Raw genomic sequence first — 49,452 nt, 5'->3', positions numbered from 1 at the left:
GGCGAGGAACCCGGCTACCCGGCGCGGCTGGAGGTCGCCTACCCCGAGCGTCTCTCCCGGGGCCTGGTCCTGGTGAAGTGGTGGCTGCTGGCCATGCCGCACTACCTCGTCATCGGCTTCTTCGTCGGCGGCTGGCACCTGGGCTGGTGGGAGGGCGGACTGGTCGCCCTGCTGACAGTGATCGCCGCCGTGATCCTGGCCTTCACCGAGAAGTACCCCCGGGACCTGTTCGACCTGATCACGGGCCTGAACCGGTGGGTGCTGCGGGTCGTCGCCTACGCCGCCCTGATGACGGACGCCTATCCCCCGTTCCGCCTCGACATGGGCGGCACCGAACCGGGTGATCCGAACCAGCCGCCCGTACCGTCACCGTGACATCGGGAGGGTATGACCATCGCTCACGCCCGCCGCCGACACCATCTCGGTCCTGGCCGGTCATCCCCGCGTCCTGACGCGGCGATATTGACGGGTGGCGGAAACGATTCGTACGATCAAGAACGGCATTGAGTGTCAGCGTGCAGCCCTGGCTAGCTGACCAGCAACCCTCCTCCGCGGTGGGGTGCTCCAGGTGAAAGCCCGGCGGGGTCAAGGCCGATCCCGCAAGCGCGCGGCCCCGTCCTCGGGGCCTGAGAGGGGAGGACCAGCATGCGGGACAGTGCCCGGCCGAGTGCCCCTCTCGCGCCCCCGGTGATGTTCTCCGGGTTCTCGCGCCGACGCCACATCGATCTGCAGCGCGTCACCACCTGCCTGTGTAACGGCTGATCCCTCCTCATTTCCCGGTCCGACGCGTGCCGTCGGCGTCTGCGGCGATCCCACGCCACCGTCGGCGTGCCCTTCGCCCCACCACCGTTTCGCACGGTGCCGGCCCTCCCCGGGCCGCACCGGTCCCACATCGCCCTGCCCCGTAGGGGCACTTGAGCGATGCCTCCGGAGTAGGAGAACCCATCCCTTGACAGCGCGTACGCATTCCCGATCCACCCGGCGGGCGGCCCTCGCCACACTTCTGAGCAGCAGCGTCCTGCTCAGCGCCTGCTCGTCGAGCGACACCGGCGGTTCGAGCGGCGGCGACAGCGCCAGCGCCCGGTCCGGCGGCACGCTGACCTTCGCGGTGGGTTCCGACGCCGGCTGCGTGGATCCGCAGCAGGTGGGCAGCAACGACACCATCTACTCGCTGCGCCAGGTCGTGGACTCCCTGACGGACCAGGACCCGAAGACCGGCAAGATCGTGCCATGGCTGGCGAAGAGCTGGGACATCAGCGCGGACACGACCACGTTCACCTTCCATCTGAGATCGGGCGTCACCTTCAGCGACGGCACGGAGCTGACCGCGCAGGTGGTCAAGGACAACTTCGACGCCGTGCCCGAACTGGGCGCCCTGGGCACCCTGGCCCAGGGATACCTGAGCGGTGTGGAGAGCACCACCGTCGTCGACCCGCTCACCGTCCGGGTGAGGTTCAAGCAGCCCAACGCGCAGTTCCTGCAGGCCACGGCGACCCATTCGCTGGGCATCGAATCGTCGGCGAGCGTGAAGAAGAGCCCGCAGGAGAAGTGCAGCGACGGAGTGGTCGGCTCCGGCCCCTTCGTGCTGAAGAACTATGTGCAGAACCAGTCGATCACGCTGGCCAAACGCGCCGGGTACGCCTGGGGTTCCTCGCTGTGGAGCAAGAAGGGCGAGGCGTACCTGGACAAGCTGGTGTTCAACGTGGTGCCCGAGGCGGGGGTGCGCACCGGCAGTCTGCAGTCCGGCCAGGTCGACGCGATCGGCAGCGTCGGCAAGGCCAACGAGGCCGCGCTCAGTGGCGGTCAGGCGAACCTTCAGCGGCGGGCCAATCCCGGAGTGGTCTTCAATCTGGGGCTGAACAACTCCCGGCCCGCGCTCAAGGACGTGAAGGTGCGTCAGGCCGTCCAGTACGCCGTCGACCGGCAGCAGATCGTCGACGCCGTGTTCCCCACCGACACCGAACCGGCGACCAGCATCCTGGCGCGCACCACGCCGGACTACGCGGATCTGGGCTCCGAGCTGACCACCGACGCGGCGAAGGCCAAGTCCCTGCTGGACTCGGCCGGCTGGAAGGCCGGGAGTGACGGCATCCGGGTCAAGGACGGCAAGAAGCTGAGCCTGACCGTCGTGTGGATCCCCAACTCGGCCACGAACCAGCCGGCGCTGGAACTGATCCAGCAGCAGCTCAAGGCCGTCGGCATCGCCCTGGTGCTCAAGCAGATCCCGATCACCCAGCTCGCCCCGACACTGCAGTCCGGTGACTTCGACGTCGCGTGGGGCAACCTGACCCGCGCCGACCCGGACATCCTGCGCAGCCAGTACTCCACCGGGCTGGCCAACTTCTACCACCTGCCGGCGAGCGGTCTGGACACGGTGCTGAACCAGCAGGCGGCGACGACCGACGCGGCCAAGCGGAAGGAACTGGTGGGCCAGGCCCAGCAGTTGATCGTGCGCAACGCCTACGTCGTCCCCGTGGTGGAGCTGCAGACCCAGCTGGGGGTGGCGAAGAAGGTGCACGACCTCGCCTTCGACGCGTCCAGCCGGATCCAGCTGCACGACACCTGGATCGGCTAGCGGTCGGCATGCGTCGCTATGTGATCAAGCCGCTGGCGCAGGCGGTCGGAGTGCTGTGGGCGGCCTACACCGTGTCGTTCCTCGTCCTTCAGTACCTCCCCGGCGACCCGGTCTCGGCGATGGCCGGGGCCGGGGCGGACTCGGGACAGATCGATCCGGCGCAACTCGCCGCGCTCCGGCACCAGTACGGCTTCGACAAGCCGGTACCGGTGCAGTACGCCGACCATCTGGGCCGGGCGGTGCTGGGCGACTTCGGCGACTCGGTCTCCACCGGCCGGCCGGTGACCTCGACCCTCGCCGAGGCGCTGCCGCAGACCCTCCAGCTGACCGGAGCGGCGCTGCTGCTCGCCGTGCTCCTCGGCGGCGGTCTGGCGGTCGTGGCGACCTGCACCACCCGGCGGTGGTTGCGGCAACTGCTGCTGTCGCTGCCGCCGTTGGGGGTGTCGGTGCCGACGTTCTGGGTCGGGCTGATGCTCGTCGAGCTGTTCTCCTTCCGGGTGCGGCTGTTCCCGGCGTTCGGCAACGACGGGCTGCGGGGGCTGGTGCTGCCGGCGCTGACGCTGGCGGTCCCGACCGGCGCGCTGGTCGCGCAGGTCCTGGCCAAGAGCCTGTTCACGGCCCTGGATCAGGCCTATGTGGAGACCGCCCGGGCCAAGGGCGCGGGCCGGCTGCGGATCCATCTGCGGCACGCGCTGCGCAACGCTTCGCTGCCGGCGCTGACGATCGTCGGGCTGCTGGCCGGACAGCTGATCGCCGGTTCGGTGGTCGTCGAAACGGTGTTCTCCCGCGACGGGCTCGGCCGGGTGACGGCCGCCGCGGTCACGGTCCAGGACATCCCGCTGGTCCAGGGGGTCGTGGTGTTCGGGGCGCTGATCTTCGTGGCGGCCAATCTCCTCGTCGATCTCGTCTATCCGCTGCTGGACCCGCGGATCGTGGTGGCCGCGGGCAGGAAGGTGAGTCCCGTATGAGTCAGATCCTCGCCGACGGCGCCCCCGCCGGCCTCGTGCCCGGCCCGGCCCGCCCGGCCGAGGCGGACCTCCCCCCGGAGCGGGGACACGGCCCGAAACTGCGGCGGCTCCTGCGGTTCCTGCTGCGCCGACCCGGCCTGGTGGCGTCCGTGGTCGTCGTGGTGCTGGTGGTACTGGCCGCGTTCTGGCCGGGGCTGTTCACCTCGCGTGATCCGCTCCTCGGGGTGCCGTCGGAGAACTTCCGCGGCCCGAGCGGAGCGCACTGGTTCGGCACCGACGAACTGGGACGCGATGTGTTCTCCCGGGTGGTGCACGGTGCCCAGCTGTCGCTGAAGGCGACGCTGATCGCGGTGGGGGTCGCGTTCGTCGTCGGCGGACTGATCGGCCTGGTCGCCGGGTTCGTCGGGGGGTGGGTGGAGGACGCGCTCATGCGGGTCGTCGACGTACTGCTCTCGATCCCGGCGCTGTTCCTGTCACTGGCCCTGGTGACCGCGCTGGGCTACGGGACGGTGAAGGTCGCGGTGGCGGTCGGGATCGCCAGTGTCGCCCAGTTCGCCCGGGTGACCCGGGCGGAGGTCCTGCGGGTGCGGCAGGCGGTCTTCGTCGAGGCGTCCCGCTCCTGCGGGGCCCGCTGGTACTCGGTGCTGGGCCGGCATGTGCTGCCCAACGCGGCGGGCCCGGTGATCGTGCTGGCCACCCTCGACTTCGGTGCCGCCGTCCTCGCCGTGTCGGCGCTCAGCTTCCTCGGCTACGGGGCGCCCCCGCCGGCACCGGAATGGGGCACGTTGATCTCCGACGGACGCAACTACCTGGCCAACGCATGGTGGCTCACCGCACTGCCCGGGCTGGCGATCGCCGCCACGGGCCTGGCCGCCAACCGCATCGCCCGGGCACTGGACGGCGAATGGTCCCGACAGCGATGACCGGCCCCACGACGGACAGACCCGGAACGAACGAACCCGGAACGAACGAACCCGGAACGGACGACTCGATGACCAAGGAAACCGAGACGGACGAGGCCGCGGGGTCCGAGGCTCCGCTGCTGGAGGTGCGCGGTCTGTCGGTGTCGTACCGCACGGGCGGCGGCACGGTGGAGGCCGTGCGGGGTGTGGACCTCGACGTGTGGCCGGGTCAGGTGACCGCGGTGGTGGGCGAGTCCGGCTCCGGCAAGAGCACGACCGCGCACGCGGTCGTCCGGCTGCTGGCGGCGAACGGCGGCATCGACGCCGGCACGGTCCGCTTCGGCCGGCACGACCTCACCGCGCTGTCGGAGCGGGAGCTGCGCGCCGTACGGGGAGCCGGGATCGGCCTGGTGCCCCAGGACCCGACGGTGTCCCTCAACCCGGTCACCCGCATCGGCGAGCAGGTCGCCGAGGTGCTGCGCATCCACGGACTGGCGACCCGCCGTACCGCGGCGTCGCTGGCCGTCGACGTCCTGGACCGGGCCGGGCTGCCCGACGCGGCCACCCGCGCACGCCAGTACCCGCACGAACTGTCCGGCGGAATGCGGCAGCGGGCCCTGATCGCCATCGCGATCGCCGCGAACCCCCGGCTGATCATCGCCGACGAGCCGACCAGCGCCCTCGACGTCACCGTGCAGCGGGTCATCCTCGACCATCTGCGGCACCTCACCGAGGAGTCCGGCACCGCGGTGCTGCTCGTGACGCACGATCTCGGTGTCGCCGCGGACAGGGCGCAGCGGATCGTCGTCATGTCGCAGGGCCGGGTCGTCGAGGCCGGTCCGACCCGCGACATCCTCGAGAACCCGCGACACGAGTACACCCGGCGGCTGCTGGCCAGTGCGCCCAGCCTGACCACGGCCCGCCCCCGTGCCTCGGCGGCCGCCGCCCCCGACCCCGGGGACACCCCGCTGGTCGAGGTCCGCGGCCTGGTCAAGGACTTCCGGCTCCCCCATACGGGGGGCTCGGCCATGACGCTGCGCGCCGTCGACGACGTGAGTTTCACGCTGCACCGCGGACGGACCCTGGCCCTGGTCGGCGAGTCCGGCTCGGGGAAGTCCACCACCGCCCGCATGGTGCTCCGGCTGACCGATCCGACCTCCGGGCAGGTCCTGTTCGACGGCACCGAGGTCACCACGGCGCGCGGGGCACGGGCCAGACAGCTGCGCCGCCGGGCCCAGCTCGTCTACCAGAACCCGTACGCCTCGCTGGATCCGCGCTTCTCCATCGCCGAGGTGATCACCGAGCCGCTGCGCGCGTTCAAGGTCGGCGACCGGGCCTCCAGGGTCGCCCGGGCCCGGGAGCTGCTCGACCGGGTGGCGCTGCCCGGCTCGGTGCTGGACCGCCGCCCGGCGGAGCTGTCCGGCGGGCAGCGGCAGCGGGTCGCGATCGCCCGTGCCCTCGCGCTCTCGCCGGACCTGGTGGTCTGCGACGAGCCGGTGTCCGCGCTCGACGTGTCCGTGCAGGCCCAGGTCCTCGACCTGCTCGCCGAGCTCCAGGCCGACACCGAAGTGGCGTACCTGTTCATCTCGCACGACCTGGCCGTCGTACGGCAGATCGCCCACCGGGTCGCCGTCATGCGGGCCGGCCGCGTCGTCGAGACCGGCACGGCCGAGGAGCTGTTCGCCGCCCCCCGCCACGCCTACACCCGTGAACTGCTCGCGGCGATCCCCGGCGGTCGTCACCGCCCGGCCGCCGGCGAGCCGCAGGAACCGAAGGAGTACGCATGACCGTCAAGGACACGTCGGTGACCGTCCAGGACGCCCCCGCCGACCCGCGGGCCTTCACCCGCGCGTGGGAGGAGTGGCACAGCGGCCAGGAGGCCCGGCTCGCCGCCCCGCACGGGTTCCTGGCGATCACCGGCCTGCACTGGCTCGACGGGACGCCGCGGCGCTTTCCGGACGCTCCGGGTGCCTGGTCGACCGGCGCCGCGGGGGTCGTCGTGGTCCTCGACGACCGCGAGGAGCTGGTAGTCGACGGGACCCCCGTCCGGGGTGAGCACCGCTTCGGGGTGCTGCCGGAGCGCGGCGGGGTCGACGCGGTCTGGGGCGAGGCCGTGATCGAGGTGGCCAGGCGCGGCGGGCACGACATCGTCCGCCCCCGGCACCCGGACACCCCGCTGCGCACCGGCTTCACCGGGACCCCGGCCTACGAGCCGCACCCCCGCTGGGTGGTGACCGGCCGTTACACGGCCTTCGACGCGCCGCGTCCGACGACCGTGGGCGCCGCGGTCGAGGGTCTCGAGCATGTGTACGAGGCGCCGGGCCGGGTCGAGTTCGAGCTCGACGGACGCCCGCTGGCCCTGACCGCCTTCCCCGGGCGCGCCGCCGGGAGTCTCCTGGTGCTGTTCACCGACGCGACCTCCGGCGTCACCACCTACGCGGTGAACCGGGCCCTGGCACTCGATCCGCCCGCCGCGGACGGCACGGTCGTCCTGGACTTCAACCGGGCGGCGAACCTGCCGTGCGCCTACACCGACCTGGCCACCTGCCCGCTGCCACCGGCGGAGAACCGGCTGCCCGTGGCGATCGAGGCCGGGCAGAAGCTCCCCCGTGAGCGGGGCGGCGCATGAGCACGTCGTCCAGCGCCCATGTAGCGGATCCGACGCCTGTGGCGCCGACGAAGTGGGGCTGCACCCACCTCGGGAACGTGGTGGCCACGTCGGCCCTGTTCCGGGCCGTGCTCGACGCGCTGGACGCCTAGGTGGGCGAGGGCGTGGAGCCGCCGCCGAGCGCGGTGCCCACGGTGGCCGACGGCACCCTGGTGAGCGGGGAGGAGTGGGCGAGGCGGTTTCCCGCGGTGCCGTCGGCCCCGCGTCCGTACGGGCCGAGCGAACTGTCCTTCGTGGACCGCTCGACCGTGCCGCCGGTCCCCGACCCCCCGCGCCGGTACGCGGTGCTGGTCCCCGCCGTCGACTCCCACGGCAACGAGACGGCGGGCGTGCGCGCCCCCATGGTGGCCGTCCCGTTGGGGACGTGCACCGGGTGGAACACCCGGGCGCCCGGCCAGGGCCACGGCGCGCTCCACGAGTTCTCCGGATCCGCCCTGTCGTTCGCCCCACCGAGGACGAGCGCCTGACCGCTCCCCGCCACCACGTCGACCTGCCCTGACCAACCAGTCCCCCGGCCCGCCCTCAGGGCCCGACAGCCGGGGGTCGGATGCCCCTTCGGACCGTGCCCGGCATTGGGCACGGCTCCTGATGATTCATCACCTCCTTTGTTTTTCAAGGGGGTTGAGGTGATGCTGTGATCCATCTGTGCGCTCCCGAGCCGTGGAGGATCTCCCGTGCCGTTCAACCCCCCGCCCGCCCCGCGTCCGAGACGGCGCGGGCGACTGGCCGTCGGCGTCCTGGTCACCGCCCTGTTCGGTCAGTTGCTCGGCGGAACCTCCGTGGCCGCGCCCTCGCCCGGGAGCGCGGCGCCGGGGCACCTGGCGTGGCAGCCCTGTGAATCCCCCTACGGCGAGGGCACGTTCGAGTGCACCACCCTCGAGGTCCCCGTCGACTGGCAGGAGCCGGACGGCGCCACGGTCGACCTGGCCCTCGCCCGCCACCGCGCCACCGACCCCGAGCGCAGGATCGGTTCGCTGCTGATCAACCCCGGTGGCCCGGGCGGCTCCGGTGTGAGCTTCGCGTTCGGCGCGCCCTTCTCCTTCTCGCCCGCCCTGCTGGAGCGTTTCGACATCGTGGGCTTCGACCCGCGCGGCGTCGGCCTCAGCGACCCGGTGCGGTGCGACGAGGAGCTGATCGCCGCCCAGGATTCGCTGCTCTACCCGGACAGCGCCGCCTCCTTCACCGCCCTCCGCCGGGCGAACCGCGCGCTCGGGGAGAACTGCCGCGCTGTCTCCGGATCGCTCGTCGACCACATGGACACCGCGAGCGTCGTCCGCGACATGGAGGCGATCCGTACCGGCCTCGGCGAGGAACGGATCAGCTACTACGGCGTGTCCTACGGCACCGGCATCGGCCAGCAGTACGCCGAGCGCTACCCGGACCACGTCCGCGCGATGACCCTCGACTCCACCATGGACCACAGCCTGGACGCCTGGTCCCTCCAGAAGACCAGGGCGGTCGCGAGGGAGGAGACGTTCGGCCAGTTCGCCGACTGGTGCGCCCGCACCCCGTCCTGTGTGCTCCACGACCGCGACGTCCGTGCCCTGTTCGACTCCCTCTACCGGCGCGCCGCCGCAGGTGAACTGGTCCTGGACGGCGACTACGTCTTCCCCGTCGAGCATCTGCAGAGCCTGTCCCTCAACTTCCTGTACACGCCCGCCGACTGGTTCCGGTTCGCCGAGTTCCTCGTCGACCTGAACGCCCCGGATCCCACCGTGGCCCGCTCGGCCGGGCTGCTCGGCGAACCGGCGGAGTTCGCGTACTACCCGGTGCTCTGCCAGGACTACGACCTCGACGTGCCGTCGTACGCCACGCTCGCCGCCTACCAGCGCCGGCTCGCCCGGCTCGCCCCCGTGGCCCGGTTCAGCACCCTCTCCTGGACGGACCTGACCGGCTGCCAGGACTGGCCGACGGAGGTGACCAATCCGCAGCGCCGGCTGAAGGTCGACGGCACGCCGCCGATCCTGATCACCAACAGCCGGTACGACGTGGCCACGCCGTACGCGTGGGCCTCAGGTGCCGCCCGTCAGATCGGCCGCGAGGCCGTGCTCCTCACCTACGACGGCGCCGGCCATGGCGCCTACTGGCAGAGCCCCTGTACGCGCGACGCCGTCGACACCTATCTGATCACCCTCGAGACCCCCCGCGACGGCACCCACTGCCCCGCGGTCTGGCCGACCGAGGCCTCGGCCCGGCTCCAGTCGTCCCCCGACGGCGTCAGCGCAGGGCCCCCTTGGTCGCGTCGGCGATGAAGCCGCGGGCGAAGAAGGTGAACACCAGCACCAGCGGGATGACCGACAGGAGCACCCCGGACATCACCATGCTGTAGTCGGTGGAGTGGCCGGCGTACAGCTGGGCCAGCGCCACCTGGAGGGTGAGCTTGTCCGGGTTGACCAGCATCACCAACGGCAGGATGTAGTCGTTCCAGGCGGCGATGAAGGTGTAGATGCCGAGGAACGCCAGAGCCGGGCGCACGCACGGCAGCACCACGTGCCAGTACAGCCGGAAGAATCCGGCGCCCTCGATACGGGCGGCGTCGAGCAGTTCGTCGGGGACGCTGGTGGTGGTGTACTGGCGCATCCAGAAGATGCCGAAGGCGTTCGCTGCGGCGGGCACGATGAGCGCCTTGAGGGTACCGAGCCAGCCCAGCTGCACCATGATCTCGTACTGCGGGATGATCGCCAGCTGGGTCGGCAGGATGTACATCGACAGCAGTACGCCGAAGAGGAACTTCTTGGCGGGGAAGTCGTACTTGGCGAAGGCGAAGGCCGCCAGCGAGTCGAAGAACAGCACCAGCACGGTCGTACAGACCGCGACGATCACCGTGTTGAACAGGGACCCGAAGAAGTCCATTTTGGCGAACAGGTGGTCGAGGTTGGTGAGCAGGTTGTCGCCGAACCACAGCTTCGGCGGGTAACGGTAGATGTCCTGCGAGGTGTTCGTCGCCATGACGACGATCCAGTAGAACGGGAACACCGAGATGACGACGCCGAGCATGAGGATCACATGGACGCTGAGCCCTCGCAGGCGTTTGCGGTTCAAGCCGTTCATGGCCGTCGCTCCTTACGCTGCACCAGGCGCCAGTTGATGACGACGATGAGCAGGATCAGCAGGAAGAAGGCCCAGACGATCGCGGCCCCGTAACCGAAGTCGTTGTTGTCGAAGGCCTGGTGGTAGAAGTACAGCAACGTGGTCAGGCCCGCCTGGCCCGGTCCGCCGGAGTTGGGGTTGGTGGCGGCCTCGCTGCCGAACAGCACCTGGGGCTCGGTGAAGCTCTGCAGGCCGGTGACCGTGGAGATCACCACGGTGAACAGGATGATCGGCCGCAGCAGCGGGATCGTGATGGAGAAGAAGATGCGGACCGGGCCCGCGCCGTCCATGCGGGCGGCCTCGTAGAGTTCCGAGGGGATCGCCTGGAGGCCGGCCAGGTAGATGATGGCGTTGTAGCCGGTCCACTGCCAGGTCATCAGCGCCGCGATCACCAGCTTGATCGTCCACTCGTTGCTCATCCAGGGCACGGCGGAGACGTGCAGGGACCGCAGGATGGCGTTGATCAGACCGAAATTGTTGCTGAAGATCGCGCCGAAGAAGATCGCGATGGCCACCAGCGAGGTGATGCTGGGGATGAACAGGGCGACCCGGTAGAAGGCCGTGAACCGCTTGGTGGAGTTCACCAGCACCGCGAGCACCAGCGCCATGAAGAGCATCGGCACGGTCGACAGCACCCAGATGACCAGCGTGTTGCGGATGGACAGCCAGAAAATCGGGTCGTCCCACAGGAAGCGGAACTGCTGGAACCCGACGAACTGCATGTCCCCGATGCCGTCCCACTTCTGGAACGCCAGATACACGGTGTAGAGCACCGGGAAGAGCATGAAGACGGAGAAGATCAGGTAGTACGGCGAGATGGCCAGGTACTGCGGCCAGTACCGGGCGACCTTCCGCCGTGGACCGCGCCGGGCCCCGGCCGACGCCGGCCGGATCCGCGGGGCGCGCCGCCCCGGACCGCGCGAGGGGTCCGGAGCGGGCTTGCCGGTGGGTCCGGTGTCGGGTCCGGAGGTCGGTCCGGTGGGTGCCGGGCCGGCTACCGGGCTGGACGACATGTCACTTCACTCCCTGCCGCTGGGCGATCTGCTTGGCCTGGCTGACCGCGTCCTTCCAGGCCTCGTCCGGGTCCTTGCCCTTGGCCTCGATGCTGGTCAGTTCGCTGTAGTAGGGCGCGGAGACCGCCGCGTCGGCCGGGGCCTCGTAGGCGGCGGGGATCTTCTCGGCCGCCGGACCGAAGATCTCGATGGTCTTCTGACCGCCGAAGAAGGCGTCTCCTCCGGTCAGCGCGGGCAGCTTGTAGGCGGCGGGGGCGGTCGGGAAGAGCGCCGCGTCGGTGAAGCCGCGGGCCTGGTTCTCGGGGTCGAGGATCCAGCTGATGATCTTGAAGGCCTCTTCGGGGTTGCCGCTGGTCGCGGGGATGGCCAGGAAGGACCCGCCGAGGTTGGAGGCCCCGCCGGGCAGGCTCGCCACCCGCCACTTGCCCTTGGTGCCCGGGGCGGCGTTGCTGATGTCGAGCGCGTGCCAGGCGGCGCCGATCTCGGTGGCCAGGGTGCCGCCGCTGATGGCGGCGTTCCAGGTGTTGTCGTTGATCTTGGCGTCGATGCCGAGGGTGTAGGGCTTCACGGCGGTGGTCCAGGCGGTGCGGATGTGGTCCTGGTCGCCGATGAACTTGTTGTCCTCGTCGATGAACCGCTGGGTGCCCTGGCCGATGACCATCCCGAACACCGAGCCGATGTTGTTGATCAGATAGGTCTTCGGTATGGCCTTGTGCAGTTCGACGCCGGCCTTGAAGTAGTCGTCCCAGGTGGCCAGTTCGGCGGAGACCTTGGCGGGGTCGGTGGGCAGCCCCGCCTTGGCGAAGAGGTCCTCGCGGTAGTACGTGGCGCAGGGGCCGATGTCGATCGGGAAGCCGATGAGCTTGCCGTCCTGGGTGGTGGCCTGCTTCAGCTTCCACGACAGGTACTGCGGGGCCAGCTTGTCCGCGCCGACGGTGTTCAGGTCGATGAAGCGGTTGGCGTTCGGCAGGAAGGAGGCGATGTCCTCGCCCTTGATGCCGGTGATGTCCGGGGCGGACTGCGCGGCGCGCAGACCGGTGAGCAGCTTGGTCTTGAAGTCGCCGCCGACCACGGAGGTCTTGAGGGTGATGTCGGAGAAGTGCTTCTTGGCGTCCGCCACGACCTTGTCGCTCAGTCCGCCGGACCAGTACCAGAGGGTCAGGTTCTTGCTGTCCTTGCTGCCGCTCGATCCGGAACCGCCGCCGCACGCTGCGGTGGCGCCGGCCGCGGCGGCCGTCAGTACGGCGGCCTGAAGGAATCGTCTGCGGGAAAGGTCCACGATCTTCTCCTAGATTTCGGCGGGCTCGACGTGTCCGGCATGTCGGACAGGACCGGTGAGTCGTGGGCCGCGATGGGGCGCGACGGGTGGGCCGGGTGGCTGAAGAGCATCGGCGTGGGTGGAACCCTTCAGCCACCCGGGGTGTGTGACCTGGTCCTCTCAGACGGTGCCGACGCGTCCGTGACGGCGCCATGCACCGTTCATCCGCTTCGGCCGACCGGAGTGGGGTCCGGATCCGCTCGGAATTACGCAAGAGAGTGCACCCGGTGCGCGGGTTTGACAAGGGTCAAGCATGTATCGAGACATTCATGCGTGACTTTGCTTGAGTTTGGCGCGTTCGCGAGTATGGTCAGCCGCATGCTCCCTGACCGAAGACACCAGTTGATCCTGCGTGCGCTGCGCGCGGACGGGCCCATCTCCGTGGTCGCCCTGGCCGAGAAGGTCGGGGCGAGTCAGGCCACGATCCGCCGTGACCTCGCACAACTGGAGGACGAGGGCCTGCTCAAACGGGTCTACGGCGGTGCCGCCCCCGTCCTGGGCGAGGACGATCCGTTCGCCGACGTGGCCGGCGTGCGCGTCGAGGCGAAGGACGCCCTGGCCGCCTGGTGCGCAGATCTCGTCATGGACGGCGAGACCGTGCTGCTCGACATCGGCACCACCGCTCACCGGGTGGCCCGTCACCTCCACGGCCGGTCCCTGACCGTGATCACCAGCAATCTGGCCGTCTACGAGGAGCTGCAGGACGACAAGGACATCCAGCTGATCCTGCTCGGCGGCGTGGTGCGGCGCGACTACCGCTCGCTGGTCGGGTTCCTCACCGAGGACAACCTGCGCCAGGTCCACGCCGACCGGCTGTTCCTCGGCACCAGCGGAGTGCGCCCCGACGGCCAGGTGCTGGACACCACCGCCGTCGAGGTGCCCGTCAAGCGGGCGATGATCGCCGCCAGCGCCCAGGTGGTCCTGCTGGCGGACGCGGGCAAGTTCCCCGGCACCGGAATGGCCCGGGTGTGCGGCCCCGAGGACCTCGACGTCGTGGTGACCAACGCACCCGGCGACGAGAAGACCTGCGGCCGGCTGCGCGAGGCGGGGGTCGAGGTGGTCGAAGTATGAGCAAGGTGACCGACGTATGAACGAGGTGGTCGGCGTATGAGACTCACGATCCTGGGCGGCGGGGGCTTCCGGGTCCCGCTGGTCTACCGGGCGCTGCTGGGCGACCGCGGGGCGGGCCGCGTCACCGACGTCACCCTGTACGACCTGGACGCCTCCCGGCTGGCGACCATCCGCAGGGTCCTCGCCGACCAGGCGGCCGGGCATCCCGACCCGCCCGCCGTCACCGTCACCACCGACCTGGACGAGGCGGTCACCGGAGCGGACTTCGTGTTCTCCGCCATCCGCGTCGGCGGGCTGGCCGGCCGGGCGGCGGACGAACGCATCGCCCTGGAGGAAGGCGTCCTGGGCCAGGAGACCGTCGGCGCGGGCGGCATCTCCTTCGGGCTGCGCACCGTCCCCGTGGCGCTCGACATCGCCCGCCGGGTCGCCGCCCTGGCGCCCGACGCCTGGGTCATCAACTTCACCAATCCCGCCGGCATGGTCACCGAGGCGATGACCGCGCACCTCGGCGACCGGGTGATCGGCATCTGCGACTCCCCGGTGGGCCTCGGCCGCCGGGTGGCCGGAGCGCTCGGCGTCGACCCGGCGCGCACCCGCCTGGACTACGTGGGACTCAACCACCTGGGCTGGCTGCGCGGCCTGTACGCCGAGGGCCGGGACCTGCTGCCGTCCCTGCTCGCCGACGAGGCCGCGCTGACCTCGTTCGAGGAGGGCAAGCTGTTCGGCGCCGACCTGCTGCGCACGCTCGGCGCGCTGCCCAACGAGTATCTGCACTACTACTACTTCAGCCGCGAGTCGGTGCACTCGGCGCGGGCCGCCGAGCAGACCCGGGGCGCCTTCCTCCACTCCCAGCAGCAGCGCTTCTACGACTCCCTGGACTCCGCCGACGGCCGCCCGCCGGTGCCCCGGGCCGCGTGGGACGCCTGGGACGCCACCCGGCTGGAGCGCGAGACGACCTACATGGCCGAGAACCGCGACGCCGTCGGCATGGGGGAACGCGACTCCTGCGACCTGGAGTCCGGCGGCTACGAGCAGGTGGCCCTCGCCCTGATGCGGGCCATCGCGCTGGACGAGCGGGCCACCCTCATCCTCAACGTCCGCAACCGCGGCCGGATCCCCGTCCTCGACGACGACGCCGTCATCGAGGTCCCCTGCCATGTCGACGCCAACGGCGCCCACCCCATCGCGGGGGCCCCGCTGCCCGACCACGGCACGGGTCTGGTCTGCTCGGTCAAGGCGGTCGAACGCGCGGTCGTGAGGGCCGCCACGACCGGTGAGCGGGCCCACGCGGTCCGGGCCCTGACCATCCACCCGCTCATCGACTCGTACGCCGTCGCCAACCGTCTGCTGGACGCCTACCGGCGGCATTTTCCCGAGCTGGCCTATCTGGGCTGAGGACCCGAGGCGGCCAGGGCTCGCCCCGACGCGGATGGTGGGCGAGTCCTGGCCGTCGCAGTCGATTCTGGGGGCCGTGGCGCTGTGTGCCCACGGGTGTGCGGACGGCGACCGAGGTGAACGGCGGCCACCTCGTGCGCTCGGCGCACACCCCGTACGAATGTGCGTCGCGCGAGGCGTGACGGCCCGCGCGGTGGGGAAGGCGCACCTCAGCCGGGTACGACCGACGCCCGTGGGCGGGCCGGGCCCGGCCCCGCGTGATCAAGCACACCGCGCGGCGCGCGATACTGGCCTTGGCGTATCACCCCCCGTCCATCCCTCACGAACGGACTCATGCACATCTCCGCGACCGCCCCGCCCACCACCCCCTCCACGGTCTGGCTCGGCCGTGGCCGCCACACCGGCCCCGCCGCGCCGGAGGTACTGCGCAAACACCTCCAGGCGCTCAAGGACAGCGGGACGCTCCATGACTTCCGTGAGCTGCCCGACGCCGAGACCGCCGAGGGCGAGTCGGCCTTCGAGGCCCGCTGGCAGGTGCCCGAGGACGTGACCGTACGCGCCCGGCTGAAGCTGGCGGAGTGGTCGGGCCGGGGCCAGGAGTGGACGCTGGTCGCGGAGGCGGAGCGGCCCTGGGACCTGCGGTGGCCGTCGCCCGCCGAGATGTTCTGGCCGTGGGAGACGGACACCGCGTGGGGCCACGAGACCGTGACCGGTCTGCGGTTCCTGGACGTCAACCCGCTCCCCGCCGACGACAAGGAGCTGCGCCGCACCCTGCGGGGCGCCCTGCGCGACACGTGGACCGTCGATGTCGTCGTCCACGAGGCCATGACGCCCGACGACCGGGGCCGGCGGTCCCTGGTCTCCCTGCTGCCGCCGGGTCTGCACCACCGGGTGGTGGAGCACCGGGCGGCGCCGCACCAGCTGCGCACGGTGAACTGGGCCCTGAAGGACTTCGGGGTCGAGGTGCCGCGCGGCGGTGCGCTGGTGCTGCCCGGCAGCCCCGCGCCGGACGGGTACGCCGCCGACGACTTCTCGGTGCGCAGTGTCTTCCTGGACGGCTCGCATCCGACCGAGGTGCTGGACGCGGTACGGCGGTACGCCGCGCTGCCCGCGCGGCTGCCGGAGGGCGGTGACGCCGCGCTCACCCTGCTGCGGGAGAAGTGGCAGCTGCTGACCCTGGAGGAGGAACTCGCCCGGGAGCGCGAGCTGGTCGCCATGTACAAGGAGGCCCTGGAGGCGATGACGCAGTCCCGGGACCTGTACCGGGAGGCGGCCGAGCAGGCCCACGAGGCGCTGGCTGCCTATCGTGAGGCGGCGGCGGAGGCCGGGACCGGTGAGCCGCAACGGCCGGCACCCGCGAAGAAGGGAGCCTCGCCCTTCCAGCAACTGGGCCGGACCCTGGAGCGCCTCAAGGAGACCACCATGGGTCTGCGCCCGACGCCGCCTCAGGGGCGGCCCCGGGACGAGGAGCCTGATCCGACACGGGAACAGGACGAGGCCCCCGGCCCCGCTGATGTGACCGAGCCGTCCGACCGGTAGCGACTCGCGACGTGACGCTGTCCATTACTACGGGCATATGCGACATCCCGTCACCCGGCCGCCGCACCGGTGTGAGCGCCCGGCGCACGCCGAACGACCGGATTCAGCCTCCCCCGATGCGGTAATCCCGTCGGAAACGGGGAATTCGGGTACCGAAATCGGGGAAATCGAAAACAAGGGCACGCCGCGCGACGGACCCCGGAGGGAGGGCCCGTGGACACGACCACCACGCTCGTCATCGTCGCCGCGGTACTGGCCGCGGCCCTCCTCGCGTGCGCCGCCGCGGTCCTGGTGCGGCTCGTGCGGGCCCGCCGGGACCTCAGACGCGCCGGCCTCCCCACCGGCCCGCGCTGGGTGTTCTGGGGCGCGGTCCTGTACTTCGTGCTACCGGCCGACATACTGCCCGATCCGGTCTACCTCGATGACATCGGTGTCCTGCTGCTCGCCCTGCGCTCCCTGCGCCGCGCCCCGGACCGCGCGGGGATCCCAACTGACCGTGTTTGAAGACGTTTTCACCCCCTGCTCGACCCATCTCCCCTGCTCCGCGCCCTGTTCGGGTCCCGACTCGCCGATGATCACGGAGAGTAAGGAAACCAACCACCCGTTCGATTCGTATAAGTGACTGAAGGTCGCACCAATACGCGGGCCCGAGTGACGTCGCACAGCGGCACCGCTTGATCGAGGCAGTACCGACGAGGGAGAGAACATGCAACCGTTCGCGCTCAACTACGCACGCCCTGCGGCGGAGTTGGAGTTCGCAACTCCGTACGCCTATGACCCCGGACTGCAGTTGAACGTACTCCTCGACGGCCGAGTCGCCGCTCGTGACCACGCCCTGCTCAGAGAACTGGGGACGACCACCTCCACGGCGGGTTCCAAGACCCACTTCGACGACTGAGCACGGGCCGCGCAAGATGACCGTGCTCATCCTGACCTGCGAAGAGGACGTCACGGCGGACATGGTGGTCGTGCACCTGAACGCCGCGGGCGTCCCGGTCGTCCGGCTCGACCCGGCCGATCTGACCAGCACCGTGGCCCTCTCGGGCGAATACGTCCACGGTGCCTTCCGGGGCCATCTGTCCTCGGCCGGCCGGCTGGTGAGCCTGGACGGACTGCGGTCCGTGTGGGTGCGCCGGCCGGGCGCCGCGGCGGCGCGGGCGGCCGAGCCGTCCGCATGGCTCACGGAAGAGGCCTCGCAGGCGCTCTACGGCATGCTCCGGGGCACCGGGGCGCGCTGGATGAACCATCCGGACGCGTCCCTGCGCGCCCGGCACAAGCCGTGGCAGCTGCGGCTCGCGCAGCGCAGCGGGCTGCCCGTACCCGCCACCCTCATCACGAGCTTCCCGCAGGCCGCGCGGGACTTCGCGGAGCGCTACCCGGACCTGGTGGTCAAACCGGTGTCCGGGGCCCATCCGCAGGACCCGCCCCGGGCGGTGCCCACCACCCGGGTCCCGCCCGGCGCCGACTTCGCGGCCGTCGCCTACGGTCCGACCCTGCTGCAGCGCCGGGTCGCCAAGCGGGCGGACATCCGGCTGACCGCGGTGGGCGACCGGATCCTGGCCGCCCGCAAGGACACGGTTCCGGGCGCCGACCCCGACGTGGTGGACGTGCGGTACGCGCCCTCCACCACGCCGTGGCGCCCCGCCGACGTCCCGCCGCGCCTCGCCGAGGCCGTACGGACGTATCTGCGGGATGCCGAACTGGCGTACGGCGCCTTCGACTTCGCGGAGGACGCCGACGGGACCTGGTGGTTCCTGGAGTGCAACCAGTCGGGGCAGTTCGGCTTCGTGGAGGTGGACACCGGCCAGCCGATCGCCCGCACCATCGCGGAGTGGCTGGCCGGACCGGCCCCGAAGACCGGCTCCCGGCACGCCGACCGCTGCGGCTCGGCGGCCTCCTGAGGCGGCGCGGCCGGCCCCCACCGGGGTCCCGGCCGCGCCGGTCGCCGCTCAGACGGCGAGCGACAGTCCCTTGCCGGCGGCCGCGGCGCGCGCCTCGAGCAGGGCGTCCGCCGCCGCGAGCGCCTCCCGCACGTCGGACGTGCCCATCAGCACACAGAGCGTGTAGGTCACGTCACGCAGCTCCCGGGCCGTCTCCGGCCGCTCCTGCTCCGCCTGAGCGATCCTCAGCGTCGCGTACCGGGTCAGCAACGTCCTGGCGACCTTGGGGTCCGGAACGATCACGAGCGCCCCTCTCTTCGGTTGTTGCGCTGCGTGTGCCCGGACCTGGGCGAATCATGCGCACGCGGCGGACGAGTCACCCTCCGGGGGCACGATCGCGCCACGCGGGTTCGTGCCGTACGTAACGCGGGTACGCACGCTGAGTCACGCGGGCCCCTCCTTCCGCGTCATGCCAGCTGTCCGCTGTGCAGGTCCGTGTAGGCCCCGCCGCGGTGCAGGAGTTCGTCGTGGGTGCCGGTCTCGAGCACGCGTCCCTCCCCCATCACGACGATCCGGTCCGCGCCGCGCACCGTGGACAGCCGGTGCGCCACGACGAAGGTCGTACGGCCGCGCAGCAGCCGGGCGAGGGCCTGCTGGACGAGCGCCTCGGAGCGGGTGTCGAGCGCGGACGTCGCCTCGTCCAGGACGAGCACCCTGGGGTCGCGGATCAGGGCGCGGGCGATGGCCAGCCGCTGCTTCTGCCCGCCCGACAGCCGGGCACCGCGCTCGCCGACGAGCGTGTCCAGACCGTCCGGCAGCCGTTCCACGAACTCCAGTGCGTTGGCGTCCCGCAGGGCCGCGCGGACCGTCTCCTCGTCGGCCTCGTCCTCCATGCCGTAGGCGACGTTCTCGCGGACGGTGCCGTCGAAGAGGATCGACTCCTGCGGTACGACCGACACGAACCGCCGGTAGGTGCGCAGGTCCAGGGTGTTCATGTCGGTGCCGTCGAGCAGCAGCCGGCCCGCGGTCGGTCTGATGAACCCGATGACGAGGTTGAGGACGGTGGACTTGCCCGCGCCGGACGCGCCGACGAGCGCGATCGTCTCGCCGGGCCTGACGGACAGCGTGAGGTCGCGCACCGCCGGAACGCCCTCGTCGTAGGCGTACCCGACTCCCTCGAAGGTCACCGCACCGCGCAGGGAGGCGACTTCGGTTTTGCCCGCGTTGTCCTCCAGCTCGGGCGTCTGGAGGACCTCGCCGACCGAACGGACCGACTCCAGGCCCCTGGAGATGACCGGGGCGAGGCCCGCGAGGGTGGTGGTGGAGTTGGTGAGGGTGGTCAGGAAGGCACTCAGCATCACGACGTCGCCGGGGGTGACGCCCCACAGGCCGTGGTACGAGATCAGCGCGGCGCCGGTGAGCACGAGGACGCCGATGACGTTGAGCAGCACCCAGGCCAGCGAGCCGACCCGGCCGTTGAGCAGGTCGAGGCGCATGCCGGAGGTGAGCAGCCGGCGCAGGGTGCCGTCCATGCGGCGCAGCGCCTTGCCCTCGAGGCCGTGGGCGCGGGTCACCGGGATCAGCCGGGTCATCTCGGTGACCCGGGAGGAGAGGTTCTCCACCTCGTGCCGGAAGTGTTCGTTGTGGGCGCGCAGCCGGGCCCGGAGCCGGTCGACGAGCAGGGCGGCGGCGGGCACGACGACGAGGAAGACGGGCACGAACTCCGGGGTGCGCACGGCGATGATGACCAGGCCGCCGGTGAGCACGGTGAGCGCGCCGAGCCCCTGCTCGGCGGTCTGCTGCACCATCTGCTCCACGGTCTCGACGTCCCGCACCACCTTGGCCTGGAGCACGCCCGCGCTGACCCGGGAGTGGTAGCCGATGGACAACTGCTGCATCCGGGTGCACAGGGCGGAGCGCAGGGTGGTGCTCATGCGGCGGACGCTGCCGTACAGCAGGCGCACGTAGAGCAGGTGCAGGGGGTAGTTGACGAGCAGGATGAACAGGATGACGGAGGTGCTGGTCCAGAGCCGGGCGAGGGGCTGGTGCTGGACGACGGTGTCGATGATGGACGCGGTGATCAGGGGCAGCAGCCACACCGGGCTGTGCTTGACGGTGAAGACGACGACCGCTCCGGCCAGGCTGCGGCGGTCGGCGCGCAGGAGGTAGGCGAGGGTGCGGATCGGGTGTTCGCCACGGTAGCGGTGGTCGAGGGGGCGTTCGTACGACGACGCCATGGACGGTGGCCTCCTGGTGGCCGGCGGTGGTGCCGGCGGTGACGCTGGCGATGGCAAGCGCTTACTTCCCCGACCCGCGAGGAGTACACCCGGATGGACGACGCGACCCCGGCGGCCGTGACGCTGCGGTCCCTGCTGGCCTTCGAGGACGGCCACGCGCTGCGCCTGCTGTGCGCGCCCGCCGCGCCCGACGCCGTGGTGCGGCGGATCGCGGTCGGCCTGGACGACCTGAGCCCCGGTCAGGAGGGTGTCCTGCTGCTGGCCGTGGGGGCTCCACCGGACGCCGGGACCGTCCGCGAGGCCGCCCGCCGGGGCGCCTGTGCCGTCGTACCGGCGGAGGCCGACGAGGACCTCGTACCGGTGGCCCGCGAGGCCGGCATCGCGCTGCTCGTCCGGGCCGGCGGCACCGACTGGGCGGAGGCCGCCGCGCTGCTGCGGTCGGCGCTGTCCTACGTCGGCGCCGGCCGGGCCGACGACACCGAGCCGCTGCGGGGCCCGGAGGCGGCGCCCTCGCTCGCGGTGCTGGCGGCACGCGTCGCGGCGTACGTGAAGGGGTCGATCACCATCGAGGACACCCGGTTGCGGGTGCTGGCCCACTCCGCGACCGGCCCCGGCGCCGACGCGCTGCGCCGTACCGTCATCCTCGGCGGGCGGGTGCCTGACTGGCGGGTGGCCGAGCTGCGCCGCAGCGGTCTGCTGCGCGCGCTGTGGACCTCGCCGGACGTGATCCACCGGGCGGCCGACGGGGACAGTCCCGAGCGGCTGGTGGTCGCCGTGCGCAGCGGCCGGGAGGTGCTCGGATCGATCTGGGCGGCCGCGGACGGCGCCGCGCTGGCCCCGGACGCCGCCCGTCATCTGCGGACGGCCGCCGCTCTCGCCGCCCCGCTGCTGGTGCGCGAGCGGCTGCGGGAGAGCGGGACGGCGCACCGCCGGGAGGCCGCCCTGCGCGGTCTGCTGCACGGACTCGGCGACCGCCGGACGCACGCCTGGGCGCTGGGTCTGTCCCCGGACGCGCCGTGCGCGGTGGTGGTGGCCGAGCGGCGGCCCACGGGCCGGGCCGACAACCGCTCCCTGGACGTGCTCGCCCTGGAGATCTCGGCGCTCCGCCCGGGCACGGGTGTCCTGCGGGACGGCGACCGGCTGGCGCTGCTGCTCACCGGGGAGGGCGCGGCGGCGGACCATGAGCACGCCGTACGGGCCGTCGTGCGCGACCTGGACGCGGCCGTGTCGTCGCTGCCGGACGCGGGGGCGGTGTGGCTGGGCGTCGGCCCGGTCGGGCCGCCGGAGCGGGCCGCGTGGTCGCACGAGCGGGCGGTGCTGGTGGTGCGCGCGCTGCGGCAGCGGGAGACGCGGGCCCTGGCCGCGGGGCGCCCCCGGCCGGCCCGTTTCTCGGACGCCGCCGGGGTGGCGGCGGCGCTGGAGGTGCTGCGGATGCTGGACGCGGCCGGTCCGGTGTGGGAGTCGGGCGCCGGTCCGGTCCACGACCTGGTGCGGGCGGACCTCGCCGCGGGCGGGGAACTGGTGCGGACGCTGGCGGTGTGGTTCGAGGCCGGGAACGACGTCCCGGAGGCGGCCCGTCGTCTCCGCGTGCATCCCAACACCCTCCGCTACCGCCTGGGCCGGGTCGGGCAGCGGTACGGGGTGGACCTGGACGACCCCGACACCCGGCTGCTGCTGGCCCTGGCGGTCCGGCTGGCCGCCCCGCCGGCCTCCTGAGGTTGTGCGGGGACACAAGGGTTCCGGTTGTCCTTGGACCGTACGCCGAAGACGTGCGGCTCCTCCGGGGTGACCCTGGAGAGGGACCCGCAGGTGTCCCGCCGCCCCTCAGCGAAGGAGACCATGACGTGTCGCTTCCCACCGAGAACCTCGCGCTCGCCGTCCGGCGGGCCGTCGCCGACGGGCTCCTGACGGAGGACCGGCCGGTGGCCGGCTTCCTCGACGTCCGGGGTGTGCGCGAGAGCGTCGCGGCGCTGCACGAGGCGTTCGCGGGCGTGCCGGACGTGCTGCACGCCTTCGCGGCCAAGGCCTGCCCCCTGGTGCCCGTGCTGCGGCTGCTCGCCGACGCGGGGATGGGCTGCGAGGTGGCGAGCCCCGGCGAGCTGCGGCTGGCGCTGGACGCGGGCTTCGCCCCGGCGCGCATCGTGCTGGACTCCCCCGCCAAGACCCGCCGGGAGCTCCGCGAGGCCCTGGAACTGGGCGTCGCGCTGAACGCCGACAACCTCCCCGAGCTCGACCGGATCGACACGCTGCGCCCCGCGGGCTCCGCGTCCGTGATCGGGCTGCGGGTCAATCCGCAGGTCGGCGGCGGCTCCATCGGGGCGATGAGCACCGCGACCGCACACTCCAAGTTCGGCGTGGCCCTGCGCGACCCCGGCGCCCGGGCGCGCGTGGTCGAGGCCTTCGCGCGGCGCCCGTGGCTGACCCGGCTGCACGCGCACGTGGGCTCGCAGGGCTGCCCCCTGCCGCTGATCGCGCAGGGGCTCGCGGCGCTGCACCGGCTGGCCGAGGAGATCAACGCGCACGTCGGCCGGCGCCAGATCACCAGTCTCGACCTGGGCGGCGGGCTGCCGGTGAACTTCGCCGACGACTGCGTCACGCCCACCTACGCCGAGTACGTGGCCACGCTCACCGCCGTGGAGCCCGCCCTGCTGGACGGCCGCTACCGCGTGGTGACCGAGTTCGGCCGCTCCCTGCTCGCCAAGAACGGCTTCACGGCCGCGCTCGTCGAGTACGTCAAGGAGGCGGGCGGCCGCCGGATCGCGCTCACCCACGCCGGCGCCCACGTCGCCACCCGGACGGTGTTCATGCCGCAGGCGTGGCCACTGCGGGTCTCCGCGTACGGGCCGGACGGCATGCCGAAGCGGACGCCCGTCGTGCCGCAGGACGTCGCCGGACCGCTCTGCTTCGCCGGGGACGTCGTCGCCCACGCGCATCCGCTGCCGGAGCTCGACGAGGGGGACGTGGTGGTGCTGCACGACACCGGCGCCTACTATTTCTCCGCCCCGTGGGCGTACAACAGCCTGCCGAGGCCCGCCGTGTACGGGTATCTGGTCCAGGACGGCGGGGTCACCTTCGCCACGGTGCGGCCCGCCCAGTCGCTGCGGGAGATCTCCCGGGAGAGCGGCCTGGACCAGGCGGACGCCCTGCTGACCGGGTTCACCGCGCCGTCGCTGCGCTGAGAGCCTGTGTCATATCTCCGGCCGGATCAGCGCGCGGCGTCTGGTGCTCCCCCGCTCGAGCGCATTCGAGAGTGGGGGAGGAGCCACGTGGGTGGTTCGGCAACGCGGCTGGGGGTCCCCCCTCTGGGGGAGCACGTGCCAGGCGTCGCGCGCCCGGCCGGGGAGATGACACAGGCTCTGACCAGGGGTACCCCGGGCAGGGCCGGTGTGCGAGAGTCGGCGCCATGCGCATAGGTCTGCTCGGTACCGGCCCCTGGGCCGGGATGGTCCACGCTCCCGTCCTCGCCTCGCACGACGGCCTCGACTTCGCCGGGGTGTGGGGCCGCCGCCCGGAGGCCGCCAAGGAACTGGCGGACCGTCACGGCACACGGGCGTACGACGACGTCGACGCCCTGCTCGGGGACGTGGACGCGGTCGCCGTCGCCCTGCCGCCGGACGTGCAGGCCGAGTTGGCGGCGCGGGCCGCCGGGGCGGGCTGCCATCTCCTGCTGGACAAGCCGGTCGCGACGACGGTGTCCGGGGCGCGGGCCGTGGTGCGGGCCGCCGAGGAGGCCCGGGTCGCCTCGGTCGTCTTCTTCACCACCCGGTTCCTGGGCGAGACCGGCGACTGGATCGCCGAACAGGCCGGGGCCGGGGGCTGGTTCACCGGGCACGCCCAGTGGCTGGGCTCGGTGTTCGCCGAGGAGAGCGACAGCCCGTTCGCCACGCCCTGGCGGCGGGAGAAGGGCGCCCTGTGGGACGTGGGCCCGCACGCCCTGTCGGTGCTGCTGCCGGTCCTCGGCGACGTCCGCCGGGTGACGGCCGCGGGACGCGGCCCCGGTGACACCGTCCACCTGGTCCTGGACCACGCCGGCGGTGCCTCCAGCACCGTGACCCTCAGTCTGACGGCCCCGCCCGGGGCGGCGGGCGCGGCCGTCGAGGTGCACGGCGCGTCCGGGACATCCCGGCTCCCGCAGCCCACCGGCGGCGCCGCCGACGCCCTCACCCGGGCGGTGGACGAACTGCTCGCCGCCGCCCGCGACGGCAGGGCCCATCCCTGCGACGCCGCGTTCGGTCTGCGGGTGACCGAGGTACTCGCCGACGCCGAGACCCTGCTGGACGCCGGCGAGCGCTGACTCACCCGTCCTCGAACGGCTCGTCGCTCCACCGGAACCAGGCCGTGTCCCCCTCGATGTGCAGCAGGAACTCGGGGACCGGCCCGCGTGGCGAGACCAGCGTCACCCGCCGGCGTATCTCGCCCTGGACGGCTTCCCACTCCTCCCAGTTCTCGTCCTCCATGAGGGACAGTTCCCGGGTGAAGAGGGGTTCGACGGCGTCGAACGCCGGACCGGCGGCGCTGAAGCGGCCCGACAGGAAGGGAAAGTCGGCGTCCTCGACGACGATGTCACCGATCTCCTCCCTGCCGTCGGCGCCGCGTACGGACCAGACCTCGCCGTCGAACCCCATCACGCCCCCGTCGCTCGCCGCGGATCACTCCTGGGCCCAGCATGCCACCGGGGTCCGACAGTCGGCCCGGGCGTCAGCGGAGCTCGAAGTTCGCCCGCTCCCGGACGATCGGGTAGCCCGCCTTGGCGAAGTGCGCGGCCATGGGGAAGTTGCCCTGGTCGGTCGCGGCGGCGATGAACTCGGCACCCCGCTCGGCGAGATGGTGCGTGCACTCGACGAGCAGATCGTAGGCGTAGCCGTGCCCCCGGTGTTCCGGCAGGACGCCGATGAAGCCGACGCACGGGCCGGAGGGGTTGTGGGCCGGGATGTGGAGGCCGGCCAGGTCGCCGTCCGGCGTGTACGCGACCTGCCACCACTCGCGCGGGGACGGGCACCAGCGGAAGAAGTCCAGTTCTTCCTGGGCTGCCTGGTCGAGCCCGCCCTCCTGGATGGCCTTGCGGGCGTGGGCGTCGAGGGTGACGGAGTGGATGCGGCGCAGGGCGTCGAAGAACACCGCGTCGTCGGGCTCCGGGGCGAAGGTGAGGCGGCCGGGGCGCTCGGGCAGGCCGCACTCCGGGGTCCAGCGGTACACGAAGCGTTCCACGAGCAGGGACTGGCCGGCGGCGCGGGCGGCGGCGTAGCGGGCCTCGGCGGCGGCTCGCTGCACGGCGTCCTCGCGCCAGCCGCCGGGCAGGACCAGGTCCAGGCCGACCCGCCAGGGCGCGCTGCGCAGCAGTTCGGCGCCCGCCTCCTCCTCGCCGTCGGCGAAGTCGAACCACTCGACGGTGCGGGGCTCGGTGTCGTCGGGCCCGCCCCACCAGGCGGCGCGGGCGACGACCCGGCCGTCGCGCAGGGCGACCCGCTTCCACTCGGGCCGGTAGGTGGCGTTGCGGAACGCGTCGGCGGCGCGCAGCGGGTCGGGCAGGGTGTCGAACAGATGGACGTCGCTCTCGTCGAGAGCGCGGATGACCAGATCGGTCACGGATTCCTCCGGGATGCGTACGGCTTGATGCGCTCCCGGGCGCCCGACACGGAGGTCAGGCGGGGCACGCCGGGGTCACGGGGTGGGAGCGCGGGACGAATGAGAGCTTCACGGGCGCTCGCCTCCTTCCGTGGTGTCCGGGCGTGCGGTCACACCTTAGAAGATCATCTGATGGGACGTCCAACCCTTTTCTCGGCGTGCGCCCGCCCGTACCGGGGTGGAGCGTGGTGGTGTGGCACGAGTGGACGGGGAACGGCGGGGCTGGCTGCGGGGCGCGCCGCCGCCGCTCTGGGTGCGGGCGCTGCCGATCCTGCTGATCGCGGGCGTCTGCGCGGCCACCCTGGCCAGCCCCGAGCGGCTCGACATCGGCTTCCTGCTGGGCGCGATCCCGCCACTGGCGGTGCTGTCGTACGGTCCCGTGGCGACCGGGGCGCTCGGCGCGGCCGTGGTCGTGATGCTCAACGTGCCGGCGTTCGGTCTGGACCGGCCGGGTCAGACCGACCTGCTGACGATCTGTTTCGTCGCCCTGCTGAGCGTGTTCGTGGCGTTCGTGCGCAGCCGCCGGGACGTGCACGCGGACATGGAGCGCATGGTCGCCGAGGCGGCGCAGCGCGCCGTGGTGCCCTCGGTGCCGGAGCGGGTGGGGCCGGTGCGCTGTGCCGGTCTGTACCGGGCGGCCGAACGCGGGACGCTGGTCGGCGGTGACTTCTTCGACGTACGGGAGAGCGCGCACGGGGTGCGGGCGGTGCTGGGGGACGTCCAGGGGCACGGACTGGCGGCGATCGCGACGGTCGCGTCCCTGATGGGGGCGTTCCGGGAGGCGGTGCTCGACCAGCCGTCCCTGGAGGCGGTGGCGGCCCGCCTCGACCGGCGGCTGGCGGTGGACTCGGCGCGGGTCCCGCACGCCGAGCTGTTCGCGACGGCCGTCCTGCTGGAGTTCGCGCCGGACGCGGACGCCGTACGGGTCGTGGTGTGCGGGCATCCCCCGCCGGTGCTGCTGCGCGACGGTGCGGCGACGGAGGTGCCCGTCTCCCCGTGGACTCCGCTGGGTCTGGGCCTCCCTAACGGGCCCGCGCCCGCCGGTCGCGCCCTGCCCCTGCGTCCCGGTGACCGGCTCTTCCTCGCCTCCGACGGCGTCTGGGAGGCGAGGGACACCGCGGGCGCCTTCTATCCCCTCACGGACCGGCTGCCCGCCCTCACCGCGGGCACCGACCCGGCCGACACGACCGCCCGTGTCTGGGCCGATCTGCTCCGGCACTCCCCCACCGTCCGCGACGACGTCACGATGCTCCTTCTCGCGCCCGGGCGGCCGGGCCGCTGAGGTTCTCCGCTTCGCCCTCGGCGTCGATGTGCGGCAGGATCCGGTCCAGCCAGTGCGGCGTCCACCAGGCGCGCGGCCCCAGCAGCGTCATCACCGCGGGCACCATGAGCAGCCGTACGACGGTGGCGTCGATCAGCACACTGACGGCGAGGCCGAGGCCCAGCATCTTGACCACGATGTTGTCGCTGATGATGAACGCCGCGAACACGCTGACCATGATCAGGGCGGCGCAGGTGATCACCCGGGCGGTGATCTCGAGGGCGTGGGCGACGGAGTCCTTGGCGTCGCCGGTGCGCAGCCAGGCCTCGTGGACACGGGACAGCAGGAAGATCTCGTAGTCCATGCTGAGGCCGAAGATGATCGCGAACATCATCATCGGCACATAGCTCTCGATGGGCACGTCACCGTTGACGCCCAGCGCGGGGCCGCCCCAGCCCCACTGGAAGACGGCGACCACCACGCCGTACGAGGCCGTGATGGACAGGACGTTGAGGACGGCGGCCTTCACGGCGACGAGGAGGCCGCGGAAGACGGCGAGGATGATCAGGAAGGCGAGCGCGACGACGACACCGATGATCAGGGGCAGCCGGCTGGCGACGATGTCGCGGAAGTCGACCTGGGCGGCCGTGGTGCCGGTGACATAGCCCTTGGCGTCGTAGCCCGAGACCGCGTCGGGGAGGGTGTCGTCCTTGAGCCGGTTCGTCAGGTCGGTGGTGGTGGCGTCCTGCGGGGCCTGGGTGGAGTAGACGGTGGCGGTCAGCACGTCGCCGTCCTGGGTGGCCGTCAGCGGGGTGACCGTGGCCGCGTCGGGGACGGCGTTCAGGGTCTTCTGCGCCTGGGACTGGAGGGCGGAGCGCTGGTCGGAGGGGACGGACGTCTGGTCGATGACCACCGTGAGGGGTCCGTTGGAGCCGGGGCCGAAGGCGTCGGTCATCAGGTCGTAGGCCCGCCGGTCGGTGAAGGAGGTCGGGTCGGCGCCGTCGCCGATGTGGCCGAGCTGGATGGAGAAGACGGGGATGGCGAGGATCGCGATGACGGCGAGGCCGACGCTCAGGTACTCCCAGGGCCTGCGCTCGACGCGTTTGGCGTAGCGGTGCCAGGTGCCGTGCGGGGTGGCGCCCGGTTCGGCGTCGGTCTCGGCGATGGGTTTGCGTACGTGGTAGCGGTCGATGTGTCGGCCGATGAGCCCGAGGAGGGCCGGTACGAGGGTGAGGGCGCCGGCGACCGCGGAGACGACCGTGATGGCGGCGGCGAGGCCGAGTTTGCCGATGAAGGACACCCCGGACGCGTACAGGCCCGCCAGCGCGATGATCACGGTGGTGCCGGAGACCAGGACGGCGCGGCCGCTGGTGGCGGTGGCGTGTCCGGCGGCCTCGGCGGGATCGGCGCCGTCGATCAGGTTCTGCCGGTGCCGGGTGATCAGGAAGAGGGCGTAGTCGATGCCGACGCCGAGGCCGATCATGGTGGCGAGGGTCGGTGAGACGGTCGCGAAGGTGAAGGCGGCGGCGAGCAGCCCCAGGACGGCGAGTCCGCCGACGACGCTGATCAGTGCGGTGATCAGGGGCAGTCCGGCGGCGACGACGCTGCCGAAGCCGATGAGCAGGACGACGACGGCGACCGCGAAGCCGATCAGTTCGCTGACCCGGTCGTCCGCCGCGGGGCGGGCCAGTTCGCCGAGGGAGCCGCCGTACTCGACCTCGGTACCGGCCGCCCGCAGCGGCTGGACCGCGTCGTCGACCCCGTCGAGGTAGCTGTCGCCGAGGGTGGAGGGCTGGACGTCGAAACGGACGGTGATGTATCCGGTCTTGCCGTCGGCCGACACCGGGCCGATCTTGGTCGGGGTCTGCGAGAGCGGGTTCTGCACCGCCAGCACATGGGGCAGCTTCTGCAGGTCGCCCACGGTGGTGGACATCGGGGAGCCGAGCGCGCCGAGGGCCTGCCGGTCGTCGTGCAGGACGATCTGGCTGCTGTATCCCCCGGCCTGCGGATCGTGCTCCTTGAGGACGTCCAGGCCCTTCTGCGACTGCGTGTCCGACAACTGGAAGTCGTCCTCGTAGGCCCCGCCGACGGAGCGGTCGATCACCTGGAGGGCGACGAGGGCCACGAGCCAGGCGATGATGACGATCACGAAGTGACGGGCGCACCAGGCGCCGAGTCTGCGCAGTCCCCCGCGGCGCGGTCCCCCGGCGGTGGTGGGTGCCATGGGCTCATTAGACGCCCGCCCGATCTTCCCGGCATCCCGGACGGGGAGCGGCTCCGGGAGGATCGGGACCTGATCGGGATTGCAGGGTGCGGCTCCAGGATGAATGGTGTTAGTACAGCCCTTCGGACGCGAGGAGCAGACACCATGCCGACGTCACAGTCAGGCGCCGCCCGGCCTTCCCCGGACCGCGTCACCCCGGACAACCTGCTCCACACGCGCACCGGCACCGAAGTGTCGCCGGAGGACATGGTCCTGGCCGCGGGCAGGGACATCACCCCCCGCAACCTCGCCTGGGCCAAGCGCAAGCTGGACGAGGAGGGCCCGAACGCGATCGAGAAGCTGCTGCCCTAGAGGGCCTCTGGCAGCGGCTTCGCCGCAACCTCCTGGAAACTTCCTCGCTCTTTCCCTGCGGGCACCCCCGCTGTCAGACTGCGGAGGGTGCCCGACTTCGACATGCTCGTCCTCGGATCCGGTCCCGGCGGTCAGAAGGCCGCCATCGCCGCGGCCAAACTGGGCCGCCGAGTCGCCGTCGTCGACCGCCCCGACATGGTCGGCGGGGTCTCCCTCCACACCGGCACCATCCCCTCCAAGACCCTGCGCGAGGCGGTGCTCTACCTCACCGGTCTCACCCAGCGGGACCTGTACGGCCAGAGCTACCGGTTGAAGGAGGACATCACCGTCGCCGATCTGACCGCGCGCACCCAGCACGTGGTCGGGCGTGAGATCGACGTCATCCGCAGCCAGTTGACCCGCAACCACGTCTCCCTGTTCGCCGGCACCGGCCGCTTCGTCGACGACCACACGATCGCCCTGCGCGAGATCAGCGGCCACGAGCGGCTGATCGGCGCCGACCACATCGTCATCGCCACCGGCACCCGGCCCGCGCGGCCGGACAGCGTGGAGTTCGACGGGCGGACCATCCTCGACTCCGACAACGTCCTGACGATCGAGCGGGTGCCCCGGTCCATGGTGATCGTCGGGGCCGGGGTGATCGGCATGGAGTACGCCAGCATGTTCGCCGCGCTCGGCAGCAAGGTCACGGTGGTGGAGAAGCGGGCCGGGATGCTCGACATGTGCGACGTCGAGGTCATCGAGTCGCTGAAGTACCACCTGCGGGACCTGGCGGTCACCTTCCGGTTCGGGGAGACCGTCGCCGCCGTCGAGCGGCATCCGCGGGGCACGCTGACCGTGCTGGCCAGCGGGAAGAAGATCCCGGCGGACGCGGTGATGTACTCGGCGGGCCGGCAGGGCCTGACCGACGAACTCGACCTGGACAAGGCCGGGTTGACGGCCGACCCGCGCGGCCGGATCGAGGTCGACGAGCACTACCGTACGCAGGTCCCGCACATCTACGCCGTCGGTGACGTCATCGGATTCCCGGCGCTGGCGGCGACGGCGATGGAGCAGGGCCGGGCGGCCGCCTACCACGCCTTCGGGGAGCCGGTCGCACGGATGCACCACCTCCAGCCGATCGGCATCTACACCATCCCGGAGATCAGCTTCGTGGGACGGACGGAGGACCAGCTCACCGAGGACAGCGTGCCGTTCGAGGTCGGTGTCGCCCGCTACCGGGAGCTGGCCCGCGGACAGATCATCGGCGACGCGCACGGCATGCTGAAACTGCTGGTCTCGCCCGAGGACCGCACGCTCCTCGGCGTGCACTGCTTCGGGGCCGGCGCGACGGAACTGATCCACATCGGGCAGTCGGTGATGGGCTGCGGCGGGACGGTCGACTACCTGGTCGATGCGGTGTTCAACTACCCGACGCTGGCGGAGTCGTACAAGGTCGCCGCCCTGGACGCCACCAACCGGCTGCGGCAGCTGGACCGGATCGGGGACTGAAAATTCACTCCTCGACGATGTGAACGGCGGCCTCCTCGGCGGCCGCCGCCCCGCCGTCGATCCCCTTGTCCTCGGCGACCTCCTCCTTGGTGGTGTCGGGGTGGGCGCCCTCGTCGGGGGCGACCAGGCGCCCGGCGCGGGCGTCGCCGACCTCGGGGTCGAGGGGTTCGCCCTCGCCGCCGGGGAGGTCCCCGATGCCGTCCCCGGCGGGCGCGGAGACCTCCGGGACCTCCTGCGCGAGCCGCTCGTCGAGGGTCTCGCCCTCGTGCTGTTCAGCCGCCGTGGTCCCGTGTTTGGTGACGCCGAGCGGCCTCTCGGGCGGGGAGTACCCCTCGTCCAGGATGTCGTCGTAGGTGCGTTCGTCGACGGCGTCCTGGAGGTCGAGCGGGGCGGCGTCCTGCTGCTCCTCGTTCGTGCCGGTGGGCTGATAGGCGTCGTCGCCCATTGCCGCGGGCTCGGTGCCCATGGGTGCCTCCCTCGTGTTCCGGGCTGCTTTTCGACCCCGTCCGCGTTTCCCGTGTCGCCCGCTCCAATCGCGGCACGTGCCGGGCGCACGGGCCGGCACCGGTTACCCGACCGTCAATCTTGAAAGCTCAAGAGGTGGGGCTATCATCACTCGCACACTCGGTGTGACCGTCCCTGAACGCTCTGGTGGCCGGCAACCGCCATGCTCTTCCCCGCCGTCGTTTCCCGAGGTCATCCCTCTCCGGTGCGCGGCGGTGCTCCATCTCACCCCCCATACGCCGTCGGGCCGTCCCCGCTCCGGCGGTGCACGACGGAAAGCAGCACAAGCATGAGCAACAGCACCGGAAGAGGGCTGCAGGCGAACGTCCTCGGCACCTTCGACACGGTGGTGATGGCGGTCGCGGGCAGCGCCCCGGCGTACTCCATCGCCGCCACGACGGCGGTCCTCGTCGGCGCGGTGGGCCTGGCCAGCCCGGCGGCGCTGCTGTACTGCGCGATACCCATGCTGGGCATCGCGCTGGCGTTCAGCCGGCTCGGCCGGATCGACGTGAACGCCGGAGCCAGCTACTCGTGGGTGGGCCGGACCCTCCACCCGTTCCTGGGCTTCCTCAGCGGCTGGGCCCTGGTCGTCTCGGCGACGATCTTCATGGTGGCGGGGTCGCTGCCGGCCGGCTCGATGACGCTGGCGCTCTTCGACGAGGGGCTCGCCGACAACACGGCGCTGTCGACGGCGGTCGGCGCGGCCTGGTTCCTGGTGATGCTGGCGGTGGTGCTGGGCGGCGCCCGGCTCACCGTGCGCGCGCAGCTGATCATGTCGGGCGTGGAGCTGGCGATCCTGGCGCTGTTCGTGCTGCTCGCCTGCTTCCACTCACAGGACAACGCGCTGCCGTTCGACTGGTCCTGGCTCGGGTTCAGCCACTTCGACGGGGTCTCCGGCTTCGCGTCGGGCGCGCTGGTGGCGGCGTTCTACTACTGGGGCTGGGACGTGACCAGCAACCTCAGCGAGGAGACCCGCAACAGCCGCCGTACGACCGGGCTGGCGGGCCTGGTCGGGGTGGGCATCGTGTTCCTGCTGTTCGAGGTGTTCACCATCGCGGTGAACGTCATCCTCAGCGCGCAGCAGATCGAGGACAACGGCGCGAACGTGCTGGCCGCGCTGGGTGAGGAACTGTGGCCGGGCTGGGGCGGCAAGCTGCTGATCGTCGCCGTGATGCTGTCCACCATCGCCACGCTGGAGACGACGCTCATCCAGGTCACCCGCTCGCTGTTCGCGATGGGCCGCGACCGTACGATGCCGTCCGCGCTGGGCCGGGTGCACCGCACCTGGAACACGCCGTGGATCGCGATCGCGGTGGTCGGCGGGGTGGCGCTGGCGATGTTCGTCGCCTCCAACGCGCTGGGCTCGGTGGGCGACATCCTCGCCGACGCGATCTCGGCGATCGGGTTGCAGATCGCGGTCTACTACGGCCTCGCGGGCCTGGCGGCGGTCGTGGCCTACCGCAGGACGCTGCTGCGGTCGCCGTCCGACTTCCTGCTCGGCGGGCTGTGGCCGCTGTTCGGGGCGCTGTTCATGTTCTGGATCCTCGCGGAGTCGCTCGGCGAGCTGGAGCCGGCGGCGATCGCCATCGGCCTCGGCGGGCTCGCGGTGGGGCTGGTGCCGATGCTCTGGTACTGGCGGAAGGGCAGCGACTACTACCGGCCGGCCCGGCTCGACGCCTCCCGGACCGTCGAGGCCGACTACGTGCCCGACGGCCACGCGGCCGCGCACGCCACCGGCTACGAGGGTCTCCCGACCGACTTCTGAGGGGGAACCCGAACCGATGGCGCGCGACCGCTTCGCTCCGGACTTCGACCCCGACTGCGGGGACGTGTCCCTCTCCTCCGCCCGGCACGACATCGTCATCGGCCGCTGGCAGGGCCTGCGGGAACTGCTGCGGACGACCGGGCCCGAGTGGCTCGCCCGGGGCCACCGGGTGCGGCTGCTGGCGCAGGCCTGCGCGGGCAGTTCGACGGTGGAGACCTGGCTGGCCGCCGAGCCGCACAGCGCGGACGCCCTGGTGCTGCGGGCGGCCACGGAGACGGCCCGGGCGTTCAACCTGGCCATCGCCGCGGGCCGGGGTGTGCCGATCGACCAGCAGCGGATCGACGCGGCGGTGCTGGCGTGTCTGTCGGCGGCCGAGGCGTACCTGGACGACCCGACGCCGTGGATCTCGCTGATCTCGGTGGCCCGGCTCTACCGGTCGGGGGTGCGCCGGCAGGAAATGGCCCGCTGGTGGGACGAGTTGCACCAGCGCGACCCGTACAGCATGGAGGGCCATCTCCAGGTGCTGCACTACTACTCGGCCCGCTGGCACGGCTCGCACGGCCTGATGTACGACTTCGCCCGCGACGCCGCCGGGGTGGCCCCGCCGGGCTGCCCGCTGCCGGTCCTGGTCCAGTACGCCCGCATCGAGGAGTACCGCTACGCCGTCGACACCACGCAGGGCCGCCCCGCCAAGGTGGGGCTGGCCCAGCACTGGAACAACGACGGCGCGGTGAGCGACGTCCGCCGCACCTGGGAGCGCTGGATCGCCGGCCGCCGGGACACCCCCGTCGCCCCCGGTGAACTCCGCGACCTCAACTACCTGGCCCACGCGGCCTGCTGGGCGGACACCCACGACGTGGCGGCCGACCTGCTGCGCCTCCTGGGCCGTCGCGCCACCCGCACCCCGTGGTCGTACACCGGCGACCCGACCCAGCAGATCCTGCGCTGGCGCAAGGAGGCGGGGCTGCGCGTGTGAGGGTTCTCAGGGCGAGGCGTGCGGGCCGTCCGGGCGGCTTCGGCGGTGTTCGACCATCTCGCGGCTGAGGTCCTCGGTCTCCGGCTCGGGCAGCCGCTCGAAGCCGTCCTCAGTGATGACCGAGACGATCGGGAAGATCCGGCGGTTGATGTCCGGGCCGCCGGTCGCGGAGTCGTCGTCGGCCGCGTCGTAGAGGGCCTGGAGCGCGGCCAGGGCCGCCTCGCGGCGGGTCATGTCCGCGCGGAACAGCTTCTTCAGGGCGCCGCGGGCATACGGGGAGCCGGAGCCCTCGGCGTGGAAGGGCGCCTTCTCGTACAGGCCGCCGGCCACGTCGAAGCTGAAGATGCGGCCCCTGGCGCCCTGGGGTGCGGTGACGTCGTAGCCCGCGAGGAGGGGGACCACGGCGAGGCCCTGCATGGCCTGGCCGAGGTTCTGCCGGATCATCGTGGCGAGCCGGCGCGCCTTGGCGCCGAGGGTCATGGGGATGCCCTCGACCTTCTCGAAGTGCGTGAGCTCGACCTGGTACAGCTTCACCATGTCCAGGGCGAGTCCGACGGTGCCGGCGAAGGCGACGGCGGTGTGGTCGTCCGCCGGGTGCACCTTCTCCAGGTCGCGCTGGGCGATGAGGTTGCCCATCGTGGCCCGGCGGTCGCCGGCGATCAGGACGCCGTCGCGGTAGGAGAGGGCGAGGACCGTGGTGCCGTGCGGGAACCGGTCGGGCGCGGCGCGCACGCCGTCGGGGAACGGCGGGCGGGTCGGGAGCAGTTCGGGGCGGTGCACCGCCAGGAAGTCGCTGAAGGACGAGCCTCCCACGGTGAAGAACTCCTCCGCCGGCCGGCCCTCGTGCCCAGTGCCTGTCGCCATGTCACTCCCCCTCGCCCGCCGCGGTCGTCGACATCCCCCTACCTACCTGCGCCCGGCACCCGGGAAACACGTGTACGGGTCAAAGGACTCGGCGGCTGTTCGGTCCCCGGTGCCGGGGCTGGCCGGGCGCCGGGCGCGCCGGTGGGGGCGGTACCGGGCGGACCACGGGTCCGTCGCCGTTGACGGTGAGCGGTGCGCCGTGGTGGCGGATCGTCAGGGGCTCGCCGGACAGCAGGGTGTAGACGGCCTTGTCGGGGCCGATCTCCACGCGCAGCCGGCTGCCGAGGAGCTGGACGCTGAAGGCGAGGCGGCTGAACGTCTCCGGCAGACGGGGTGCGAAGCACAGGCCGGCGCCGTCGCGGCGCAGTCCGCCGAACCCGGCGACCAGGGCGGTCCAGGTGCCCGCCAGGGAGGCGATGTGCAGTCCGTCGCGGGTGTTGTGCTGCAGGTCGGCCAGGTCCATCAGCGCGGCCTCGGCCGTGTAGTCGTAGGCCAGCCGAAGATGTCCGGCCTGTGCGGCGATCACGGCCTGGCAGCACGCGGACAGGGAGGAGTCGCGGACGGTCAGGGGCTCGTAGTAGGCGAAGTTGCGGGCGAGTTGCTCGTCGTCGAAGTGGCTGCCGCAGGTGTACATGGCCAGGACCAGGTCGGCCTGTTTGACGACCTGTTTGCGGTAGAGGTCGAAGTACGGGAAGTGCAGGAGCAGGGGGTACTGGTCGGGGCGGGTGCCGGCGAAGTCCCAGTGCTGGTAGCGGGTGAAGCCCGCGTGCTGTTCGTGCACGCCGAGTTCGTCGTTGAAGGGGATGTGCACCGCCTCGGCCGCGTCGCGCCAGGCGGCGCTCTCCTCCTCGTCGGCGCCGAGCCCGGCGGCCTCCTCGGGGTGGCGTTCGACGGCGTCGGCGGCGGCGAGGAGGTTCGCGCGGGCCATCAGGTTGGTGTACGTGTTGTCGTCCGCGACCGCGCTGTACTCGTCGGGGCCGGTGACGCCGTCGATGTGGAAGGTGCCGTGGGCGTCGTGGTGGCCGAGCGAGCGCCACAGCCGGGCGGTCTCCACCAGCAGTTCGAGGCCCGTGGTCCGTTCGAAGTCCCGGTCCCCCGTGGCCGCGACGTACCGCACCACGGCGTCGGCGATGTCCGCGTTGACGTGGAAGGCGGCGGTGCCGGCCGGCCAGTACGCGGAGCCCTCCGAGCCCTCTATGGTCCGCCAGGGGAACGCGGCGCCGCGCAGGCCGAGCTGGGTGGCCCGCTCCCGGGCGGCGGGCAGGGTGTTCTGGCGCCAGCGCAGGGCCTCGGCGACGGCGGCGGGCGCGGTGTACGTGAGCAGGGGCAGCACGAAGGTCTCGGTGTCCCAGAAGGCGTGGCCGTCGTAGCCGGAGCCGGTGAGGCCCTTGGCGGGGATGGCGCGCTGCTCGGCGCGGGCGCCGGCCTGCAGGACGTGGAAGAGGGCGAAGCGGACGGCCTGCTGGATCTCCTCGTCGCCGTCGACCTCGACGTCCGCGCGGGCCCAGAAGTCGTCGAGGCAGGCCTGCTGGTCGTCGAGGAGGCCCTGCCAGCCGCTGTGCGCGGCGGCGGCGAGGGCGGCCTCCACCTGGTCGCTCATCGCGGGCCGGGAGCGGGCGCCGGACCAGCCGTGTGCGACGAGTTTCTCCACCCGCAGCGTCTCGCCCGGTTCCAGTACGGAGGTGACGGTCAGTCGTGCCACGTCGACGTTGCTCTCGCTGTCGGTGGTGGTCCGCCCGGGTCCGGTGACGGTGTGGTCGGCGGCGACCGCCACCCGCAGCCCGCTGCGTTTCGTACGGTGCACGAGCCGCAGCCGCCGGCCGACGGCGACGTCCTCCTCCGGTTCCAGCGGCGACTTCAGGACCCGGGCGGCACGCGGGTCGCCGTCCGGGTCGGGCAGGCTCTCGTTGGCGACCAGTTCGGACTGGATCACCACGCGGGAGCGGCTGCCGACGGCCTCCACCTCGTAGGCGACGGCGGCCACGGCCCGCTGGGTGAGGGAGACCAGCCGGGTGGAGCGCACCCGGACCGTGGACCCGGCGGGCGAGGTCCACTCGCAGGTGCGCTCCAGGACGCCCCGGCGCAGGTCGAGCACCCGCTCGTGGGCGACGAGACGGCCGTAGCGCAGGTCGAACGGTTCGTCGTCGACGAGCAGCCGGAAGATCTTGCCGTTGGTGACGTTGATGACGGTCTGGCCGGACTCCGGGTAGCCGTAGCCCGCCTCGGCGTACGGCAGGGGGTGCAGTTCGTGCACGCCGTTGAGGTAGGAGCCGGGCAGGCCGTGCGGTTCGCCCTCGTCGAGGTTGCCGCGCCAGCCGATGTGCCCGTTGGACAGGGCGAACACCGACTCGCTCTGCGCGAGGACGTCGAGGCCCAGTTCCGTCTCGCGCACGCACCACGGTTCCACGGTGTACGAACGGTGGGTGATCACGCCCGCCCTCCCAGCTCGGCGAGGTCCTTGACGACGACGTCGGCGCCGTGCGCGTACAGCGCGTCGGCCTGTCCGACGCGGTCGACGCCCACGACGTACCCGAAGTTCCCGGCCCGGCCGGCGTCCATCCCGGCCAGCGCGTCCTCGAAGACGGCCGCCCGGTCCGGTGCGACGCCGAGGTCGCGGGCGGCGGCGAGGAAGGTGTCGGGGCGCGGCTTGCCCGGCAGGCCCCGTTCGGCGGCGACGACGCCGTCGATCCGTACGTCGAAGAGGTGCTCGGCGCCGATCGAGCGCAGCACGTCCCGGGTGTTGGCGCTGGAGGAGACGATCGCCGTCCGCAGGCCCCGCGCGCGTGCCGTCTCGATGTAGCGCAGGGTGCCGCCGTAGGGCTGGACCCCCTCGCGGTGGATCTTCTCGAGGAGGATCTCGTTCTTGCCGTTGCCGAGGCCCTGGACGGTCGGCGCGTCGGGCGGGTCGTCGGGCCGGCCCTCGGGCAGGTGGATGCCCCGCGCGGCGAGGAAGGTCCTCACGCCGTCGGCGCGGGGGCGGCCGTCGACGTACTCGTCGTAGTCGTCGCCCGCGTCGAAGGGCCGGAATCGCGCGCCGTCGCGTTGGCGCAGGAAGGCGTCGAACGTCTCCTTCCAGGCGGCCGCGTGCACCACGGCCGTCCGGGTGACGACCCCGTCGAGGTCGAAGAGGCAGGCCTGGATGGCTTCGGGAAGGCCGAGCGTCGTCGTCATACAGGGTCCGGTTCCCCGGGACGGGCCCGTTCAACGTCAGTCGTGCGGGAACGAGTGGTGCTCGTGCGCGATCAGCCAGCGTCCGTGCTCCTTGCGCAGGCCGAAGGTGAGGCGCAGCCGCAGGGTGGGGCTCTCGGCGAGCTCCTGGGGTGTTCCGCAGCGCAGCAGGGCGTGGGCGTAGGCGACGTCGTGGCCGGCGGTGACGTCGAGGGTGTCGATGTCGAAGCGGGCGCCCTGGGCCTGCCAGGCGAAGAACGGCGGCCAGCAGGCCCGGTAGGCCGGCAGGCCCCGGATGCCCTCGTGCGGCGCCGGTACGTCGTACATGACGAGGTCCTCGGCATGGCCCGCGAGGACGGTGTCGAGGTCCCCGCGGTGGACGGCGTCGGCCCAGCGGGTGATCAGGGTACGGATCTGCGTCTCGTCGTCGGACACGGTCGCCCTCCTCTCGCTGCGGGTCTCCTTCCAGGAGACTGCGACACTCTGCTGTGTGCTCACTTTCGACGATCTGCTGCACCGGGCCCGTTCCCTCGCCGGGGACGGCCGGCGGCGCGCGCTGCTCGGCATCGCGGGAAGCCCCGGCGCGGGCAAGACGACCCTCGCCGAGCGTCTGGTACGGGAACTGAACGGCGACGGCGACCGCTGGGCGGCGCACGTCCCGATGGACGGCTTCCACCTCGCCGACGTCGAGCTCGACCGGCTCGGCCGCCGGGACCGCAAGGGCGCGCCGGACACCTTCGACGCGGCCGGCTACGCGGCCCTGCTGCACCGGCTGCGGGAGGGGACGGACGGCGAGGACATCGTCTACGCGCCGGGGTTCGAGCGGGTCCTGGAGCAGCCGATCGCGGGAGCCGTCCCCGTGCCGCCGACGGCCCGGCTGATCGTCACAGAGGGCAACTACCTCCTCCTCGGCACGGGCGCGTGGACCCGCGTACGGGCCGCGCTGGACGAGGTGTGGTTCTGCGAGGCCGACGAGGACGACCGGGTCCGCCGGCTCGTCGCGCGGCACGTGGAGTTCGGCAAGGGGCAGGAGGAGGCGACGGCCTGGGTGGAGCGGAGCGACCGGCGCAACGCCGAGCTGGTGGCCGCGACCCGGGGGCGGGCGGACCTGGTGGTGCGGATACCCGTCTGACGTGGGCTACGGGGCGCGGGCTACGGGGTCAGGCTGGCCACGATCTCGTCACCGGAGACCTCCGCCGTCGGCCGGAAGCCCACGGAGGCGTACAGCCCCGCGGCCACGGCGTTGTCGGGGTGGTAGGACAGACGCAGTTCGCGGCAGTCCTCGCGCCGGGACAGCCACTCGACGAGGGTCCGGACGGCCGCCCCACCGACCCCCTTGCCCTGCTCGGTGCCGTCGATCAGCATGCCGCCGATCCAGTACGAGCCGTCCTCGTCACGGCCCCACATGAGGTGACCCACCACCGTGTCGTCGGCGCACACCGCCAGCGAGTGCCAGACGCCCTCCCGCGCCGACAGCAGCAGATAGCGCGCCGCCAGCGCGGGAACGTAGCGCCGCTGGTCGTCCAGCGGAGCGACGTCCGCGACGGACCGCCAGTTCTCGTCGCTCACCTCATGCAGGGCGACGCGTCGCCCCGCCCTGTCCGAAAGTCCGAGGCTGATCACGGCGGTCAGGCTACGGACCCGGCGGGTGACCCGCGAACCCTTTTCCCCGCACGGCGTCCACGGTCCGTCAGACGCCGGCCGCGCGCACCGTCAGCTCCGGCTCGGCGTGCGCGTCGTCCGGTCCGAGTACGGCGGTGAAGGCGTCCGTGCGTACGGTCAGGCCCTCCTCGCCGCGCTCCACCGACACCGTGAACGGCGCCTCGGTGCCGTAGGCCACCGCGAACACGTGCAGGTCGTCCGGCGCGTCGGCGACCGGCCCGGCCTCCAGGGCGGTCGAGGCGACCAGGTGCTTCCAGCCCTCGTCCGGGTTGCCGTAGCCGCGCGGGTCGGCGGCGAGGGCGAAGGCGGCCTGTTCCTGGGTGAGGTCGGCGCGGGCGTCGAAGAAGTCGGCGCCCGTGGTGTCGGGGTGCGTCAGGCGCAGGGTGCCCGCGGAGGAGACGGCCCCCCGCGCGGTACGCCGGACCCGGTCGCCGTCGTCCTCGGCGTACGGCAGGCCGGCCAGCAGGTACGGGGTCCCGGCGAGGCGTTCGACGGCGACCGTCGTCCACAGGGTCGTGCCGTCGGTGACGTACAGGGAGCGGACCCGGCGCAGGACGTGGTCGCGGCCGACGACCGGCTTGGTGACCAGCTTGGCGGTCAGTCCGTCGGCGCGGACGTCGCGGACGCGGACCTCGCCCATGGGGCGGCACAGCAGGAAGCCGTCGGTGACGGGTCCGAAGCCGTGCTGGCGGTTGACGGCGGCGGGCAGGTAGTAGGTACCGGCCGCCTCGACGACCGCCGGGGTCATCCGGTCGTCGAAGGCGACGGAGACCGTGCCGGCCCGCAGCTGGTGCCGTGAGGCCGCGGCGGAGGGCTCCCGGTGCCAGAGCGTGGTGTCCTGGATCTGCCAGACCAGCATCCACGCGAAGTGCCCGTCGACCCCGCCGTCCTCCTTGACCGCGTGCCGGGCCCACCGGCTGTCGCCCCGGTAGCGGCCCAGGTCGGAGCCGATGCGGGCGCCGAAGTAGCGCAGGCCGAGCACCGACTCGAAGGCGGAGTGCTGCTCGCTGTAGCGGGGGCCGCCGTTGTCGAAGCCGCCGTTCGTCAGGCGGGCGTCGATGTAGCGGGCGAGGGCGTCGCCGTCCTCGGCGAACACCTCTTCGCCGCTGACCCGGTGGGCCTGGGCGAGGAAGGAGAGGGAGATCGGGCCGTAGTTGTTGTCGTAGGCGCCGCCGTGCTCGGGGGGCAGCAGGGCGCCCCGGTCGGCGACCCGGTGGGCGCGGATCTTCCCGTCGTACAGCTCCAGCGCGCGCGAGCGGACCCGCTCCGCCTCCTCGGAGGGCAGGTGGCGGGCGAGCATCAGACCGCCCACCACGCATCCGATGGCCTGGTTGCCCGCCTCCTGCGGGTTGAAGCAGGTGGCCTCCGTCAGCCAGCTCCAGTAGCCGCGCGTCACCTCGAGCAGCTCGGCCCGCTGCCCGTCGTCGACCAGGCCGTCCGCCGTGTCGAGGACGTTCACCGCCTGCAACAGGGCCCACGCCGTGCTCGGCCAGTCGCCGATGGGGTGCGCGCCGGCCGCCAGCGTGTAGCGGGCGTACGGCAGGCCGGAGTCGCGCACCCTCAGGTTCGGGTAGCCGGGGTTGTCGTCGGTGTACACCCGCTCCCGCAGATGGAAGGCGAGGCTTGTGCGCACCGCCTCCGGGAGCCGCGGGTCCTTGCCGCGCTGCCAGGCGAGCGCGAGGAGGGAGGTGATGCCCAGGGATGTGTCGCCGATGTCGTCGACGCAGTCGGGGTGTTCGAGGCTGCCCTCGGGCGTGAGGCGCGCGAGGGCCTGCTCGGTGACGTCGGCGAGCACGGCGTCGTACGCCTGCGGAGTGTCCGGCAGGTCGTGCAGCGAACCGAGCTGGCGGGGGAGGTGCACGGGGATCAGTCCTTCATGGGCCATGGGGTCACACGAGAGGTGCGGGCCGGTGGGCGCGCAGGGTGACGGTCAGTGTCTGCGGGCCGTGGCCACCGATGTAGACGCGGTTCCCGGTCGTCGCGTCGGTGCCGCCCACCACGGTGTAGTCCTGGCCCGGGTCGTACCGCAGTACGTCGCTCCTGTCCGGCCCGGCGAGCGGTTCGCCCGCCTCGGCCTCGACCCGGATCTCGTCGTCACCGACCCGGTAGGTCATCGGCCCGGTCGTCAGGCACCAGCGTCCCTCGCCTATCGGTACGGCGCCCTCTGTCACGCCGCCCGGCCGGAAGGTCAGTTCGAGGGCCCAGGGCACCCGTGGTCCGCTGAGGTCGATCCGCAGGTCGGCGCCGTCCTCCCTCAGGTCCGCCTCGACGCGGGTCGTGTGGGAGACCTCGTCCCGAGGCCGGTCCGGGAAGGCCATCGCGGCCGAGAAGCGTCCCTCGTCCACCAGCCGGTAGACGCCGTCGTCCCGCCGCTGGTCCGGCGGGAGCGGCTGGTAGTAGGCGGCGGTGAGGGTTTCGGTGAGCCGGTACCGGTTGTCGGCGAGCTGTCGCATGTCGGCGGCGCGGAACGGGCCCAGGTCGAAGAAGCCCCGTGAGAGCCGGACCGCGTCGAGGACGGCGTCGCCGGCGAACAGACGCAGGAAGGTGGGGTTGCAGGCGAGTCCCGAGCGGATGCGCCGGTGTTCCGGCACGTCGGAGCCGCCGTACACCACCGTGTGGGCGGTGGCGGAGGCATGTGCGGCGAGGCGTGCGGTGCTGATGTACCGGTCGCGCGGAAGTGTCTCCGCGTCCGGGGCCGGCAGGGCACGGCACAGGTCCGGGGTGAGAAGGGTCTGGGCGAGCAGGTCGGCGTCGTCGATGCCGTCGGCGGCCGCCAGCCGCGCCGCCCGCGCGAAGTCGCCCCGGCCGGTGCGGATCGCGAGCAGCCGGTAGTGCGGCAGGTAGGGCGCCAGCGGGAACGGGTGCTTCTGGTCCTGCCGTCGCGCGTGGACGGTCTCCACCGTGCCGTCCGGCCTGATGAGGTCCAAGGTGGTGGCGAGATTGCGTTCGACGGCGTCCAGCAGGTCGGCGCGGCCGAGCACGTCGGCCAGCAGCAGCAGCGACGGGTTCGTCACGTGGGACGCGTAGACGGCGCTGCGTTCCGAGTACAGGCCCTCCGCGTCGATGTCGACGCCCTCGGCGAGCCACTCCTCGACGCGGTCGAGCAACCGGTCGTCGGGGAACGACCGGTGCAGCCGGGCCAGCGCCGCGCACAGCTCCCAGCGGTGGTTCGGGGTGTGCACCCCGCCGGTCAGAAGACTGCCGGCGGCGGCGTCGGCGATCTCGGCGAGCGCTGCCGTGACGTCGTGCAGTGCCGGCCCCGCGCCGGCGGCGAGGACGTGGGCGTCGCACACGTCGTTGACGGTGAACGCGGAGTCCGGCGGTGACTGCACGTTGTCGCCGCCGGCGAAGAGGCCGGAGGCCGTCTGCACGGCGCGCAGGGCGCGCAGGTGGGTCGTCGCGGCGGCGACGGCCTGCCCGCTGCCGTGCAGTGCCGAGTCCGGGGAGCGGTACGCCGCGACCAGGGTCTTCACCCGCCGGGCGAGCACGCGGTGGGTCACACCTTCGGGTTCCCCGTCCGGGTCGGCCGCCAGTGGGGCGGCCGACCGGTCGGCGGCGCGGGCCACCGCGCGGACGAACTCGTGGTCGAGCGGGGTGGGCAAGATCAGTCCTTCAGTCCGGCATTGATGTCGGCGCCCATGACGTAGCGCTGGAAGACCAGGAAGACGGCGATCAGCGGGATCATGGAGATGACCGAGGCGCCGAGCAGGACCGACCAGTTGATGTTCTGCGCGCCGACGATGGACTGGATGCCGATCTGCACGGTGAACTTGTTGGGGTCGTTGAGCATCAGCAGCGGCCAGATGTAGTCGTTCCAGCGCCACTGGAAGGACAGGATGGCGAGCGTCAGCATGATGGGCCGGGAGAGCGGCACCATGATCCGCAGGAAGATCGACAGTTCGCGGGCGCCGTCGATGCGTGCCGCCTCCACGAGTTCGTCGGGAACCGTGAGGAAGAACTGGCGGAACATGAAGCAGCCGGTCGCGGTGAGGACGGCCGGGAGGATGATGCCGGCGAACGAGTTGTAGAGGCCGAGGTTGCGGACCACCAGGAACTCGGGGGCGAGCATGACCTCGGAGGGCAGCATCGTGGTGGCCAGGATGCAGATGAAGAAGACCTTGAGCCATTTGTTGTCGTACTTGGCCAGCGCGTACCCGGTGCAGCAGCTGACTCCCACGGTGAGGATCGTCGTGATCACACACACGATGGCCGTGTTGATGAAGTACTGCGAGAAGTTGGCGCTGTCCCACGCCGCCTCGAAACCCGACAGGGTGGGGTTGCGCGGAATCAGTGTCAGCGGGTAGGAGAACAGGTCGCTGGCCGGCTTGAGGGAGCTGAGGACGAACCACAGCACCGGAAACCCGTACAGGCACGCCATGATCCACAGCAGTGTCGTCGCGGACACCGCCTGTCGGAGCCCACCGGTGGCCGCGCCACGGGACCGCTTCTTGGAAGCGGGCCGTCCGGGGCCCTTGTCGACCGGACGTGGGATGTCTGTGGTTGTCATCGGTTCTCCACCCGCCGGTTGACGATCAGCTGGATGATCGCGACGGCCATCAGGATGAGCATGAGCACGAATGACGCGGCGCTCGCGTAGCCGATCTGGCCCCGTTTGAAGCCCGTCTCGTAGATGTACTGGACAAGCAGGTTGTTCGAGGTGCCGGGTCCACCGTTGTTGAGGGCGACGAACACCGGGTATTCCTTCATCGCGTTGATCGTGTTGAGCAGGATGACGATGAACGAGGTGGGTGCGATGCTCGGCAGCGTGATGCTGAAGAACTGGCGCCAGGGGCCGGCGCCGTCGAGCGAGGCCGCCTCGTAGTACGACACCGGTACGTTCTTGATCGCCGCGATGAACAGCAGCATCGTGAAACCCGTCCAGGCCCAGGACGCCGCCATCACCACCACGAGCAACGAGAGATCCGCGTTCGACTGCCACGGAACGGCACTTCCACCGAACTTCTCGATGACGTAGTTGACCAGTCCGAAGTTCTCACCGAACATCCACCGCCACAGGACACCCACCACGATGGGCGACAGAAGCCAGGGGATGAAGAAGATGACGCGGGCGACCGACCCGCCCTTGGCGTGCTTGCTCACCACCAGGTTGGCGGCGAGCAGCGAGACCACGAAGTTCAGCGGTACGAAGAGCACGGCGTACAGCAGCGTACGCGTCAGCGCGTCGTAGAACGTGGAGTCCCCGAACAGGTTGTGGTAGTTGTCCAGTCCGATGAACTGGAACGCGCCCACGCCCGTGTAGTTCGTGAAGGAGTAGACGAGCCCGATCACCGCCGGCCAGACGAAGAACAGCGAGAACAGCACGACATTGGCCGCGATGAGGACAAGCGGCGCGAAGGTGTACTTGCTGCGTCTCCTGGGCGGGCTCGGCGGGCTCGCTGACACGTCCGAGGCGCGTTTTGTCATCTTCCTGACTCCGTGCTGGGGGGATTGGATTGCGGTGGGCTCACACCATGAGCCCGGCATCGCGTGGGCGCCCGGGGCCCGGGCGGCGGAGTCTCGACCCCGCCGCCCGGGCCCTGTGGCCGACGATCAGCCGCCGACCTGCTGGTTGTAGCCGTCAACGATGTTCTGCAGGGCCTTGTCGGCCGACTGCTCGCCGTTGATCGCCTTGCCGAGCTCCGCCTTGGTCGGGTCATCGGCGAGGCTCTTGCCCTTCAGCACCCAGTTCGTCTGCGCGCCGTTGAAGTAGCCGGAGATCGGGGCGTAGAGCGGGATCGACTCGTTGTACAGCTTGAACGCCGCCTGCGCCGCCTCGGAGGTGAAGGGGTACTCCGGGTTCAGACCGCTCTCGACGGGCAGGAAGCCGGAGGCCTCACACAGTTCGCGGTAGTGGTCCGGCTCGTAGACCCAGGACAGGAACTTCTGCGCGGCGGTGGAGGCGTCGGCGTTGTTGTTGAAGCCCACCATCATGCCGCCGCTGTTGACGTCGCTGGCCTGCACCGGCTGCGCGGGAGTCGGGACGCTCGCCCAGTCGAACTTCTTGATGCTTTCCGCGAAGGCGGCGACCTGCCACACGCCGGACCAGTAGGCGACCACGTCACCGCTCTGGAACATGGCGGACGGGTCGGCGCCGCTGGTCCACACCGACTTCGGCATGGTCTTGTCGTCGTTCCATCCGACGAAGGTGTTCACGGCCTTCTTGGTCGCCGCGTCCACCGAGAACTTGCCGGAGGAGTCCGCGTGGACGTACTGCCCGCCCATCTCGTACACCATGGCGCGGAGCCGGGACGGCGACTGGTCGAAGGTCAGGGAGTACTTGGCGCCGGTCTTCTTCCGGACCTTGTCCGCCGCCGCGATGAACTCGTCCCAGGTCCAGGTCTTGTCGGGCGAGGTCGGGAAGGCGACGCCGGCCTTCTCGAAGAGCGACTTGTTGATGAACATGCCGGACGCGGTGACGTCCGAGGGGATGGCCAGCACCTTCCCGGACGAATCCTTGGCGATGAAGTTCGCGTTGATGTTGTTGGTCTTGTTGTCGGCGATGGACTTGAGGTCGATCAGCTTGCTCGACCAGATCGGGTCCAGCGCCGGCACGGCCGCCACGTCGGGCAGCGAGTTCGCCTGCGCGGCGTTGTGCAGCTTCGTCGCGTACCCGTCGTAGGGGATGTTGACGAGCTTGACGCTGACGCCCTCTTCCTTCTTGTACTGCGCCACGAGCTTCTTCCAGCCCGCGTCCTGCCCCGGAACGGTGGAGATCCAGAACGTCAGCGACTTGGAGGTGCCGCCCGACTCGGATCCGCCTCCACAGGCGGTGAGCATCAGGGCACCTGCCGTGGCAACGGCAGCGAGGGGAACCAGGCGGCGCATCCCGCCGCGGCCGAGTCGGCTGGAGCGCCGCACACCCACAGTGGTCATCTTCGATCCCTTTTTTCGTGATATGGGACGGAGCACGGCGCCGACCGAGGCGGCACTGGTGCATCGTGGAGGAGAGTTCGCTTTCCGAGGGCGCGGCCTCGCCCGGCCGCGTCATCCTGACAGGAGAGGGTCCCCGGCCGCTGTGGCCGGCGCCGCACAAGCACGCCCTGGTGCGGTTGCCGTACGTCGAGTACGGGCGGGACGCTCGCCCCAAGTCGGCGTCCCGGCCGACTTAGAAAGCGCTTGTCCGGACATTGGCAGACCGAGTCCGAAACCGTCAATCCTTGGGCCGCGCGGCCTGGGTCACGGTTTGGACTCCCCGGGCGACCGCGAGTCTCGCGGCACCGGCGACGGTGCCGGAATCGCCGACCGTACTGCTCACCACCTCGGTGGGCCAGCTCAGCCGGTTCAGCTCGGCCCGCACGCCCGGCAGCAGCCCCGGATCGGCGCCGGTGCTGCCGCCGAGCACGATCAGGCCCGGGTCCAGCACGGCGGTCACGGCGGCGGCCAGCCGGCCCACGTCGACGGCATGGCGGTCGACGACGGCACGGGCCACGGCCCGGCCCTCCCCGGCGAGGGCGAAGAGCCGCTCGGTGGTGCGCGGGCACGGCCCGTCCCGCTCCCCCCAGGCCTCCCTGGCCCTGCGCAGCAGCGAGCGGGCCCCGATGTACGCCTCCAGGGCCTCCCGGCGCGGCTCACGGCCGTCGTCCCAGGGGTAGGGCAGCCGCGCGAGCTCACCGGCGGCGCCGTTCGACCCGCGCAGCACCTGTCCGCCGACGACGATGCCGAGACCGATACCGACGCCGATCCGCAGATAGCCGAAGGTGTGGCGGCCGCGGGCGGCGCCCTCGTGCAGCTCGGCGAGCGCGGCGCAGTTGACGTTGTTCTCCAGGTGGACGGGCACCCCCGCGGGCAGCGCCACGGCCATGGCGTCGAAGACCGGGCCGGCCTTGGCGGTGGCCGGGCGCATGCCGCTGCCCTGCCGGTCCCGCGCGGTGACGTCACCGACGGCCACGACGATGGAGCGCAGCGGGGCGCCCTCCGGGAGCGCGGCGAGCGCCTCGCGTACGGCGTCGGCCGCGTCCTTGCGGGGGGCGGTGGCCTCGGCGAGCAGGGTGCCGTCCAGGGCGCAGCCCCTGACCCGGGTGTGGGCGGGGCCGAGGTCGACTGCCAGGACGGCGCCGGCGACGGGGCCGAGACGGTATACGGCGGCGGAGCGGCCCGTGCCGCTGGAGGCGGTGCCGGAGTGCGCGGCGAGCCGGGCGCCCTCCAGTTCCGCCACGGCGGAGGAGACGGTCGGCTTGGACAGCCCCGCCAGGCTCGCGAGCTGCGGGCGGGTGGCCCTGCTCGCCTGCGCCAGCACGGCGAAGACCGCGCTGGCGCTCTCGGTCAGGCGGGGGGCTTCCGCCACGTCGTGTTCCACAGTTTCCCCCACACGGGTACCGGGCCGCGCACCCGGCCGATCGGTTCGGCGGGCGGCGGCGAAAGGATGCGACGACGGCGCGCGTTCCCGCCCCGTGACGGCCCGGAAGGGGGCCGCGGAGGTCGAGTGCGCGACTTCTCTTGACGCACTGTACTTCGTTAGTTAACTTCCTAACGAACTTCACGGTACTCGCCTGCCGTGCCTCGTCAGAAGCCCGTCCCGGGGCTTCCCTAGTTCACCAGAAACTCGCAACTTCGCAGGTCACGGTTTCGCCCACCGTCGCAGCTCGACGCAACGACGAAAGAGGATCCGTGCAGGACTCTCCCCCTTCGCGCCCCCTCGTGGTCGGCGTCGACGTGGGTGGCACCAAGACGCATCTCCGCGCGATGGCGGGTGACGACGTCATGGCCGACCACGTCCGTTCCAGCAGCGGCTGGCGGCCGCACGACACCGCTGCCGCCGCCCGCTGGCTGGGCGCCCTCCTCCACGAGTCGCTGCCTTCGGGCGTGGGGGGGCGGCGGCCGCCCCGGCGCGGGGGCCCCCCGGGGGCCCCCCCCCCCCCGCGGCCCCCCCCCCCCCCCCCCCCCCCCCCGACCAGCCGGGCCGCCC

Annotated in this window: 45 protein-coding genes, 1 pseudogene and 1 riboswitch; of the genes and pseudogenes, 26 read left to right on the top strand and 20 right to left on the bottom strand. The window is 71.9% G+C overall.

Going from position 1 to position 49,452, the window contains the following annotated elements; all coding sequences use genetic code 11:
* From ACIRF9_RS48520 to ACIRF9_RS48475, 10 genes are all read left to right on the top strand, one after another.
* A partial coding sequence (locus ACIRF9_RS48520) for a DUF4389 domain-containing protein (protein WP_403836633.1) occupies positions 1 to 375 on the top strand: 375 nt, incomplete at its 5' end.
* Positions 376 to 499: 124 nt separating this feature from the next.
* A riboswitch (SAM riboswitch) is annotated at positions 500 to 612 on the top strand.
* A 33-nt stretch (positions 613 to 645) separates the two neighbouring features.
* Entirely contained in the window at positions 646 to 762 is a 117-nt protein-coding gene (locus ACIRF9_RS48515) for a putative leader peptide (RefSeq protein WP_403836631.1), read from the top strand.
* 187 nt (positions 763 to 949) lie between these two features.
* Positions 950 to 2,575 carry an ABC transporter substrate-binding protein gene (locus ACIRF9_RS48510; protein ID WP_403836629.1) on the top strand — a complete coding sequence of 542 codons (1,626 nt, stop codon included), beginning with the start codon at positions 950 to 952 and terminating at the stop codon, positions 2,573 to 2,575.
* 8 nt (positions 2,576 to 2,583) lie between these two features.
* The gene (locus tag ACIRF9_RS48505) at positions 2,584 to 3,543 is read left to right on the top strand and encodes an ABC transporter permease (RefSeq protein WP_403836627.1); all 960 of its coding nucleotides are present in this window, start codon (positions 2,584 to 2,586) and stop codon (positions 3,541 to 3,543) included.
* Positions 3,540 to 4,466: an ABC transporter permease gene (locus ACIRF9_RS48500; protein WP_403836625.1), complete on the top strand. Its 927-nt coding sequence runs from the start codon at positions 3,540 to 3,542 to the stop codon at positions 4,464 to 4,466. The genes ACIRF9_RS48505 and ACIRF9_RS48500 overlap by 4 nt, the downstream gene beginning before the upstream one ends.
* Before the next feature lie 68 nt (positions 4,467 to 4,534).
* Positions 4,535 to 6,232, top strand: coding sequence for a dipeptide ABC transporter ATP-binding protein (locus tag ACIRF9_RS48495; protein WP_403836623.1), 1,698 nt, complete (start codon positions 4,535 to 4,537; stop codon positions 6,230 to 6,232).
* Positions 6,229 to 7,074, top strand: coding sequence for a DUF1684 domain-containing protein (locus tag ACIRF9_RS48490; protein WP_403836621.1), 846 nt, complete (start codon positions 6,229 to 6,231; stop codon positions 7,072 to 7,074). The genes ACIRF9_RS48495 and ACIRF9_RS48490 overlap by 4 nt, the downstream gene beginning before the upstream one ends.
* Positions 7,071 to 7,205 (top strand): hypothetical protein, encoded by a 135-nt coding sequence (locus tag ACIRF9_RS48485; RefSeq protein WP_403836619.1) that lies wholly within the window; start codon positions 7,071 to 7,073, stop codon positions 7,203 to 7,205. The genes ACIRF9_RS48490 and ACIRF9_RS48485 overlap by 4 nt, the downstream gene beginning before the upstream one ends.
* A 12-nt stretch (positions 7,206 to 7,217) precedes the next feature.
* On the top strand, positions 7,218 to 7,580 hold the full coding sequence (locus ACIRF9_RS48480; RefSeq protein WP_403836617.1) for an alpha/beta hydrolase domain-containing protein: 363 nt from the start codon (positions 7,218 to 7,220) through the stop codon (positions 7,578 to 7,580).
* Positions 7,581 to 7,787: 207 nt separating this feature from the next.
* Positions 7,788 to 9,365 carry an alpha/beta hydrolase gene (locus ACIRF9_RS48475; RefSeq protein ID WP_403836615.1) on the top strand — a complete coding sequence of 526 codons (1,578 nt, stop codon included), beginning with the start codon at positions 7,788 to 7,790 and terminating at the stop codon, positions 9,363 to 9,365.
* Here the strand turns inward: ACIRF9_RS48475 and ACIRF9_RS48470 are convergent.
* From ACIRF9_RS48470 to ACIRF9_RS48460, 3 genes are read right to left on the bottom strand one after another with little or no spacing between them, the layout of a single operon-like run.
* On the bottom strand, positions 9,331 to 10,164 hold the full coding sequence (locus ACIRF9_RS48470) for a carbohydrate ABC transporter permease (RefSeq protein WP_403836613.1): 834 nt from the start codon (positions 10,162 to 10,164) through the stop codon (positions 9,331 to 9,333). The genes ACIRF9_RS48475 and ACIRF9_RS48470 overlap by 35 nt on opposite strands.
* Positions 10,161 to 11,216, bottom strand: a complete 1,056-nt coding sequence (locus ACIRF9_RS48465; protein ID WP_403836611.1) for an ABC transporter permease subunit — start codon at positions 11,214 to 11,216, stop codon at positions 10,161 to 10,163. The genes ACIRF9_RS48470 and ACIRF9_RS48465 overlap by 4 nt, the downstream gene beginning before the upstream one ends.
* 1 nt (position 11,217) lies before the next feature.
* Complete coding sequence (locus ACIRF9_RS48460) at positions 11,218 to 12,495, bottom strand: extracellular solute-binding protein (RefSeq protein WP_403836609.1); 1,278 nt, start codon at positions 12,493 to 12,495, stop codon at positions 11,218 to 11,220.
* 357 nt (positions 12,496 to 12,852) lie between these two features.
* On the opposite strand from ACIRF9_RS48460, the gene ACIRF9_RS48455 reads away from it, so the two are divergent.
* The 6 genes from ACIRF9_RS48455 (at position 12,853) to tgmB (ending at position 18,440) form a co-directional block, all read left to right on the top strand.
* A complete protein-coding gene (locus tag ACIRF9_RS48455; protein ID WP_403836607.1) occupies positions 12,853 to 13,605 on the top strand; it encodes a DeoR/GlpR family DNA-binding transcription regulator in 753 nt (250 codons plus the stop codon).
* Positions 13,606 to 13,641: 36 nt separating this feature from the next.
* Positions 13,642 to 15,000: a 6-phospho-beta-glucosidase gene (locus ACIRF9_RS48450; RefSeq protein WP_403836605.1), complete on the top strand. Its 1,359-nt coding sequence runs from the start codon at positions 13,642 to 13,644 to the stop codon at positions 14,998 to 15,000.
* A gap of 333 nt (positions 15,001 to 15,333) precedes the next feature.
* Positions 15,334 to 16,539, top strand: coding sequence for a hypothetical protein (locus ACIRF9_RS48445; RefSeq protein WP_403836603.1), 1,206 nt, complete (start codon positions 15,334 to 15,336; stop codon positions 16,537 to 16,539).
* A gap of 213 nt (positions 16,540 to 16,752) precedes the next feature.
* Positions 16,753 to 17,043, top strand: coding sequence for a DUF1232 domain-containing protein (locus ACIRF9_RS48440; RefSeq protein WP_403836601.1), 291 nt, complete (start codon positions 16,753 to 16,755; stop codon positions 17,041 to 17,043).
* Positions 17,044 to 17,245: 202 nt separating this feature from the next.
* Positions 17,246 to 17,437 (top strand): putative ATP-grasp-modified RiPP, encoded by a 192-nt coding sequence (tgmA, locus tag ACIRF9_RS48435; protein ID WP_055632657.1) that lies wholly within the window; start codon positions 17,246 to 17,248, stop codon positions 17,435 to 17,437.
* Between the two features lie 16 nt (positions 17,438 to 17,453).
* Positions 17,454 to 18,440: an ATP-grasp ribosomal peptide maturase gene (tgmB, locus tag ACIRF9_RS48430; RefSeq protein WP_403836599.1), complete on the top strand. Its 987-nt coding sequence runs from the start codon at positions 17,454 to 17,456 to the stop codon at positions 18,438 to 18,440.
* A gap of 48 nt (positions 18,441 to 18,488) precedes the next feature.
* Here tgmB and ACIRF9_RS48425 read toward each other — a convergent pair whose 3' ends face one another.
* Positions 18,489 to 18,722 (bottom strand): DUF5133 domain-containing protein, encoded by a 234-nt coding sequence (locus ACIRF9_RS48425; RefSeq protein ID WP_403836597.1) that lies wholly within the window; start codon positions 18,720 to 18,722, stop codon positions 18,489 to 18,491.
* 164 nt (positions 18,723 to 18,886) lie between these two features.
* On the bottom strand, positions 18,887 to 20,656 hold the full coding sequence (locus tag ACIRF9_RS48420; RefSeq protein WP_403836595.1) for an ABC transporter ATP-binding protein: 1,770 nt from the start codon (positions 20,654 to 20,656) through the stop codon (positions 18,887 to 18,889).
* 93 nt (positions 20,657 to 20,749) lie between these two features.
* Here ACIRF9_RS48420 and ACIRF9_RS48415 point away from each other — a divergent pair, with 93 nt between their 5' ends.
* The 3 genes from ACIRF9_RS48415 (at position 20,750) to ACIRF9_RS48405 (ending at position 24,950) form a co-directional block, all read left to right on the top strand.
* Positions 20,750 to 22,372: a PucR family transcriptional regulator gene (locus ACIRF9_RS48415; RefSeq protein ID WP_403836593.1), complete on the top strand. Its 1,623-nt coding sequence runs from the start codon at positions 20,750 to 20,752 to the stop codon at positions 22,370 to 22,372.
* 128 nt (positions 22,373 to 22,500) lie between these two features.
* Positions 22,501 to 23,835, top strand: a complete 1,335-nt coding sequence (locus tag ACIRF9_RS48410) for a diaminopimelate decarboxylase (protein WP_403836591.1) — start codon at positions 22,501 to 22,503, stop codon at positions 23,833 to 23,835.
* Positions 23,836 to 24,059: 224 nt separating this feature from the next.
* A complete protein-coding gene (locus ACIRF9_RS48405) occupies positions 24,060 to 24,950 on the top strand; it encodes a Gfo/Idh/MocA family protein (RefSeq protein ID WP_403836589.1) in 891 nt (296 codons plus the stop codon).
* A 1-nt stretch (position 24,951) separates the two neighbouring features.
* On the opposite strand, the gene ACIRF9_RS48400 is transcribed toward ACIRF9_RS48405, so the two are convergent.
* Complete coding sequence (locus ACIRF9_RS48400; RefSeq protein WP_403836587.1) at positions 24,952 to 25,281, bottom strand: hypothetical protein; 330 nt, start codon at positions 25,279 to 25,281, stop codon at positions 24,952 to 24,954.
* A gap of 73 nt (positions 25,282 to 25,354) precedes the next feature.
* Complete coding sequence (locus ACIRF9_RS48395) at positions 25,355 to 26,242, bottom strand: GNAT family N-acetyltransferase (RefSeq protein WP_403836585.1); 888 nt, start codon at positions 26,240 to 26,242, stop codon at positions 25,355 to 25,357.
* 232 nt (positions 26,243 to 26,474) lie between these two features.
* Here ACIRF9_RS48395 and ACIRF9_RS48390 point away from each other — a divergent pair, with 232 nt between their 5' ends.
* The gene (locus tag ACIRF9_RS48390) at positions 26,475 to 27,563 is read left to right on the top strand and encodes a PP2C family protein-serine/threonine phosphatase (RefSeq protein WP_403836583.1); all 1,089 of its coding nucleotides are present in this window, start codon (positions 26,475 to 26,477) and stop codon (positions 27,561 to 27,563) included.
* Here the strand turns inward: ACIRF9_RS48390 and ACIRF9_RS48385 are convergent.
* Positions 27,523 to 29,766, bottom strand: coding sequence for an MMPL family transporter (locus ACIRF9_RS48385; RefSeq protein WP_403836581.1), 2,244 nt, complete (start codon positions 29,764 to 29,766; stop codon positions 27,523 to 27,525). The two genes, ACIRF9_RS48390 and ACIRF9_RS48385, sit on opposite strands and share 41 nt — an antisense overlap.
* A gap of 144 nt (positions 29,767 to 29,910) precedes the next feature.
* On the opposite strand from ACIRF9_RS48385, the gene ACIRF9_RS48380 reads away from it, so the two are divergent.
* Both ACIRF9_RS48380 and sthA read left to right on the top strand, forming a co-directional pair.
* Entirely contained in the window at positions 29,911 to 30,117 is a 207-nt protein-coding gene (locus tag ACIRF9_RS48380) for a hypothetical protein (RefSeq protein WP_403836579.1), read from the top strand.
* 87 nt (positions 30,118 to 30,204) lie between these two features.
* A complete protein-coding gene (gene sthA / locus ACIRF9_RS48375) occupies positions 30,205 to 31,608 on the top strand; it encodes a Si-specific NAD(P)(+) transhydrogenase (RefSeq protein WP_403836577.1) in 1,404 nt (467 codons plus the stop codon).
* A gap of 4 nt (positions 31,609 to 31,612) precedes the next feature.
* On the opposite strand, the gene ACIRF9_RS48370 is transcribed toward sthA, so the two are convergent.
* Positions 31,613 to 32,074 (bottom strand): DUF5709 domain-containing protein, encoded by a 462-nt coding sequence (locus tag ACIRF9_RS48370; RefSeq protein WP_403836575.1) that lies wholly within the window; start codon positions 32,072 to 32,074, stop codon positions 31,613 to 31,615.
* Positions 32,075 to 32,401: 327 nt separating this feature from the next.
* Between ACIRF9_RS48370 and ACIRF9_RS48365 the strand changes: the two genes are divergently transcribed.
* Together ACIRF9_RS48365 and ACIRF9_RS48360 are read left to right on the top strand one after the other, a co-directional pair.
* The gene (locus ACIRF9_RS48365; protein WP_403836573.1) at positions 32,402 to 33,877 is read left to right on the top strand and encodes an APC family permease; all 1,476 of its coding nucleotides are present in this window, start codon (positions 32,402 to 32,404) and stop codon (positions 33,875 to 33,877) included.
* 16 nt (positions 33,878 to 33,893) lie between these two features.
* Complete coding sequence (locus ACIRF9_RS48360) at positions 33,894 to 34,853, top strand: hypothetical protein (protein WP_403836571.1); 960 nt, start codon at positions 33,894 to 33,896, stop codon at positions 34,851 to 34,853.
* Positions 34,854 to 34,859: 6 nt separating this feature from the next.
* Here the strand turns inward: ACIRF9_RS48360 and prcB are convergent, their stop codons facing one another.
* The 4 genes from prcB to ACIRF9_RS48340 all read right to left on the bottom strand — a co-directional run bounded on the left by prcB (position 34,860) and on the right by ACIRF9_RS48340 (position 39,320).
* A complete protein-coding gene (gene prcB / locus ACIRF9_RS48355) occupies positions 34,860 to 35,717 on the bottom strand; it encodes a proteasome subunit beta (protein WP_403836570.1) in 858 nt (285 codons plus the stop codon).
* A 79-nt stretch (positions 35,718 to 35,796) separates the two neighbouring features.
* Positions 35,797 to 38,148, bottom strand: coding sequence for a glycoside hydrolase family 65 protein (locus tag ACIRF9_RS48350; RefSeq protein WP_403836568.1), 2,352 nt, complete (start codon positions 38,146 to 38,148; stop codon positions 35,797 to 35,799).
* Positions 38,145 to 38,888: an HAD family hydrolase gene (locus tag ACIRF9_RS48345; RefSeq protein WP_403836566.1), complete on the bottom strand. Its 744-nt coding sequence runs from the start codon at positions 38,886 to 38,888 to the stop codon at positions 38,145 to 38,147. The genes ACIRF9_RS48350 and ACIRF9_RS48345 overlap by 4 nt, the downstream gene beginning before the upstream one ends.
* Positions 38,889 to 38,924: 36 nt before the next feature.
* On the bottom strand, positions 38,925 to 39,320 hold the full coding sequence (locus ACIRF9_RS48340; protein ID WP_403836564.1) for a YybH family protein: 396 nt from the start codon (positions 39,318 to 39,320) through the stop codon (positions 38,925 to 38,927).
* A gap of 55 nt (positions 39,321 to 39,375) precedes the next feature.
* Between ACIRF9_RS48340 and ACIRF9_RS48335 the strand changes: the two genes are divergently transcribed.
* Positions 39,376 to 40,017, top strand: a complete 642-nt coding sequence (locus tag ACIRF9_RS48335; protein ID WP_403836562.1) for a nucleoside/nucleotide kinase family protein — start codon at positions 39,376 to 39,378, stop codon at positions 40,015 to 40,017.
* A gap of 20 nt (positions 40,018 to 40,037) precedes the next feature.
* On the opposite strand, the gene ACIRF9_RS48330 is transcribed toward ACIRF9_RS48335, so the two are convergent.
* The 7 genes from ACIRF9_RS48330 to ACIRF9_RS48300 form a co-directional block, all read right to left on the bottom strand.
* Positions 40,038 to 40,508 carry a GNAT family N-acetyltransferase gene (locus tag ACIRF9_RS48330; RefSeq protein ID WP_403836560.1) on the bottom strand — a complete coding sequence of 157 codons (471 nt, stop codon included), beginning with the start codon at positions 40,506 to 40,508 and terminating at the stop codon, positions 40,038 to 40,040.
* A gap of 67 nt (positions 40,509 to 40,575) precedes the next feature.
* A complete protein-coding gene (locus ACIRF9_RS48325; protein WP_403836635.1) occupies positions 40,576 to 42,408 on the bottom strand; it encodes a hypothetical protein in 1,833 nt (610 codons plus the stop codon).
* A gap of 28 nt (positions 42,409 to 42,436) precedes the next feature.
* On the bottom strand, positions 42,437 to 44,149 hold the full coding sequence (locus tag ACIRF9_RS48320; RefSeq protein ID WP_403836558.1) for a hypothetical protein: 1,713 nt from the start codon (positions 44,147 to 44,149) through the stop codon (positions 42,437 to 42,439).
* A gap of 2 nt (positions 44,150 to 44,151) precedes the next feature.
* Complete coding sequence (locus ACIRF9_RS48315; RefSeq protein ID WP_403836556.1) at positions 44,152 to 45,054, bottom strand: carbohydrate ABC transporter permease; 903 nt, start codon at positions 45,052 to 45,054, stop codon at positions 44,152 to 44,154.
* The gene (locus ACIRF9_RS48310; RefSeq protein ID WP_403836554.1) at positions 45,051 to 45,971 is read right to left on the bottom strand and encodes a carbohydrate ABC transporter permease; all 921 of its coding nucleotides are present in this window, start codon (positions 45,969 to 45,971) and stop codon (positions 45,051 to 45,053) included. The genes ACIRF9_RS48315 and ACIRF9_RS48310 overlap by 4 nt, the downstream gene beginning before the upstream one ends.
* A gap of 126 nt (positions 45,972 to 46,097) precedes the next feature.
* Positions 46,098 to 47,420, bottom strand: coding sequence for an ABC transporter substrate-binding protein (locus ACIRF9_RS48305; RefSeq protein ID WP_403836552.1), 1,323 nt, complete (start codon positions 47,418 to 47,420; stop codon positions 46,098 to 46,100).
* A gap of 277 nt (positions 47,421 to 47,697) precedes the next feature.
* On the bottom strand, positions 47,698 to 48,831 hold the full coding sequence (locus ACIRF9_RS48300; RefSeq protein ID WP_403836550.1) for an ROK family protein: 1,134 nt from the start codon (positions 48,829 to 48,831) through the stop codon (positions 47,698 to 47,700).
* 398 nt (positions 48,832 to 49,229) lie between these two features.
* Here ACIRF9_RS48300 and ACIRF9_RS48295 point away from each other — a divergent pair.
* Positions 49,230 to 49,349: pseudogene (locus tag ACIRF9_RS48295) on the top strand (ATPase); the annotation flags it as partial.
* Positions 49,350 to 49,452 lie beyond the last annotated feature (103 nt).

Source organism: Streptomyces sp. NPDC096132 (assembly GCF_044763345.1).
In the GTDB taxonomy this organism is placed as follows: domain Bacteria; phylum Actinomycetota; class Actinomycetes; order Streptomycetales; family Streptomycetaceae; genus Streptomyces.
This window is presented reverse-complemented; position numbering and strand designations above follow the sequence as displayed.

What these genes read in the sequence shown, in the direction of transcription:
- ACIRF9_RS48515 (WP_403836631.1), top strand. Translation starts at nt 646, where the DNA reads ATGCGGGACAGTGCCCGGCCGAGTGCCCCTCTCGCGCCCCCGGTGATG.
- ACIRF9_RS48505 (WP_403836627.1), top strand. Translation starts at nt 2,584, where the DNA reads ATGCGTCGCTATGTGATCAAGCCGCTGGCGCAGGCGGTCGGAGTGCTG.
- ACIRF9_RS48500 (WP_403836625.1), top strand. Translation starts at nt 3,540, where the DNA reads ATGAGTCAGATCCTCGCCGACGGCGCCCCCGCCGGCCTCGTGCCCGGC.
- ACIRF9_RS48495 (WP_403836623.1), top strand. Translation starts at nt 4,535, where the DNA reads ATGACCAAGGAAACCGAGACGGACGAGGCCGCGGGGTCCGAGGCTCCG.
- ACIRF9_RS48490 (WP_403836621.1), top strand. Translation starts at nt 6,229, where the DNA reads ATGACCGTCAAGGACACGTCGGTGACCGTCCAGGACGCCCCCGCCGAC.
- ACIRF9_RS48485 (WP_403836619.1), top strand. Translation starts at nt 7,071, where the DNA reads ATGAGCACGTCGTCCAGCGCCCATGTAGCGGATCCGACGCCTGTGGCG.
- ACIRF9_RS48470 (WP_403836613.1), bottom strand. Translation starts at nt 10,164, where the DNA reads ATGAACGGCTTGAACCGCAAACGCCTGCGAGGGCTCAGCGTCCATGTG.
- ACIRF9_RS48465 (WP_403836611.1), bottom strand. Translation starts at nt 11,216, where the DNA reads ATGTCGTCCAGCCCGGTAGCCGGCCCGGCACCCACCGGACCGACCTCC.
- ACIRF9_RS48455 (WP_403836607.1), top strand. Translation starts at nt 12,853, where the DNA reads ATGCTCCCTGACCGAAGACACCAGTTGATCCTGCGTGCGCTGCGCGCG.
- ACIRF9_RS48450 (WP_403836605.1), top strand. Translation starts at nt 13,642, where the DNA reads ATGAGACTCACGATCCTGGGCGGCGGGGGCTTCCGGGTCCCGCTGGTC.
- ACIRF9_RS48445 (WP_403836603.1), top strand. Translation starts at nt 15,334, where the DNA reads ATGCACATCTCCGCGACCGCCCCGCCCACCACCCCCTCCACGGTCTGG.
- tgmA (WP_055632657.1), top strand. Translation starts at nt 17,246, where the DNA reads ATGCAACCGTTCGCGCTCAACTACGCACGCCCTGCGGCGGAGTTGGAG.
- tgmB (WP_403836599.1), top strand. Translation starts at nt 17,454, where the DNA reads ATGACCGTGCTCATCCTGACCTGCGAAGAGGACGTCACGGCGGACATG.
- ACIRF9_RS48420 (WP_403836595.1), bottom strand. Translation starts at nt 20,656, where the DNA reads ATGGCGTCGTCGTACGAACGCCCCCTCGACCACCGCTACCGTGGCGAA.
- ACIRF9_RS48415 (WP_403836593.1), top strand. Translation starts at nt 20,750, where the DNA reads ATGGACGACGCGACCCCGGCGGCCGTGACGCTGCGGTCCCTGCTGGCC.
- ACIRF9_RS48405 (WP_403836589.1), top strand. Translation starts at nt 24,060, where the DNA reads ATGCGCATAGGTCTGCTCGGTACCGGCCCCTGGGCCGGGATGGTCCAC.
- ACIRF9_RS48400 (WP_403836587.1), bottom strand. Translation starts at nt 25,281, where the DNA reads ATGGGGTTCGACGGCGAGGTCTGGTCCGTACGCGGCGCCGACGGCAGG.
- ACIRF9_RS48385 (WP_403836581.1), bottom strand. Translation starts at nt 29,766, where the DNA reads ATGGCACCCACCACCGCCGGGGGACCGCGCCGCGGGGGACTGCGCAGA.
- ACIRF9_RS48380 (WP_403836579.1), top strand. Translation starts at nt 29,911, where the DNA reads ATGCCGACGTCACAGTCAGGCGCCGCCCGGCCTTCCCCGGACCGCGTC.
- ACIRF9_RS48370 (WP_403836575.1), bottom strand. Translation starts at nt 32,074, where the DNA reads ATGGGCACCGAGCCCGCGGCAATGGGCGACGACGCCTATCAGCCCACC.
- ACIRF9_RS48365 (WP_403836573.1), top strand. Translation starts at nt 32,402, where the DNA reads ATGAGCAACAGCACCGGAAGAGGGCTGCAGGCGAACGTCCTCGGCACC.
- ACIRF9_RS48360 (WP_403836571.1), top strand. Translation starts at nt 33,894, where the DNA reads ATGGCGCGCGACCGCTTCGCTCCGGACTTCGACCCCGACTGCGGGGAC.
- prcB (WP_403836570.1), bottom strand. Translation starts at nt 35,717, where the DNA reads ATGGCGACAGGCACTGGGCACGAGGGCCGGCCGGCGGAGGAGTTCTTC.
- ACIRF9_RS48345 (WP_403836566.1), bottom strand. Translation starts at nt 38,888, where the DNA reads ATGACGACGACGCTCGGCCTTCCCGAAGCCATCCAGGCCTGCCTCTTC.
- ACIRF9_RS48315 (WP_403836556.1), bottom strand. Translation starts at nt 45,054, where the DNA reads ATGACAACCACAGACATCCCACGTCCGGTCGACAAGGGCCCCGGACGG.
- ACIRF9_RS48310 (WP_403836554.1), bottom strand. Translation starts at nt 45,971, where the DNA reads ATGACAAAACGCGCCTCGGACGTGTCAGCGAGCCCGCCGAGCCCGCCC.
- ACIRF9_RS48305 (WP_403836552.1), bottom strand. Translation starts at nt 47,420, where the DNA reads ATGACCACTGTGGGTGTGCGGCGCTCCAGCCGACTCGGCCGCGGCGGG.